Annotated in this window: 52 protein-coding genes and 2 pseudogenes (1 of these 54 running past the window's edge); 27 read left to right on the top strand and 27 right to left on the bottom strand. The window is 66.0% G+C overall.

Annotated features, from left to right (window positions below; translation table 11 throughout):
- Positions 1–533 carry the 3' portion of a dihydroxyacetone kinase subunit DhaK gene (gene dhaK / locus C7I84_RS19085; RefSeq protein ID WP_106773809.1) on the top strand. It extends 454 nt beyond the left edge of the window, so the window shows 533 of its 987 coding nt (coding positions 455–987); its start codon lies off the left edge, out of view; its stop codon occupies positions 531–533.
- A 177-nt stretch (positions 534–710) separates the two neighbouring features.
- Here dhaK and C7I84_RS19080 read toward each other — a convergent pair whose 3' ends face one another.
- The 6 genes from C7I84_RS19080 to C7I84_RS19055 form a co-directional block, all read right to left on the bottom strand.
- Complete coding sequence (locus C7I84_RS19080; RefSeq protein ID WP_106773808.1) at positions 711–1,901, bottom strand: ABC transporter permease; 1,191 nt, start codon at positions 1,899–1,901, stop codon at positions 711–713.
- Positions 1,902–1,915: 14 nt separating this feature from the next.
- On the bottom strand, positions 1,916–2,914 hold the full coding sequence (locus C7I84_RS19075) for an ABC transporter permease (RefSeq protein WP_106773807.1): 999 nt from the start codon (positions 2,912–2,914) through the stop codon (positions 1,916–1,918).
- A 2-nt stretch (positions 2,915–2,916) separates the two neighbouring features.
- The gene (locus C7I84_RS19070) at positions 2,917–4,815 is read right to left on the bottom strand and encodes an ABC transporter substrate-binding protein (RefSeq protein ID WP_106773806.1); all 1,899 of its coding nucleotides are present in this window, start codon (positions 4,813–4,815) and stop codon (positions 2,917–2,919) included.
- Positions 4,815–6,731, bottom strand: coding sequence for an ABC transporter ATP-binding protein (locus C7I84_RS19065; protein WP_106773805.1), 1,917 nt, complete (start codon positions 6,729–6,731; stop codon positions 4,815–4,817). Before C7I84_RS19065 ends, C7I84_RS19070 begins: the two co-directional genes overlap by 1 nt.
- Before the next feature lie 194 nt (positions 6,732–6,925).
- Positions 6,926–7,387: a nuclear transport factor 2 family protein gene (locus C7I84_RS19060; protein WP_106773804.1), complete on the bottom strand. Its 462-nt coding sequence runs from the start codon at positions 7,385–7,387 to the stop codon at positions 6,926–6,928.
- A gap of 451 nt (positions 7,388–7,838) precedes the next feature.
- On the bottom strand, positions 7,839–9,488 hold the full coding sequence (locus C7I84_RS19055) for an FAD-dependent oxidoreductase (RefSeq protein WP_106773803.1): 1,650 nt from the start codon (positions 9,486–9,488) through the stop codon (positions 7,839–7,841).
- Positions 9,489–9,775: 287 nt separating this feature from the next.
- Between C7I84_RS19055 and C7I84_RS19050 the strand changes: the two genes are divergently transcribed.
- A complete protein-coding gene (locus C7I84_RS19050) occupies positions 9,776–10,633 on the top strand; it encodes an AraC family transcriptional regulator (protein WP_106773802.1) in 858 nt (285 codons plus the stop codon).
- Between the two features lie 24 nt (positions 10,634–10,657).
- Here C7I84_RS19050 and C7I84_RS19045 read toward each other — a convergent pair whose 3' ends face one another.
- The 4 genes from C7I84_RS19045 to C7I84_RS19030 all read right to left on the bottom strand — a co-directional run bounded on the left by C7I84_RS19045 (position 10,658) and on the right by C7I84_RS19030 (position 14,993).
- Entirely contained in the window at positions 10,658–11,218 is a 561-nt protein-coding gene (locus C7I84_RS19045) for a GNAT family N-acetyltransferase (RefSeq protein WP_106773801.1), read from the bottom strand.
- A 148-nt stretch (positions 11,219–11,366) separates the two neighbouring features.
- Complete coding sequence (locus tag C7I84_RS19040) at positions 11,367–12,284, bottom strand: polysaccharide lyase family 20 protein (RefSeq protein WP_245428499.1); 918 nt, start codon at positions 12,282–12,284, stop codon at positions 11,367–11,369.
- A 44-nt stretch (positions 12,285–12,328) separates the two neighbouring features.
- Entirely contained in the window at positions 12,329–13,669 is a 1,341-nt protein-coding gene (locus C7I84_RS19035) for an adenylate/guanylate cyclase domain-containing protein (RefSeq protein WP_106773799.1), read from the bottom strand.
- Between the two features lie 154 nt (positions 13,670–13,823).
- Positions 13,824–14,993 carry a DUF3095 domain-containing protein gene (locus tag C7I84_RS19030; RefSeq protein ID WP_106773798.1) on the bottom strand — a complete coding sequence of 390 codons (1,170 nt, stop codon included), beginning with the start codon at positions 14,991–14,993 and terminating at the stop codon, positions 13,824–13,826.
- A 107-nt stretch (positions 14,994–15,100) separates the two neighbouring features.
- Here C7I84_RS19030 and C7I84_RS19025 point away from each other — a divergent pair, with 107 nt between their 5' ends.
- On the top strand, positions 15,101–16,180 hold the full coding sequence (locus C7I84_RS19025; RefSeq protein WP_106773797.1) for a glycosyltransferase family 4 protein: 1,080 nt from the start codon (positions 15,101–15,103) through the stop codon (positions 16,178–16,180).
- Positions 16,177–16,929 carry a polysaccharide deacetylase family protein gene (locus tag C7I84_RS19020; RefSeq protein WP_106773796.1) on the top strand — a complete coding sequence of 251 codons (753 nt, stop codon included), beginning with the start codon at positions 16,177–16,179 and terminating at the stop codon, positions 16,927–16,929. Before C7I84_RS19025 ends, C7I84_RS19020 begins: the two co-directional genes overlap by 4 nt.
- A 2-nt stretch (positions 16,930–16,931) precedes the next feature.
- Here C7I84_RS19020 and C7I84_RS19015 read toward each other — a convergent pair whose 3' ends face one another.
- From C7I84_RS19015 to C7I84_RS18990, 6 genes are all read right to left on the bottom strand, one after another.
- Positions 16,932–17,804 (bottom strand): MBL fold metallo-hydrolase, encoded by an 873-nt coding sequence (locus tag C7I84_RS19015; RefSeq protein ID WP_120785125.1) that lies wholly within the window; start codon positions 17,802–17,804, stop codon positions 16,932–16,934.
- A 175-nt stretch (positions 17,805–17,979) separates the two neighbouring features.
- Entirely contained in the window at positions 17,980–18,444 is a 465-nt protein-coding gene (locus tag C7I84_RS19010) for a cyclic nucleotide-binding domain-containing protein (protein WP_106773795.1), read from the bottom strand.
- 40 nt (positions 18,445–18,484) lie between these two features.
- On the bottom strand, positions 18,485–21,199 hold the full coding sequence (locus tag C7I84_RS19005; protein WP_106773794.1) for an ABC transporter ATP-binding protein: 2,715 nt from the start codon (positions 21,197–21,199) through the stop codon (positions 18,485–18,487).
- A 260-nt stretch (positions 21,200–21,459) separates the two neighbouring features.
- Entirely contained in the window at positions 21,460–22,584 is a 1,125-nt protein-coding gene (locus tag C7I84_RS19000) for a glycosyltransferase family protein (RefSeq protein WP_106773884.1), read from the bottom strand.
- The gene (locus C7I84_RS18995; RefSeq protein ID WP_106773793.1) at positions 22,584–23,822 is read right to left on the bottom strand and encodes a glycosyltransferase; all 1,239 of its coding nucleotides are present in this window, start codon (positions 23,820–23,822) and stop codon (positions 22,584–22,586) included. The genes C7I84_RS19000 and C7I84_RS18995 overlap by 1 nt, the downstream gene beginning before the upstream one ends.
- A gap of 10 nt (positions 23,823–23,832) precedes the next feature.
- Complete coding sequence (locus C7I84_RS18990; RefSeq protein WP_106773792.1) at positions 23,833–25,041, bottom strand: glycosyltransferase family protein; 1,209 nt, start codon at positions 25,039–25,041, stop codon at positions 23,833–23,835.
- A 238-nt stretch (positions 25,042–25,279) separates the two neighbouring features.
- On the opposite strand from C7I84_RS18990, the gene C7I84_RS18985 reads away from it, so the two are divergent.
- The 4 genes from C7I84_RS18985 (at position 25,280) to C7I84_RS18960 (ending at position 30,477) form a co-directional block, all read left to right on the top strand.
- Entirely contained in the window at positions 25,280–26,317 is a 1,038-nt protein-coding gene (locus C7I84_RS18985) for a BMP family protein (protein WP_106773791.1), read from the top strand.
- Between the two features lie 196 nt (positions 26,318–26,513).
- Entirely contained in the window at positions 26,514–28,013 is a 1,500-nt protein-coding gene (locus tag C7I84_RS18980; protein ID WP_342587168.1) for an ABC transporter ATP-binding protein, read from the top strand.
- A gap of 225 nt (positions 28,014–28,238) precedes the next feature.
- Positions 28,239–29,288, top strand: a complete 1,050-nt coding sequence (locus C7I84_RS18970) for an ABC transporter permease (RefSeq protein ID WP_106773790.1) — start codon at positions 28,239–28,241, stop codon at positions 29,286–29,288.
- Between the two features lie 247 nt (positions 29,289–29,535).
- Positions 29,536–30,477, top strand: coding sequence for an ABC transporter permease (locus tag C7I84_RS18960; RefSeq protein ID WP_106773788.1), 942 nt, complete (start codon positions 29,536–29,538; stop codon positions 30,475–30,477).
- Positions 30,478–30,505: 28 nt separating this feature from the next.
- On the opposite strand, the gene C7I84_RS18955 is transcribed toward C7I84_RS18960, so the two are convergent.
- Together C7I84_RS18955 and C7I84_RS18950 are read right to left on the bottom strand one after the other, a co-directional pair.
- A complete protein-coding gene (locus C7I84_RS18955) occupies positions 30,506–31,078 on the bottom strand; it encodes a Fic/DOC family protein (protein ID WP_106773787.1) in 573 nt (190 codons plus the stop codon).
- Between the two features lie 6 nt (positions 31,079–31,084).
- Positions 31,085–31,282: a hypothetical protein gene (locus tag C7I84_RS18950; RefSeq protein WP_106773786.1), complete on the bottom strand. Its 198-nt coding sequence runs from the start codon at positions 31,280–31,282 to the stop codon at positions 31,085–31,087.
- Positions 31,283–31,348: 66 nt separating this feature from the next.
- On the opposite strand from C7I84_RS18950, the gene C7I84_RS18945 reads away from it, so the two are divergent.
- The 4 genes from C7I84_RS18945 (at position 31,349) to C7I84_RS18930 (ending at position 33,922) form a co-directional block, all read left to right on the top strand.
- A complete protein-coding gene (locus C7I84_RS18945; protein ID WP_106773785.1) occupies positions 31,349–32,635 on the top strand; it encodes an amidohydrolase family protein in 1,287 nt (428 codons plus the stop codon).
- A 21-nt stretch (positions 32,636–32,656) separates the two neighbouring features.
- On the top strand, positions 32,657–32,863 hold the full coding sequence (locus C7I84_RS18940) for a DUF2442 domain-containing protein (RefSeq protein ID WP_106773784.1): 207 nt from the start codon (positions 32,657–32,659) through the stop codon (positions 32,861–32,863).
- Positions 32,864–33,055: 192 nt separating this feature from the next.
- On the top strand, positions 33,056–33,301 hold the full coding sequence (locus C7I84_RS18935) for a hypothetical protein (protein ID WP_106773783.1): 246 nt from the start codon (positions 33,056–33,058) through the stop codon (positions 33,299–33,301).
- A gap of 282 nt (positions 33,302–33,583) precedes the next feature.
- Positions 33,584–33,922: a hypothetical protein gene (locus tag C7I84_RS18930; protein WP_106773782.1), complete on the top strand. Its 339-nt coding sequence runs from the start codon at positions 33,584–33,586 to the stop codon at positions 33,920–33,922.
- A gap of 55 nt (positions 33,923–33,977) precedes the next feature.
- On the opposite strand, the gene C7I84_RS18925 is transcribed toward C7I84_RS18930, so the two are convergent.
- Entirely contained in the window at positions 33,978–35,153 is a 1,176-nt protein-coding gene (locus C7I84_RS18925) for an Mrp/NBP35 family ATP-binding protein (protein ID WP_106773781.1), read from the bottom strand.
- A 204-nt stretch (positions 35,154–35,357) separates the two neighbouring features.
- Between C7I84_RS18925 and C7I84_RS18920 the strand changes: the two genes are divergently transcribed.
- The 5 genes from C7I84_RS18920 (at position 35,358) to C7I84_RS18905 (ending at position 38,164) form a co-directional block, all read left to right on the top strand.
- Positions 35,358–35,774, top strand: a complete 417-nt coding sequence (locus tag C7I84_RS18920) for a VOC family protein (protein WP_106773780.1) — start codon at positions 35,358–35,360, stop codon at positions 35,772–35,774.
- 18 nt (positions 35,775–35,792) lie between these two features.
- The gene (locus C7I84_RS18915; protein ID WP_106773779.1) at positions 35,793–36,278 is read left to right on the top strand and encodes a VOC family protein; all 486 of its coding nucleotides are present in this window, start codon (positions 35,793–35,795) and stop codon (positions 36,276–36,278) included.
- Between the two features lie 94 nt (positions 36,279–36,372).
- The gene (locus C7I84_RS29745; protein WP_133170120.1) at positions 36,373–36,600 is read left to right on the top strand and encodes a hypothetical protein; all 228 of its coding nucleotides are present in this window, start codon (positions 36,373–36,375) and stop codon (positions 36,598–36,600) included.
- A gap of 119 nt (positions 36,601–36,719) precedes the next feature.
- Positions 36,720–37,028, top strand: a complete 309-nt coding sequence (locus C7I84_RS30645; RefSeq protein ID WP_245428498.1) for a nucleotide-binding protein — start codon at positions 36,720–36,722, stop codon at positions 37,026–37,028.
- A gap of 236 nt (positions 37,029–37,264) precedes the next feature.
- Positions 37,265–38,164 carry a LysR family transcriptional regulator gene (locus C7I84_RS18905; protein WP_106773778.1) on the top strand — a complete coding sequence of 300 codons (900 nt, stop codon included), beginning with the start codon at positions 37,265–37,267 and terminating at the stop codon, positions 38,162–38,164.
- Between the two features lie 23 nt (positions 38,165–38,187).
- Here C7I84_RS18905 and C7I84_RS18900 read toward each other — a convergent pair whose 3' ends face one another.
- Positions 38,188–38,481: a hypothetical protein gene (locus C7I84_RS18900; protein WP_133170119.1), complete on the bottom strand. Its 294-nt coding sequence runs from the start codon at positions 38,479–38,481 to the stop codon at positions 38,188–38,190.
- A gap of 264 nt (positions 38,482–38,745) precedes the next feature.
- Between C7I84_RS18900 and C7I84_RS18895 the strand changes: the two genes are divergently transcribed.
- The 8 genes and pseudogenes from C7I84_RS18895 (at position 38,746) to C7I84_RS18870 (ending at position 46,623) form a co-directional block, all read left to right on the top strand.
- Entirely contained in the window at positions 38,746–38,988 is a 243-nt protein-coding gene (locus C7I84_RS18895) for a hypothetical protein (protein ID WP_106773776.1), read from the top strand.
- A gap of 274 nt (positions 38,989–39,262) precedes the next feature.
- Entirely contained in the window at positions 39,263–39,748 is a 486-nt protein-coding gene (locus C7I84_RS18890) for a formate dehydrogenase subunit gamma (protein WP_207771038.1), read from the top strand.
- Positions 39,749–39,878: 130 nt separating this feature from the next.
- Positions 39,879–41,435, top strand: a complete 1,557-nt coding sequence (locus C7I84_RS18885) for a formate dehydrogenase beta subunit (RefSeq protein ID WP_106773774.1) — start codon at positions 39,879–39,881, stop codon at positions 41,433–41,435.
- Positions 41,432–41,671 carry a hypothetical protein gene (locus tag C7I84_RS29740; RefSeq protein WP_133170118.1) on the top strand — a complete coding sequence of 80 codons (240 nt, stop codon included), beginning with the start codon at positions 41,432–41,434 and terminating at the stop codon, positions 41,669–41,671. The genes C7I84_RS18885 and C7I84_RS29740 overlap by 4 nt, the downstream gene beginning before the upstream one ends.
- A gap of 281 nt (positions 41,672–41,952) precedes the next feature.
- A complete protein-coding gene (fdhF, locus tag C7I84_RS18880; protein ID WP_106773773.1) occupies positions 41,953–44,832 on the top strand; it encodes a formate dehydrogenase subunit alpha in 2,880 nt (959 codons plus the stop codon).
- Between the two features lie 134 nt (positions 44,833–44,966).
- Positions 44,967–45,263: pseudogene (locus C7I84_RS30640) on the top strand (endonuclease domain-containing protein); the annotation flags it as partial.
- A gap of 264 nt (positions 45,264–45,527) precedes the next feature.
- Positions 45,528–46,337 (top strand): formate dehydrogenase accessory sulfurtransferase FdhD, encoded by an 810-nt coding sequence (fdhD, locus tag C7I84_RS30635; protein WP_245428503.1) that lies wholly within the window; start codon positions 45,528–45,530, stop codon positions 46,335–46,337.
- A complete protein-coding gene (locus C7I84_RS18870) occupies positions 46,327–46,623 on the top strand; it encodes a formate dehydrogenase subunit delta (RefSeq protein WP_106773771.1) in 297 nt (98 codons plus the stop codon). Before fdhD ends, C7I84_RS18870 begins: the two co-directional genes overlap by 11 nt.
- A 78-nt stretch (positions 46,624–46,701) precedes the next feature.
- Here C7I84_RS18870 and C7I84_RS18865 read toward each other — a convergent pair whose 3' ends face one another.
- From C7I84_RS18865 to C7I84_RS18845, 5 genes are all read right to left on the bottom strand, one after another.
- Complete coding sequence (locus C7I84_RS18865; RefSeq protein ID WP_106773770.1) at positions 46,702–47,553, bottom strand: sugar phosphate isomerase/epimerase family protein; 852 nt, start codon at positions 47,551–47,553, stop codon at positions 46,702–46,704.
- 127 nt (positions 47,554–47,680) lie between these two features.
- On the bottom strand, positions 47,681–49,639 hold the full coding sequence (locus tag C7I84_RS18860; protein WP_106773769.1) for a calcium-binding protein: 1,959 nt from the start codon (positions 49,637–49,639) through the stop codon (positions 47,681–47,683).
- Between the two features lie 592 nt (positions 49,640–50,231).
- Positions 50,232–51,659, bottom strand: a complete 1,428-nt coding sequence (locus C7I84_RS18855) for a gamma-aminobutyraldehyde dehydrogenase (protein ID WP_106773768.1) — start codon at positions 51,657–51,659, stop codon at positions 50,232–50,234.
- A 129-nt stretch (positions 51,660–51,788) separates the two neighbouring features.
- Positions 51,789–52,604, bottom strand: coding sequence for an ABC transporter permease (locus C7I84_RS18850; protein ID WP_106773767.1), 816 nt, complete (start codon positions 52,602–52,604; stop codon positions 51,789–51,791).
- Between the two features lie 191 nt (positions 52,605–52,795).
- Positions 52,796–53,767, bottom strand: a complete 972-nt coding sequence (locus C7I84_RS18845) for an ABC transporter permease (protein ID WP_106773766.1) — start codon at positions 53,765–53,767, stop codon at positions 52,796–52,798.
- A gap of 107 nt (positions 53,768–53,874) precedes the next feature.
- Here C7I84_RS18845 and C7I84_RS18840 point away from each other — a divergent pair, with 107 nt between their 5' ends.
- Positions 53,875–54,081, top strand: coding sequence for a type II toxin-antitoxin system HicA family toxin (locus C7I84_RS18840; protein WP_106773765.1), 207 nt, complete (start codon positions 53,875–53,877; stop codon positions 54,079–54,081).
- Positions 54,082–54,102: 21 nt separating this feature from the next.
- On the top strand, positions 54,103–54,507 hold the full coding sequence (locus C7I84_RS18835) for a type II toxin-antitoxin system HicB family antitoxin (RefSeq protein ID WP_106773764.1): 405 nt from the start codon (positions 54,103–54,105) through the stop codon (positions 54,505–54,507).
- 32 nt (positions 54,508–54,539) lie between these two features.
- On the opposite strand, the gene C7I84_RS18830 is transcribed toward C7I84_RS18835, so the two are convergent.
- Entirely contained in the window at positions 54,540–55,538 is a 999-nt protein-coding gene (locus C7I84_RS18830) for an ABC transporter ATP-binding protein (RefSeq protein WP_106773763.1), read from the bottom strand.
- Between the two features lie 146 nt (positions 55,539–55,684).
- Positions 55,685–55,907: pseudogene (locus tag C7I84_RS18825) on the bottom strand (IS4 family transposase); the annotation flags it as partial.

The following is a 55,907-nucleotide window of genomic DNA, read 5'->3' as shown; positions in this document are numbered from 1 at the left end:
TCGAAAAGATCGTCGGCGCGGCAGCGGAGGAGGGCAGGGGGCTGGCCGAGCTCAAGGCGCTGGGCGACAGGGTCAACGCGGCGACGCGCTCGATGGGCGTGGCGCTGACCTCATGCACCGTGCCCGCCGCCGGCAGGCCGACCTTCGACATCGGCGACAACGAGATGGAGTTCGGCGTCGGCATCCATGGCGAGCCCGGCCGCCGTCGCGATGCGTTGAAGAGCGCGGACGAGATCGCCGACGAGATCTGCGCGGCGATCGCCGGCGATCTCGGTATGCGCGTAAACGGCAACGCCCTGCTGTTCGTCAACGGCTTTGGCGGGACGCCGTCGATGGAGCTCTACCTGATGTACAACAGCGCTCGGAAGCTGTTCGAGAAGCGCGGCGTCACCATCGTTCGCTCGCTGGTCGGCTCCTACGTCACCTCGCTCGACATGGCAGGCTGCTCGATCACGCTGTCCATCCTCGACGACGAAACTGCACGGCTCTGGAACGCGCCGGTGCATACGGCGGCGCTCAGGTGGGGGATGTAGCGCTGGCTCTCCCTCCCCCTTGAGGGTGGCCGCGAAGCGGCCGGGTGGGGTCGCTGCGGCAGTGCTCGACTCCTTGTTGGCTTTCTGCATGGCAGACCGGGCGTCGCGCTGCCTGGGCCAATTCCCTCTGGCCGCTTCGCGGCCTTCTCCCCCTCAAGGGGGGAGAAAACTCAGCCCTCACCGATACGGATCGGCAGCGTCCCTCAGCCCGTCGCCCATGAAATTGAAGGCGAGGATGACCAGGATCACCGGGATCATCGGATAGAGCAGCCAGGGATAGAAGGCGATGACGTTGACGCTGCGCGCCTCGGTGAGCAGGATGCCCCAGCTGGTGATCGGCGGCCTGAGGCCGAGGCCGAGGAAGGACAGCGCCGTCTCGCCCAAAATCATGCCGGGGATGGCGATGGTTGCCGAGGCGATCAGGTGCGACATGAAGCCTGGGACGAGGTGGCGGCCGATGATGCGGGCGGGCCTTGCGCCCATCAGCTGCGCGGCGAGCACGTAGTCCTCCTCGCGCAGCGACAGGAGCTTCGAGCGTACCGCCCGCGCCAGCCCGGTCCAGTCGAGCAGGCCGAGGATGATGGTGATGCCGAAATAGATGACGATCGGGCTCCAGGTCACCGGCATGATCGCCGCCAGCGCCATCCACAGCGGGATGCTCGGCAGCGACTGCAGCACCTCGATGACGCGCTGCACGACGAGATCGAAGACGCCGCCGTGATAGCCGGCGAGCCCGCCGATGACGACGCCGAGCACGAAGGAGAAGGCGACTCCGATCAGGCCGATGGTGAGGGAGATGCGGGCGCCGTAGATGATGCGCGACAGTACGTCGCGGCCGAGCCGGTCGGTGCCGAGCGCGAAGAACTGGCCGCCCTCGGCCGGGCAGACGAAATGGAAGCTGGCCGGCACGACGCCCCAGAACTTGTAGGGATCGCCGGAGCAGAAGAAGCGCAGCCTCTGCACCTGGGTGCGGTCGTCGGCATAGACCCGCTTCAGCGTGTCCATGTCGAGCGTCATGGTGCGGCCGTAGACGAACGGCCCGACGAAGCTGCCATTGTCGAACAGATGGACGCGCTGCGGCGGCGCGTGGATGAAGTCGACGTTGCGCGTGTGCAGATTGTAGGGCGCCACGAACTCGCAGATCACGATCATGGAGTAGAGCGCGGCGAGGAAGATCGCCGACCACAGCGCCAGCCGGTGGCGCTTGAACTTCCACCACATCAGCCTGAGCTGCGAGGCCTGGTAGACCTTGGCCTGCTCCTCCGTCATCGCCTCGACCGACAGCGGGTCGAACGGCGCGGTGGAGACGAAATGGCCGAGCGGCGCGCCCGGCGCCGGCAGCGGCGACGTCGTCGCCTCCGTCGTCATTGGCGGCGATGTCGTCATTTGGTGCTCCCGCCCTGCAGCCGGATGCGTGGATCGAGCAACGCCAGCGCCAGGTCGGAGATGAGCACGCCGATGACGGTGAGGAAGGCAAGGAACATCAGGAAGGACCCTGCGAGATACATGTCCTGGCTTTGCAGGGCCTTGATCAGCATCGGGCCGGTCGTCTCCAGCGACAGCACGATCGCCGTGATCTCGGCGCCCGAGATGATCGCCGGCAGGATCGAGCCGATGTCGGCGATGAAGAAGTTGAGCGCCATGCGCAGCGGGTATTTGACCAGCGTCCGGAACGGATGCAGCCCCTTGGCGCGCGCCGTCATGACGTACTGCTTCTGCAGCTCGTCGAGCAGGTTGGCGCGCAGCCGCCGGATCATGCCGGCGGTGCCGGCCGTGCCGATGATGATCACCGGTATCCACAGATGCTCGAGGATCGACTTCGCCTTGTCCCAGCTCATCGGCTGGCTGAGATATTTCTGGTCCATCAAATGGCCGATCGAGGTGCCGAACCAGATGTTGGCGAAATACATGAAGATCAGCGCCAGCATGAAGTTGGGGATGGCGATGCCGAGCAGGCCGAGGAAGGTCAGCCCGTAGTCGCCCCAGCTGTACTGGTGCGTCGCCGAATACATGCCGATCGGGAAGGCGATCAGCCAGGTCAGCACGATCGTGCAGAAGGAGACGAGCACGGTCAGCCACAGCCGGTCGCCGACCACGTCCGTCACCGGCAGCTCGTATTCGAACGAGTAGCCGAAATCGCCAGTCAGCATCCCGCCGACCCAGTAGAAGTAGCGGATGAGCGGCGGCTTGTCGAAATCGTACTCGGCGCGCAGCGCGTTGATCTTGTCCATGTCGACGCCTTCGCCCTGCGCCTGCAGCTCGGCGGCGTAGCTCTCGAAATAGTCGCCGGGCGGCAGCTCGATGATGGCGAACACCAGCGCCGAGATGATCAGCAGCGTCGGCACCATGACCGCGATGCGCCAGAAAATGTAGCGGATCACGGTCAGGCGTCCTCGAGCCAGAAGGTGTCGGGATTGTAGAAGCCGAGGTAGGAGGTCGGGTCGAAGCCGTAGATGCCGTCTTCCGGCAAATTGTGCAGCCGCGCCGACCGCAGGATGGGCTGCAGCGACTGGTTGACCGTGCCGATGGAGAACACCTGGTCGGTATAGATCGACAGCATCCGGTCCCACACGCGCGTTCGGTCGGCCATCGAGGCGGACCTTTGCCATTCGCCGAGCAGCCGCATCAGCTCGACGACTTCGGGCAGGTCCGGCGCCGTGCCCTGTGCCCCGTGCGAAACGTAGTGGACGCCCCACAACGGCCACTGGTACGCGTATTCGGCGGTCGGCGCGAGTTGGGCGGGGCTCATGTCGGCCGTCGGCACACCGTTGTCCAGGCCTTGCCACAGCGACAGCATGACCTTGCCGGCGAGCGCGCGGCTGCGGAAGATGTCGCGCTGCGAGGTCCGGATGAACATCGCCAGGCCGACCTGCATCCAGTGGTCGGAGACGAGTTCCAGCACGTCGGTCTCAAGCGTGCTTTCGCCGGCCGTCTCGACGATGAGCTGGGCCGGGCGTCCGTCCGGCAGGACGCGGATGCCGTCGTCGTCGCGCTGCGCCAGGCCGGCTTCGTCGAGCAGCCTGTTGGCGAGATCGGGATTGTAGTCGATCCAGGCGTTTGCGAATTCCGGCCGGAACAGCGGGCTTTGCGGCAGCACCGTATCGGCGCTGGGCGTCGCCAGGCCGAAGAAGGACGCCATGTTTATCTCGTGGCGGTTGATCGCCACCGACAAGGCGCGGCGGAAGCGTACGTCACGCAGGATATTGGACCAGACCTGGTCGTCGTAGTTGAGATTGGGCAGGATCGAGAAACGCGAGCCTTGCGTCTTCTTCCACAGCGTGACCTTGACCGGGTAGCGCTTCTCGGAATCCTTGAGGAAGGTGTAGTCGTTGAAGTCGATGCCGTGCGCCTGCAGATCGCTCTCGCCGGCGCCGGTCTTGGCCGGCACGATCGACGAGGAGCTGACGCTGAGCACGACCTTGTCGATATAGGGAAGCTGCAGCCCGTTCTGGTCGGTGCGGTGGAAGAAGGGGTTGCGCTCGAACACGAACTGCTCGGCCGGCAGCGGGGTCCGGTTGCACCACGGATCGAGCATCGGCAGCTCCGGATTCTCCGGCCGGTAGGTGCGTGACATCTTGATGTGCAGGCCGGTCCACTTCTTGGCCTTGTTCTTCTTCATCAGCTTGGCGAGCTTGTCCTCGTCCTGGTATTTCTTGTGGAACTGCTTGAGATAATGGGCGGGCAGCGCCAGGGTCAGCGGCTGCGGCGCCGCCAGGTTCGGCAGGAAGTCGGGATTGGGCGCCTTCCAGGTGTAGCGGACGGTCAGCGGATCGACGATCTCGAACAGCGGCTTTTCGCCGCCGACCAGCAGGCTGACCGACAGGCCGCCCGAGCTCAGGTCCTCGTTGTTGAGCACGTCCTCCCAGCAGTAGCGGAAGTCCTCGGCCGTCAGCGGCGCTCCGTCGGACCATCTGTGGCCGTCGCGCAGCTTGAAGGTGAAGATGCGTCCCTCGACGACGTCGAAGCTCTCGAGGACGTCCGCGACGAACGCCAGATTGCGGTCGTAGCCGACCAGCCGGGTGTTGCCGTAGAGCGTCATCAGCCGGATGTCCTTCTGGCTGCTGACGATGGTGCGGATGGTTCCGCCGTGCCGTCCCGGCAGGCCGCCGAACTCCGTGACGTCCATGACGCGCGGCACCTTCGGCAACCGTTCGGCGGCGGGCGGCAGCTCGCCGGCGTCGATCCGCTTTCGCAGATAGTCGGGCTCCCGGTCGGCCGCTTTCAGTCTGGCCGGCAGGAGGGCCGTGGCGAAAAGCCCGAGGGCGGTGCGGCGCGTCAGCATCAGACCAGCTCCCTTTTATCGACGGAGCGTCGCGCCAGCACCAGATGGCCGCCGCCGAGATCGGTCGGCGTCAGCGCGTCCCCGTCACCGTCATTGCGGAATTGCGGCGCCCAGGCGTTCTGGTCGGAGGCGCCGGCGGCATGCAGCGTATCGAAGTCGAGCGGACGGTCGAGATCCGGAAACGGCACGGCCGCCAGCAGCGACCGCGTGTAGGGGTGGACCGGGCGCTCCATCAGCGTCTCGCACGGCGCGAGTTCGACGATGCGGCCGGCGCACATCACCGCGATGCGGTCGGCCATGTAGTCGACGACAGCCAGATTGTGCGAGATGAACAGGTAGGTGAGGCCGAGCTCTGACTGCAGGTCCTTGAGCAGATTGAGGATCTGCGCCTGCACCGACACGTCGAGCGCCGACACCGGCTCGTCGCAGATCAGCAGTTCCGGCCCGAGCGCCAGCGCCCGCGCGATGCCGATGCGCTGCCGCTGCCCGCCGGAGAAGGAATGCGGGTAGCGGTTCAGCGCCCGCTCGTCGAGGCCGATCGCCTTGAGCAGCGCGGTGACCTTCTGCAGCCGCGACTGGGCGTCGCCGCGATCGTGAATCTCCAGCGGCTCGCTGATGATGTTCTGCACCGTCATGCGCGGCGACAGCGACGAGACCGGATCCTGGAACACCATCTGGATCTTGGTGCGGACGGCCCGCAGCGCCTCGCCTTCCGCTGCCAGCAGGTCGATCGGCCCGTCGGCGCCGTTGAAGACGACGCTGCCGCTGTCCGGCCTGACCGCCCGCATCAGGATCTTGCTGATCGTGGTCTTGCCGCATCCGCTCTCGCCGACCAGCCCGAGGCATTCGCCGCGCCTGATGTCGAAGCCGACATCGTCCACCGCCTTCACCGGCCTGTCCCGGCCCTTGCCGAACCAGCCGGAGCCGCGGGTCGTGTAGGACTTGACCAGGTCGCGTGCCGACAGCAGCACGTCGGAGCGCGGTTGCGCGACGGCGGCGGTCGCCTTCGCCTTCGGACTGTCGAGCAGGGTGCCGACCTTGACCGGAACGTCGCGCAGCGCCTTCAGCCGCTCGCCCGGCTTCATGTCGAAATGCGGCACCGCCGCCATGAGGCCCTTGAGGTACGGATGCTGCGGCCTGCGGAAGATGTCCTCCACCGTGCCCGCCTCCATGATCTCGCCGTGGTAGATCACCACCACCTCGTCGGCGACGTTGGCGACCACGCCGAGGTCGTGGGTGATCAGGAGCATGGCCATGTTCAGCCGCGACTGCAGGTCGCGCAGCAGGTGCAGGATCTGCGCCTGGATAGTCACGTCGAGCGCCGTCGTCGGCTCGTCGGCGATCAGCAGGGCCGGCCGGCAGAGCAGCGCCATGGCGATCATCGCGCGCTGCCTGAGGCCGCCGGACAGCTCGAACGAATACATGCCGTAGGCCCGCGCCGGATTGGGGAAGCCGACCAGCCCGAGCATCTCCAGCGTGCGCGCCTTTACCTCGGCGGCATCGAGGTCGGAATGGATTTTGAGCGCTTCGTCGATCTGGTTGCCGATGGTGTGCAGCGGCGACAGCGACGTCATCGGCTCCTGGAATATCTTGCCGATCCGGCTGCCGCGCAGCGCCCGGATGTCCTCGCCGTCGCGCGGCAATTGCAGGATGTCGGTGGATTTTCCGGTCAGCGGATCGTCGAAGAGGATCGACCCGCGCACCCGCGCGGTATTGGGCAGGATGCCCATCACGGCCTGGCTGATCACCGACTTGCCGGACCCGGATTCGCCCACCAGCGCCGTCACCTTGCCGGGCAGGACGCGGAAGCTGGCGTTGCGCACGGCATGCACGGGCCCGCCGACGATCGCGAACGAGATACCCAGGTTCTCGATCCGGAGAAGATCGCCACTTGAACTCTTAGCCGCCGCGTTCATGTCTTGCGACTGCCCCCACCCACGTCACAAATGCCCCAACAACGCGACACTAGCCGACAGTAGATCGCCTGCAAAGGCCGTGCGGATGGATTGGTGAAACTGCTATGCGGCCCGGCCGAAGACTTGGCTTCGACCGGGCCGTTTGAAGGCGCTGTTCTATGCGCGATACATGACGGAATCTTGAAGATTCCGTGTCAGGATGCAAGCCACGGGTAGCGTGCCGTATCCTTCCCGGCATAGTCCGGGTCGAGATAGATGAAGCAGCGCTGGATCTTCCAGTCGCGGATCTCGAAGACGTCGCACCAGCGTCCGGCCTGCCATTCCGGCAGTCCGGCGCGCCACGGGCCGTCCTGGTGCTCGCCGTGGCTGGTTCCCTCGCAGACCACGAGGTCCGAGCCCGAGAAGATCCAGTTGAAGTGCGAGTAGTGGTGGACGATCGACTTCAGAGTGCCGCCGACGTCGCCGAACATCTTTCCGATCTGCTCCTTGCCGGTGGCCAGTCCCCATTTCGGGAAATAGACCTGCGCGTCCTCGGCGAAGAGGTCGAGGATCGACCCGCCGGACGAGGTCACGCCGCCATTGTCGAAGGCCTTCAGATATTCGGTCGCCACCGATTTCCTCTGCTCGTCGGTCATCGTCTGGGTGGTCAATGCCATGGTTTTCTCCTCTTTTGGTTATGATCGTTGTGGCAGGCTGTCGCGTGTGAGTTCACCCCTACGCCTCCCTTGGGAGGAGGGGAACCGGCTTGCGTCTCCACCAGGCGCCAATCGTCGATGATTTCACTCGGCATGGCGGCCACAATGTCGCCCTCCTCCTCGAGGCAGGGCTATCGCATATGAGTTGTATCGGAGCGGCAGACAGCTCTGCGTCGTCATTCCGGGGCCGCGCAGCGGAACCCGGAATCCAGAGTGCCGACGCTGCTCGAAATGGCTGGATATTTGCGAGGTTTCGCTTTTCCTTCGACACCAACGCTCTGGATTCCGGGTTCCGCTGCGCGGCCCCGGAATGACGATCATCATCGGCATATGCGATTGCCCTGCCCTTGAGGGGAGGGGTAGGGGTGGGGGTGCAAGGGCCGCCGAATTCATTTTGCGTTTGCCGCCTCTGTCAGCGCCGCGGCTCCGCGTCGGCGGCGTTGGCGGCCAGATAGGCGAAGGCGAGGATCGGACCGAGCGTCGCGCCGCCGGCCCAGTAGGCGCGCGCCGAGGCCGACGCCACGCAATTGCCGACGCCGTAGAGCCCGGCGATCGGCGTGCCGGTGTGGTCGAGCACCTGCCCGTCCGTATTGGTGACCGGACCTCCTTTGGTGTCGAGATTGCCGCCGGAAAGCAGCGCCGCATAATACGGCCCCTTGCCGCTGATCGGATACATGGTCGGGTTGGGGGCGGCCGGGCTTTCCGCGGCCGGACCGTTGAACAGCAGCTCCACCTGCCGCTCGCCGCGGCGGAAGTCGAGGTCCCGGCCCGCTTCGGCGAAGCCGTTGAAGCGCTCGACGGTGGCGCGCAGCGTCGCCTCGAAACTCTCCGCCAGCGCCAGGTTGCCGGTGCGGGCGGCATATTTGTTCAGCCGCTCGCGGATGTTGGCGGTCAGTTCGGCAAGCGTGCCGCCCCGGATCACATGCGCGTCGTCGCTGCCTTCCGGCACGATGAAGCGACCGTATTCGTCGCTCGCCGAATGTTTTTGGCTGCGTTCGTCCCAGATGGCGATGAGCACCAAATTGGGGTAGGCGGAGGCGGCCGGATCCCAGGTGAAGAAGGCCTGCGCGGATTCGTTGTAGGCGAGTTTTTCGTTGGTGACGCGCCGGCCGTTGCGATCGACATAAATCATCGAGTCGCCCGATGGCGAGAACGTGCCGATCAGCCCCGGATCGCCGTTCAGCGCCTTTTCCAGCACGATCGGGCACATCCAGGCATAGTTCATGTTGCGCAGCTCGGCGCCGACCGCCGCGCCGATGTTGACGAAATCGCCCTCGTTGCTCTTCGCCGCGCAGCCGCCGAACACCGGCACGCTCTGAAAATTCCTGCGCATCGTCTCGTCATGGGTGAAGCCGCCGGAGGCGAAGATGACCGCCTTGCGCGCCCCGAAACGAAGGGTCCGCCTGTCGGCGACGTCGGCCTCCACGCCGACCACGGCGCGGTTGTCGTCGACGATGACGCGCTGCACGCGGTGGCCGGCGCGGATGTCGACGCCGTCGGCCAGCGCCTTGGCGCTCATGGCGCGGATCGCCACCTCGCCGCCGTCCGACATCGACTCGCGCGCCCCCTTGGGCAGCAGCACGCGGCCCTTCGGTGCCTTGTCCTCGGGAAGTTCCGCCCAGTAGTCCGGCACGAAGTCGCAATGCCGGTATTCCAGCGCGCCTTTCTCGGCCAATAGTTCGGTCGCCGGCGAGGCGTTGTCGTAGATGGCCGCATAGGCGTCGTATTCCCATTGCGACAGGCCGAGCGTCGGATGGTCGGGATTGTAGGCCTCTGGCCGCGACAGCCGGGCCATGTAGCGGATGCAGTCCTCCTTGCGGTCCTCGATGCCGACTTCCCGCATGTGCCGGTTGTTCGGCACCCAGTACCAGAACGCGGCTTTCTTGGTGGTCCCGCCGAGCTCGTCGGCCTTTTCCAGCAGCACGACGCTGTTTCCGCGCCAGCGGCTGAACAGCGCCGAGGCGAGCCCGCCGGCGCCGCTGCCGACCACGATCACGTCGGCTTGCGCGTCGAAGCCGCCGGCCCTGGCCGGCAAGGCCGACCTCCTGGCGATCGAAGACATGGTTTCCTCCCTGCTTTTGCGCGGGCAAAAAGCCGCTCGAAGCCGGAGATTCTTCCCTGCTTTCCACCGATTTTCTTCCAGAATGCTGCCGGTCTTTCCACGTTTCCGCAGAAAATGCCGGCATTTTGGACGGCCTGGCGTCCTCGCGGCGATTGAACCGGCTCCCGGATGGTGTAGATTTTGCCCGTCCGGGGAGGAGACCGGGGCCGAGGCCATCAAAACCTCGTACGAGCGAAAATTCACGGAACGCAGCGGTGGTCTGACCTGCCGCTGCTGGAGGAGCGTGAATGGCAGCAGCGACCATCGGGCGCGCCATGCCTGTCCGCTATGGCGGTCTGGAGCAGTTTCCCGAGCGTGCCAGCCATGGCGGCGTCGACTACTGCGTGGCCGGTTCGCGGCCCTATGCGCTGGAGTTCGCCAACGGCTCCGACGTGGTGTGCCTGCTGCTCGGCGACATCGACTCGACCAGCCGCTTCGACGACGGCCGCGAAGGCCCGCTGGTGTTCCGCGGCGAAACATCCGCCTTCCATCCGGGACGCGGCAATGTGCGGGTGCTGGCGCGCTCGGTGCGCCACGGCTTCGTCGCCTTCGCCTATTCGGATGTGTTCCAGGAGGCGATATCGGAGCGGGGACTGCGGCAGTGCGGCATCTCCGGCAGCACCAACAACATCGGCACCGGCCCCATCCGGCATCTGGCGCGCTATGCTCGCGACAGGATCGCCGCCGGCGCCATGCTCGACCCGCTGGAGATCCAGTATCTGGGCGGCATGGTCTATGTCGAGACCATGCGCGGCCTGCGAGCCGGCCGGCTTGCCGACGCTTCAGGGCTGTCGGACGCCGCCTTCCGGCGAATCGTCGACTTCATCGAGGCCGGGCTGGAGGGCGCCATCAATTGCGAAAGCCTGGCCGGTGTTGCCGGCCTGCCGCTGCGCTGCGTCTTCGACGGCATCAAGGCCCGCACCGGCCTGTCGCCCTACCAGTTCGTGATCAGCCGCCGGGTCGAGCGCGCCCGTGTCCTGCTCGAACAGTCCAACCTGCCGATCGCCGACGTCGCGCTGGCCTGCGGCTTCGCCTCGCAGCAGCATCTGACCACGACGCTGACGCGCAAGCTCGGCAGGACGCCGAGCCGGATCCGGAAGAACTGAGGTCTGGGTATTCAGACCCAGCCCCTAGTTCCCTATCCAATCCTCCCTGTGCAAGCTGGTCAGGATCTCGTCTTTCCACGACCCGTCGGCAAGGCACTGGCGCCGACGCGGCTGCGCGGGAATGCGCTTGTAACCAAAGCGCTTCTGCAGAACCCACGACGGTTCGTTGCCGGCAAAGTAGCCGTTGTGAAGTTCGAGCAGATGCAACGTGTCGAAAGCGAAGCGGATGCGCTCGCCGAATGCTTCGCGTCCATGGCCCAGACGCTGGTACGGCGCGCCGATCCAGATTCCGCCGCCTGCGCGGCCGCGCCCTGTGTCGATGTTGTTCAAGCTGACGCCGCCGACCACCGCGTGATCGACTTTCCGCTCGATCGCAAATTCGTAATCACGCTGCGCGCCTTCACCAGGCGAAAGCCGCTTGCAATGTTCAATCCATTTCAGGCCGTCCGATCGCAGATACGGGTGCGGAACGAATGCCAGCCACTGCGAGACCTTGATGTCGTTCAGGCCCACGACGAGCTGGTCGATGTCTGCGAGCCGCCAGGGGCGAAGGATCAGCGCCTCGGTTTCCAGTGCGGTTTCCATGGTCACCTGCGACTTGGAACTATCACGATAGCCGGTGGCTGCCGGGACCCGGCTTCTTTGCAGCGGTTGTCTTCCGTAGCCTTTTCATTCCCAGGATTGTCTGCCGATCAGGTTTGGCAGGGAGAAGCCAGGGCAGATCGCCCGCCGGCTATTCAGGTGCCGGGCAGTCGCCGCCGGCGAGCACGTCGGCGCAGTTGGGCGAGCGCCGGAAATCATCGTAGTAGAGCGTCCACTCGGTCGTGTGCGCGGCGCGGTACGGGCCGAACTTGAAATACTGGTTCTTGCCCAGACCCTTGTCGGCATGGCCGATATGGCCCTTGACGGTGACGATCGGCTTGCCGTTGGCGAAGATCTCGACATGCCCGGTGCCGTCCGGTCCGGGCTTGGTGTAGATGGCGAAGTCGATCCAGCCGGAATCGGCGGCCGGCAGCTTGTTGCCGTGGTCGACGATTTGCAGCGCCGGCGTGCAGGCGCTGAACATGCGCCCGTCCTCCGGCGTCCAGTCCGCCTCCGTCGCGATCAGCGCGCGCATCTGATTGGTCTCCGGCCGGAACCAGACCGGGACCGTACCGTCGCCACAGCTTGCGGCCGTGCCGTTCGCCGCATCGCCGCCCGGCGCGAGATAGTTGGTCTCGATCGTGGCGAACAGCTTGCCGTTGCGCAGGCGCAGCGCCAGGAACGGGCTGAAATCGCCCTCCGCGCCGGGATCGATCTCGCGCTTCCATTGCGCGATCAAATAGCGGTGGTCGTCCTGCGGGATCGGCTCGCCGAACCGGACGGCGAAGCCGTACCAGACGCCCTGGTCGTAGGGCACGCGCAGCTCGGTCTTCTCCCAGACCTCGGCGCGTTCGCTGCAGCCGTCGTTGGTGGCGCCGCACAGCGGCTTGATGCTGAGCTTGAGCGCGCCGTTGCCGGTGCGCTTGACTTCCTTCTGGAACTCGGCGGTGCCGGCGGTCTGCTCATAGTTCTCGCGATAGTAGAGGCCGCCGCTGTCGGCGAAGTCGGTGCCCTCGAAGCCGTCGGAAAGCACGATCGATCCGGGATCGGCGACGGCCGGAGCGGACATCCAACAGAGAGCCGCGACCGTCGCCATCCGGATCAATCCCGTTTTCACTGCACAGCCTTTCCATTGCCGGTGGAGCCGGCTCCCGCACTGTCGCGATAGAGCAGCATGAGCTGCTCGGCATCCGAGACGCCGTCATAGCTGATCTCGAAGGCATCGTCCTCCGAATCGACGATGTCGGTCATGTCGGGGTGGAGGATGGTGAGTCTTTCCTTGACGCCGCGCAACTTCTCCTTGCCGATGTTGATCCAGCCGCCGCCGCTGTAGCCGGCGAACTCCTCGCTGGCGATCAGGCTGTGCGGATATTTCTTGGTCAGCGCCTGCAGTCGCTGCACCTCGTTGACCGCCGAGCCGAAGGCCGAGAAGGTGAGCCGGTCGTTCAGCCCGACATTGCCGAACATGACGTTGCCGACATGCAGGCCGATGCCGTAGCCGATCTCGGCGAGGCCCCGGCGGCGCCGATCCTCGTTGAGGGCCGCCATCCTGGCGGTGGCCTTGTGGGCGGCCGAGAGCGCGGCCTTGCAGGCGATCTCCGAAGGCTCGTGGTGGCGGTCGCAGGGATAGACGGCGATGAAGCCGTCGCCAAGGAAGCTGAGGATCTGGCCGCCGCGCCGGTTGAAGGGAGCGGCGATGGCGTCGAAGAACTGGTTCAGCGTGTCGATATAGGCCTCGCGGCCCTCCTGCTCGGCCATCATGGTCGAGCCGCGCATGTCGGCCATCACCAGGGCGGCGCGGATGGTGTCGCCCTGGCCCCGGCGGATGTTGCCGTTGAGCACCCGCTTGCCGGCGTCGTTGCCGAGATAGGTGGTCAGCATGTTGTCGGCCAGCCGGTTGAGAACCGCCATCTTGGCGGCCACGGCCAGATGGTTCTGGATGCGCAGCAGCGCCGCGATCATGCCTTCGGTGAAGCCCGACGGCGCGTCGGTCGACCAGGAGCCCAGCATGCCCTGCTCCCTGCCGGCGGTGAACATATGCCGGAAGGCAAGATAGTCGGTGACCCCGAGCGTCTTGAGGTCGTCGAAGATCGGGAACTCCGAAGGCCCCGAATAATCGATGCGGCGGCGCAGATGGTCGAGCTTGTTGTTGAGCAGGTAGTAGTAGGGGCTGCGCAGGAACTGTTCCGATTTCTGCCCGGGCTTCTGGCGGAAGCCTTCCACCCGCATGCCCGAGCCGCGCTCCCAGGTGAAGCCGAGCGCGTCGTAGAGCGGATGCAGCATGGAAAAGGAAAGATGCACGCGGGCGATCGGCATTCCCGCCGCCGCCAGGCGTTCGCAAAAGCCGCGCACCATCGTCTCGAGATCGTCGCCCGCCAGTGACGAGGCCGTCAGCCAGTCGGCGACCTTGTCCATGAGAATTGTGGAAACGTCGGCTTGAGCACCGTTTGTCATCCGGGATCCTCCGGTCGTGGAAGTCATTGTCGGAAAAGCAAAACCGCGCCGGGGAGGATGGCGCGGAGGCTGGTCCGAAAGGGTATATAGGTGTGGGCCAGGCGTTGTTGAACAAGCCAGCTGACAGAAACCCAAGATTGCGTGTCGATGATGATCAGGCAGCCGCCGCCATCTGCTTGGACTTGAGGTTGGCGGCCGCCAGGGCGTAGCCGCCGGCGGCGCCGTCGATGAAATGGATGTGATCGGACTGGAGCGGCGTGGCGACGATGCAGGTCATCAGCGCCGAATCCTGGCGGTGCAGGCCGAACCGGCACACGCCCTCCGCCTCGGCCTGACGCAGGCGCGCCTCGATCCTGGCCAGGCCGGCCTGGTCGAGGTCGAGGGTCATCTTCAGCCCGTCGTCGAACTTGCGGAAGTCCGAGTTGTCGGCGACCTCGCGCGTGTAGCGGCGGGCGTCGAAGCGGCCGATGCTGAGGTTGGCCTTGTGCAGCGCCATGACGAGCAGCATCTGCGCAAGCACCGAAAGCTTGGTCAGGAAGCGCCGTCCCTTCGGGGTGGCCGCCCGTGCCTCTGCTTCGAGGCCGGCCGGCGAGATGCCGAATTCGGGACCTTCCGACGGCACGGGGTGGCCGCCGCGGTCCTGCTCGGCGGCGATCGCCAGCACGTCGGCGACCAGCTTCTGGAAGGCCTGCATGTCGGCGCCCGAAGCCGGCACGGCGATGATCGAGACGATCTCGCCGTGGCGGGCATGGATCGGGTTCCAGCGGCAGGACAAGCCGCTGAGGTCCGGCCGCGTGCCGCTCGGCGCCGCCGCGACGGCATAGCGCCCGGCCTTCATCTCCGCCTCGGCCCAGCTGGCGCCGCCGCCGATGAACATGGCGTAGGAGACGTCCGGGCTGGCGCGGAACAGCGCGACGCGCACGTCCAGCCCGCGCGCCCGCACCTCGCGCATCGGCACCAGCGCGGCGCGCAGCGTCAGCTCCAGCTCGTCGGCGGCCCAGGCCTGCGTCGCCGCCAGCGTGGCCTCGGCGATCGCCGCGCCCTGTTCGGGGAAGGCGACCAGCGCTCCGTCGCCGCCGAACACGAAAGGCAGGTCGCGGCGCCCGAGCGCGTTGAGCAGCGCCGAGATCATGCTGGCGCCCGCCATGTTCACGGCCTTGTAGCGCCCGCCGGCGATCGCTCGGGTGGAGCCTACGATGTCGGTGGTGGCCAGCACCCAATGGTCGGGCAGCGGCCGGTAGTTGGCGGGATCCACGACGCCCTCGAAGCGCGCGAAGGTCGGGATCGCGGCGAAGAAGGGATCATCCAGCGTGACAGCACCCATGTCTGCTTCCTAGCATATTTTCGCGGTCCTGTTTTGGTCCAGTGCGCGGTTGCCGGCCTGCCGCCGCAAATTGACTTGGGGCGGTCGCGTCGGCATAGGCTCGCGCCATGCGCATCGCCTTCTATGCTCCGATGAAAGCGCCCGATCATCCGGTCCCTTCCGGAGACCGGCTGATGGCGCGGCTGCTGATCGAGGCGATGCGTCTTGCAGGACATACGGTTTTCGTCGCCTCGCAGTTTCGCAGCTACGCGCCCACACCCGACGGCTTCGCCCAGCGGCGGGCGGCGGGCGAGGCCGCCGCGGCGGAGCTTGCCGCCGGCTGGCGCGCCGGCGGCAGGCCGGACCTCTTCTTCTGCTACCACCCCTACTACAAGGCCCCGGACTTCCTCGGACCGCCGCTGACGGCCGAGTTCGGCATCCCCTATGTCACGGCCGAGGCTTCGCTTTCCCGACGCCGGCGCGAGGGGCCGTGGGCCGAGGCGCAGGCCGTGGTCGAGCGCGGCCTGGTGCATGCGGCGCTCAACCTGTGCTTCACCCGCCGCGATTTCGACGGTCTCGCCGCGGCCCTCGGGCAGGACAGGCTGGCCATGCTGCCGCCTTTCATCGACACGGCCGCCTACCCGGCGCCGGCGAAGGGCTCGGCGCCGCCGCGGCTGGTGACGGTGGCGATGATGCGACCGGGCGACAAGCTGGACAGCTACCGGATGCTTGCCGCGGCGCTCGGAACCTGCCTGGATCTGCCCTGGACCCTCGCCGTCGTCGGTGACGGGCCTTCGCGCGACGAGGTTCGCGGCTTCTTCGCAAACCTGCCTCCGGAACGGGTCGAATGGCTGGGCGAACGGCGACCGGAAGAGGTGCCGGGCATTCTGGCCGGGGGCGACATCTATGTCTGGCCGGGCTCCGGCGAGGCCTATGGCCTCGCCTATCTGGAGGCGCAGGCGGCGGGCCTGCCGGTCGTCGCCCAGGCCGCAGCCGGCGTGCCGGAGGTGGTGCGCGACGGCGAGACCGGCCTGCTGACCCCGGAGGGCGACGTCGAGGCCTATGCGACGGCTGTCCGAAAGCTGCTGTCCGGTGTAGATGTCAGGCGGGACATGGGGGAGCGGGCTCGCCGTTTCGTGCTCGCGGAGCGGTCGCTGACGACGGCCTCCGCCACGCTGGCCGCCTGTCTGCGGAGACTCGGAGCATGACTCCTGCCGTCAGCAGCTGGCAGAACCTTGCCGCCGCGCTCGAGCGCTGGCGCGACGCCGGAAGGCAGCCGGTGTTCTGGCTGCGCGACGACGATGCCGTGGCGCCGACCGCGCCGCTCGACCGCCTTGTCGGCCTCACCGCCCGCCGCGGCGTCCCCGTGGCGCTGGCCGTCATACCGGCGCATGCCGAGCGCGACCTTGCCCGGCGCCTCGCCATGCAGCCGCATGTGACCGCCGTCGTCCACGGCTGGTCGCACCAGAACCATGCACCGGCGGGCGAGAAGAAGCAGGAGCTCGGCCCGCACCGGCCGGCCGCGACCGTTCTCGGCGAGCTGGCGCAGGGCCTGAAGCGCATCAGGGTGATGTTCGCCCGCTCGGCGCCGCTGCTGGTGCCGCCGTGGAACCGCATCGACGCGGCGCTCATTCCCGCGCTTGCCGGCCTCGGCTATCGCGGCCTTTCCACCTTCGGGCCGCCGAAGCCGGCGCCGCTGCGGCTCGTCAACACGACCGTCGACATCATGGACTGGCACGGCACGCGCGGCTGCCGTGATCACGCGGCCATCGTGGCCGAGATCGTCGCCGGGCTCGACGCGGGTTTCGCCGATCCGTCGCGCCCGCCCGTCGGCGTGCTGACGCACCACCTCGTCCACGACGAGTCCGCCTGGGATTTTCTGGAACGGCTGTTCGAGATCACCACGCCGGATGGCGCCGGGCGATGGGTAGGTGTCGACGCCCTGCTGGGCGATTGAGCTCAGACCTGCTTCTTCGCCGCCTGCCTTGCCTGAAAGGTCAGCGACTGGCCGTCGCGGGCGGCGAAGGCGCCGGGAAAGGCCTCCTTGGCGCGAGCCTCGATGCGGGCGAGCTCGATGTCGGTGCGGAACGGATCGTGGTGGAACAGCGCCAGCTTTTTCGCGCCGGCCGCCCGGCACAGCCGCACGCCTTCCTGCCAGGAGGAATGACCGAAGCCGCGGCGGCTCTTCATCTCCTCGTCCGTATAGGCCGCATCGTAGATGACCAGGTCTGCGTTCTCGATCAGCGCCAGCACATTGGCGTCCGGCGCCCCCTCGACATGCTCGGTATCGCAGATGAAGGCGACGGCGCGGCCGCCATATTCGACCCGGTAGCCGATGCAGCCGCCCGGATGGTTGAGGCTGCCGGTGCGCACGGTGACCTCGGGCCACGGATTGATCACGTCGCCGGAGCGGAAGTCGCGCGACACCACGGCGGCCCGGCAGATGCTGATCTCGACCGGGAACCATGGCGCCCGCATCAGCCCGCGCAGCATCTCGCGCGTCGACATGATGCCGGCGAGATGGCCGGACCAGATCTCGAGTCGGATCGACGGATCGTAGAGCGGCGCGAAGAAGGGCAGGCCGAGGACGTGGTCGTAGTGGAAATGCGAGAAGAACAGGTGCACGTCGCGGACGCCGGAGCGCAGCATCGACACGCCGGCCGGGCGGATGCCGGTGCCGGCGTCGAAGAGCAGGGTGCGGCCGCCGCAGCGCATCTCCACGCAGGGGGTGTTGCCGCCGTAGCGGCGGAACTCGCTGCCGGAGACCGGCACGCTGCCGCGCGCGCCCCAGATGCGGACCTTGAAGGATGTGTCGCCGCCTCCGGCGAGCAGCGGCGTCGGCTCGGCGGCTCGGCGCTCGGCGAGCACGCGGGCCGGGTCGGGCGGCGGATCGCAGTTCTCGAGGGCGCGAAGCCCGTGGGCGTCGAGCGGATTGCCCTTCACACCGTAGCCGATACGGCGTTCGGCGGGTCTCACGTCCAGATCCGGACGTTGCTTTGCGCGCGCGCTACGAATTGGCTTGCCTCGCTCTGCTGCGGGCGGCCGTCAGCTCTGCCGTGGTATGGCTGAGCCGGTCCGCCAGAACCTTGACGATCTCGACAGTCATTTCGGGGAATTCGGTCAGAAGCCGCAGGAAATGGTCCTTGCGGATACGCAGTGCTTCGAGGGGCGCGCTGGCCCGCACGGTGGCGGTGCGCGAGACGTCGCACAGGATGGCGATCTCGCCGACGATCTCGTTGGGCTCGACCTCGGCCACCTTGATCTGGCCGGCCGCCGAATCCACGAGGATGTCGGCCGTGCCCGACAGCACGACATAGGCGGCGTCCCCCTCGTCGCCCTGATGAAACAGCGTCTGCCCCTCCTTGTAGGACACGCGGTCCGACGTGAAGGCGAGCAGTTTCAGCTTGGCCGGCGCCACACGGGAAAACAGCGGAACCTTCCGCAGCATCCCGACTTCGTCGTTAAGCAGCATGATCGTTCAACCCCGAATGATCATCGCACAGCCTGGCTCCCTATGCCAACATCCGTGTGAAAATACCGTTTTCCTTCTTCAGAGTCTCGTGCGTTCCATCCTCTACGAGTTCGCCGCTATGGAAAACGATTATCCGCTCGAAAAGGTCCGCAAGATGTGGATTCGGCAGAACCCAAAGGATTGCCGGATTGCGTCCGCTTCGGTTTGCCTCCTCGAGCACGTTCCTGGTGACCACATCCTGCGCGCGCTGGTCGAGCGCCGCAAGGGGGCGATTGAAGATGATGAAATCGGCGCGTTTGAGTAGCGCGCGCGCCACATCGAGCTTCTGCCGCTGGGCGCTGGTCAGGCGGCGGCCGCCGACGCCGACATTGTAGTCGAGCCCGATGTCCAGCACCTCGTCGTGCAGGCCGAGCGTGTCGAGCAGCTCGCGCACCAGCGAGCGGATGCGCTCGGGCCCGTCCGGCTGGTTGTGGGCGATGCGGCCGAACAGCATGTTGTCGCTGAGCGTGGCGGCGGTGTTGTATTTCTGCGGATCGTAGCGCTCGATGGCGCCCTGCAGCTCGGCGGGCAGGCCGTCGTAGAAGCGGTGGCGCGCCGCCACGATCTTGTCCATCAATTCCGGCGTGAGCAGGCCGAAACGATGCCTGGGCTCGATATAGGCGAAGGACAGCTTGATGATCCTGGCGCGGTCCTCGTCCGAGGCGGCGTCGATCGGCTTGCCGCGCAGGCGCTGCAGCAGCTGCTGGTACTCGGGAATGTCTTCCGCCGTCATGAAGGCGAGCTGCTGGAAGAAGGGATGGTCGGGCGGCAGGTCGGCGAACAGCTCGATGGCCTGCTCGGCGATCTCCAGGCCCATGCGATAGAGCGTCTCGCCGAGTCCGTCCTGCCTGAGCACGGCACGGAAATAGGCGTTGCCGGCCAGTTCCTTGCCGGTGAGCTCCGGCCCAGTCGCGGCGCCGAACAGCAGGTTCTCGCCGATCGTCGCCTGGGTGTTGTAGGCGCCGGGCTCGAAGAACTCGACGAGGCTGCTGAGGCCTTCGGTGTCGAGCCGCTCGCGCAGCGCTCCGCGCACCTCGACGATACGGCCGCTGATCTCCGGATGCAGGCCGGGGTCGACGCGCGAGCGCAGGCCGAGGTCGAGGATGTCCTGCGACAGCACGACCGCGTCGAGCACCGGGCGGATGGAGTGGTAGAGATCGCGCGGACCGCTGGCGCCGGCCGAGGCGTAATCGACCCAGTCGCTGCCGACGTCGAAGTCCGGATTGCCGGCCTTGCGCGCCTCGTCGACGTTCCAGCGCCGCCGCGTAGCGCTCGTCCCGTCATACTGGACCTCCGTCAGCGGCGCGTGCTTCAGCCCGTAGAGAAGATTGTCGCGCAGCGAGCCCTGGAACAGATAGGCATCCGAGGACGCATAGGCCATCCGTCGTCCGGTGACCGATTCGGAAAGGTCGAGGAGATCGCGGTTGCCGACGGCGATGCGCCCCGATTCCGGCCAGATTAGGCCTGCGAAGGCCTCCGCAAGCGCTTCGGCGCCGCTGCCGGCCGTTCCGACGATGGCCACCTTCTCGCCCGGATGGACCTGCAGGCTGACCCGATCGAGCAGCTTGGCGCCGCTGTCGTCGACGAGCGTCAGGCTGCTCGTGGTCAGCGCATCCTCCAGCGGCGTCACCTTGTCCACGGTCAGGGTCTGCCGCTTCTGGTCGATAATCGTCTCGACCGTGAACTGCTCGACCACCTGCTGGTACTTGACCTGCACGTCCTGGCGGTTCTGATCCCAGTCGATCAGCTCCTTCAGCGGCCCGGGCAGGTCCTTGTAGGCGTTGATGACGGCGACCAACTGGCCGATGTCGAGGCGGCCCTGCAGCGCGAACCAGCCGCCGACGAGGTAGAACAGAAACGGCGTCACCTGGGCCAGGAAGTTGTTGATGAACTTGACCAGGAATTTCCACTGGTAGAGATCGTAGCGGATCTTGAAGATCGTACCGAGCCGGTCGGCGATGTCGGCGCGCTCGAAGTTCGACGTGTCGTTGATGTGGATGGCGCCGATGCCGTCGACGATCTCGCCGACGCGGCCGGACAGCGCGCGCGCCGTCAGCTGCCGCTCGCGGCCGAGCCGGATCAGCCGCTTGCGCATCTGCGGGATGATCACGAGCTGGATGCCGACGATCACCGCGGCGATCATGCCCAGCCAGAAGCTTTGCAGGACGATGAAGATCAGCGCCGTGAGCGCCTGACCGCCGAGCTGCGCCGGCGTGACGAAGGCGTCGCCGATGAAGCCGCCGAGCGGCTCCACCTCGTCCTTCACCATCGTGGCGACCTCGGCCGACTTGACCCGCTTGAAGTGTCCGGGCGGGAAGCGCAGCACCCGGTCGACCAGCTCGAAGCGGATGCGCCGCAGCATGCGCTCGCCGAGCCGCCCCTTGTAGGTGTTGATGTAGAGCTTGAAGATGCCGTTGATGATGACCAGCGCCAGGAAGACCAGGCTCAGCCCGACCAGGGTCTGCGTGCGGTTGAGCTGAAAGCCGTCGAAGAGATGGACCGTTCCGAGCAGGGGCAGGTCGAAGTCGATGGCCAGAAACGGCTGGGTGGCGCCCGGCGTCTCGAAACCCTGTCCCTGGATCGGGCCGTTGACGATCTGCTTGGGCAGGTCGAACGACATGAAATAAGGGATCATCGACAGCGCGACGACGAACAGGATCCAGAGCTGCTGACGCCAGGTGTGAATCCAGATGTAGCGGGCGAGGCTGCGTTCCATGAGAAATCAGTCCGCCGCCAGCCCGCGCGCCCGCCAATGCCGGCGGTCCGCATCCACAGTGCCGCCCAGGGTCAGCGTCTTCGCGAAATGCATGAGAATCCGTCTGAAATGCGTGGATGCCGTCCTCTGCCGGCAGCCTACAACAGCCGTTTCGCGGACGCCACCCGGGTGTGCTGCGGGGCCGTGGACAGCTTCGAGATGTAGCTGGCCGTTCGCAGCGCCATTGTCCGGGCAAGGCGGCACGATGTGTCCGCCTGTGCTCACAGCAGCGCCCGCAGCAGCCGCGCCGAGCCCATGGCGCCGTCGAGGTCGAGTGTCGCGCGCGGCGGCTTCGGCCGCGCCAGCGCCGCGCGGATCGCCTCGGCCAGAACCGGCCCGGTCAGGCCGGTTTCCGGGAGCGCTTCGGCCAGTCCGAGCCGCGAAAGCCGCGCCGCCCGCGCCGGCTGCTCGGTCTCGCCGCCGGCGGCGAACGGCACCAGGAGCGAACGGCAGCCCGCCCGCAGCACGTCGCAGACGGTGTTGTAGCCTGCCTGCGACACCGACAGCTCGGCGCCGCCGAGCAGGACGGGAAAATCCTCGCGGAACCGGAACAGTTGCAGACCGGACGGCGCTGCGGCCGCCGCCGCGTCGAACTCGGCCTGCGGCAGGTTCGGCCCGGTGATCAGCGCCCAGCCGGAGGCATCGGGCAGCAACCGCGCCGCCTCGACGGTCGCCCGCACCAGCTCGGCGCCGGCGGCGCCACCACCGGCCGACACAAGTACGTTGAAAACCTCGCGCGGCGGCTGCGGCGGCGGCGCGGCGACCAGGCCGGAATAGCCGACCGGCGGCCTGATCTCGGCGGCCAGCGGAAAAGTCTCCTCCAGCCGCGCGAAGGCCGGGTCGCCATGCACCATCACCAGATCGAAATGCCGGTTGAGCAGCTCGACCGTCTCCTCGTTGCGGCCCGGCTTGACCCGCTCCTGCAGGAGGTCGCGCACGGAGGTGACGAGGCGTGGCCGCGGCGCCATGGCGGCGACCGCGTCAAGCAGGGGCAACAGCTCGAAGCGCATCTGCCGGCGGCCGAACGGAAACGCCTCGATCACCACGATGTCGGGACGGCGCTCGTGCAGGGCGGCGAGCAGCAGGTCGCGCCGCCGCGCCAGGAAAGCCTCGTCGACCGGTTTGCCGTCGGCCTCGACCAAGCCGGAGAACGCCTCCGACGCCGAGCCGACCGCCGGCAGCGCCACATGGTCGAGCCCGGGGCCGGGAAAGCCCTTCACCGGGAGGCCACCGGTCACCATCGTCACCCGAAACCCGTCCTCGACCAGTGCAGCCGCCACCCTGCTGGCGCGGGCGAGATGGCCGATGCCGAGCAGGTGCTGGACGTAGAAGAAGACGCTCGCCATCAGGCCTTCCGCCATTCCTGCTCGAACAGGCCGACGAGCTGGCCGATGCTGGAGTGGTGGTCGAAATGGCGGCGCACGCGGTGCTCCGCCGCCTCGCCGAGCTTTTTGCGCAGGGCCGGGTCGCCGATCGCCCTTGCCAGCGCGGCGGCGAGCGCCTGGGGATCCTCGGGCGGAACCAGCAGGCCGTCCTCGCCGTCGGTGATCAGCTCGGGAATGCCCGAGACCGTCGTCGACACGCAGGGCAGGCGCTGGCTCGACGCCTCGACCAGCACGTTGGGCAGGCCGTCGCGGTCGCCGTCGCCGGCGATGCGGCAGGCCAGCGCGAATAGGTCGGCGCGCCGATAGAGGGCAAGCACCTCCTCCTGCGCCAGCGCGCCTTTCCAGGCGATGCGGTCGGCGATGCCGAGCCGCTCCGCCAGGGCCTTGAGTTGCGGCAGCCGATCGCCGCCGCCGACCTGCTCCAGTCGCCAGGCGAGGCCGGCCGGCAGCAGGGCGAGCGCCTCCAGCAGCGTCTCGAATCCCTTCTTCTCGACGGCGCGGCCGACGCTGGCGATGAGCACCGGCTGTTGCGGGTCCGAGCCGTCGGCGTCCGATCGCGTCCCGTGGAAGGGGGCGAAGCGGTCGAGGTCGAGCCCGTGATAGCTGAGATGCACCTGCTCAGGCGCCGTCGCCAGGCCGCGCAGATGCTCGAAGCCCGACTGCGTGCAGGTCACCGCCCAGCGCGCGTGTTTCAGCTTGTCCGCCAGGTCCCAGCCCGCCGAGGTCCAGATGTCCTTGGCATGCGCCGAGCAGGTCCAGTCGATGCCGGTGATGCGGCTGGCATAGCTGGCGACGGAGGCCGGGGTGTGGATGAAATGCGCATGCAGCCAGCCGGCGCCCTTCGGCCATTCGGCGGCGAGCACCAGCGCCTGGCCGAAGCGCCGGAACCGGTTGCGGCTGAAGTCGCGCGACAGGTCCGGCAGGAACCGGGCGAAGGCACGCCAGAACCCCGGCCTGAACAGACCGGTCAGCGCCGCGCGAGCCACCCGCAGCGGCTCCTCGTGCAGATATTCCGGCAGGTAGACGACCGGCGCCCTGATCTCGTCATGGATCGGATGCCGCTTCTTGTCGGTCGGCCGGCGCATCGAGACCAGCACCAGGTCGAGCCCGGCGCGCTCCAGTCCCAGCAGTTCCTGGGCGATGAAGGTCTCGGACAGGCGGGGATAGCCCTTGAGCAGGACGGCGACCTTGCGATGCATGCTTTGGGGATCAGCGTTCGACGACGGAGAGCTGCGGTGCCGGCCGCTTGTCCAGCCAGTCGCCGACGATCTCGGAGATATGCACGAGGCCCTCCAGCCGCAAGTCCGGCCGCGATTTCGATGGCGGCGCCCGGTTCGGCAGCGCCTTGAGCGCGGCGGCGAAGCGCTGCGCGTCCTCTGCCTCCTCGGGCAGTAGCATGTCGATCAGCCCGAGCTCGGCGGCGCGCCGGGCCCGGATGAGCTGCTCCTCGCGCGGCGCGACCCTGGGCACGATCAGCGCCGGCTTGTCGAAGGAGAGGATCTCGCAATAGGTGTTGTAGCCGCCCATCGCCACCACGCCCTTCGAGCCGGCGATCAATTCTTCCATGCGGTTGTCGAACTCGCGGATCTCGATGAACGGGATCTTCGCGCCCTTGGCGATCAGCCTCTGCCGCTTCTTCGACGGCATGTAGGGGCCGAGCATGATCAGCGCCTTGTGGGTCAGGCCGGGATCCTGCTGGTAGGCATGGATGACGTCGTGGATCAAGTCGGCGCCGTCGCCGCCGCCGCCGGTGGTCACCAGGATGTAGTCGCCCTCGGGGCGATGATCCGGCACCTCGTCGTTGGACAGGCTGCGCTGCAGGAAGCCGACGAAATTCATCTTGGCCCGCACGGAGGGCGGCACGTCGAGGCCGGTGAGCGGATCGTAGAAGTCCGGCGGCCCGTAGGCCCAGATCATGTCGTAGAACAGGCCGATCTTGCGCATGACGTCGCGGCGCGTCCATTCGGCGTCGAGCAGATGCGGCGCGTCGAGCACTTCGCGCAGCCCCAGCACCAGCGTTGTGCCGCGCGTCTTCAGATAGGCCAGCGTTTCCTCGACCTCGCCGCGCAGGCCGAGCGGCTCCTTGTCAACGATGAAGATGTCGGGCTGGAAGGTCTCGGCCGTGTGGCGGATGATCGACTGGCGCATCTTCAGCGTCTCGTGCAGGTCGATATGCCGCTCCAGCGAGGTGTATTCGCCGTTCCTGAGCTTGATGACGCTGGGGATCTTCACGAAGTCGACGCGGGCGCGGTAGTCGAAGGCGCCGGCGATCTGGGCGCCGGAGATGATCAGCACCTGCAGGCCGCGGAAATCCTCGACCAGAGAGTGCGCGATCGCCCGGCATCTCCTGAGATGACCGAGGCCGAAAGTATCGTGGCTGTACATGAGGATACGAGCATGTTCGAAGCGCCGCATCATGCCGGTGTCACCTTGGTCCTTGCCCTTGCGGCGTCCCGCTCCAACGCGCGCTACCCTATACGGGCAGAGCCGATCGGTCTACGCCCTGAGCGGCCTCAGATAGGGGCGGATGGCGCGTTCGAACAGGGCCGTGGACAGCACGAACGCGTTGATTGCCGGGGTGTGGAAATTCGCATAACCTTGACCAAACGATAAAAAACGGGGCGAACCCGAAGCCTGCCAACCAGAGGTGGTCCAAATGCCTATCCGTCACTCTTCCCGGAGCGTCTCCGGGTTCTCCCGCCGTACCGTCCTGAAGGCCGCGGGCGCCGGCTCGGCGCTCTCCGCGGTTGCCGGCCTGCCGACACGGCTGTTCGCGCAGGAACCTGTAAAAGTCGCGGCGATCTATACGGTTCCCGTCGAGCAGCAATGGGTGAGCCGCATCCACAAGGCCGCCAATGCGGCAAAGGAGCGCGGCGACATCGAATATGTGTTTTCCGAGAACACGTCCAACAACGATTACGAGCGCGTCATGCGCGAATATGCCGAGGCCGGCAACAAGCTGATCATCGGCGAGGTGTTCGGCGTGGAGGACGCCGCCCGCGGAGTGGCCAAGGACTATCCCGACGTCGCCTTCCTGATGGGCTCCAGCTTCAAGCCGGACGATGCCGTGCCGAACTTCGCAGTGTTCGACAACTACATCCAGGACGCCTCCTATCTCAGCGGCATCGTCGCCGGCGCCATGACCAGGTCGAAGTCGATCGGCATGGTCGGCGGCTATCCGATCCCCGAGGTCAACCGGCTGATGCACGCCTTCATGGCCGGCGTGAAGGAGGTGGCGCCCGACACGAAGTTCCAGGTGGCCTTCATCGGCTCGTGGTTCGACCCGCCCAAGGCCAAGGAGACGGCTTTCGCGCAGATCGATGCCGGCGCCGACGTCATGTATGCCGAGCGCTTCGGCGTGTCCGACGCGGCCAAGGAGAAGGGCGTGCTGGCGATCGGCAACGTCATCGACACGCAGGCGGACTATCCCGAGACCGTCGTCGCCTCGGCGCTCTGGCATTTCGAGCCGACGCTCGACAAGGCGATCGCCGAGGTCAAGGCCGGCAGCTTCAAGGCGGCCGATTATGGAGTCTATTCGTTCATGAAGGAGGGCGGCTGCTCGCTGGCGCCGCTCGGCAGCTTCGAGGCCAAGGTGCCGGAGGAGGCGAAGAAGCTGGTCGCCGAGAAGGAGAAGGCGATCAAGGACGGCTCGTTCACCGTGGAGATCAACGACGCGGAGCCGAAGTCGAGCTGACGCCGATTCCCTCCCCCTTGAGGGGAGGGTGGCGGCGAAGCCGCCGGGTGGGGTCCGTGCGGCCGCGCTCGGCGTCTCTTCTGGCGCGGATATTTCAGGAAAAGGACGTCGAGCCCTGCCGCAAGAACCCCACCCGGCGGCTTCGCTGCCACCCTCCCCGCAAGGGGGAGGGGAGCACCGCGAAACCGTCCTTCGCTTGCAAGGCATCACCAAACGCTTCGGCGCGCTGGTGGCGAACGATTCCATCTCGCTCGACCTCGCCAGGGGCGAGATCGTGGCGCTGCTCGGCGAGAACGGCGCCGGCAAGACGACGCTGATGAACATCCTGTTCGGCCATTATGTCGCCGACGAGGGCGGCGTCGAGGCGTTCGGCCGGCCGCTGCCGCCCGGCGACCCGCGTGCCGCGCTGGATGCCGGCATCGGCATGGTCCACCAGCATTTCACGCTGGCCGAGAACATGACGGTGCTGGAGAACATCGCGCTCGGCACCCAGGCGCTGTGGCGGCCGCGCCTCGACCGCGCTGCCGCGCGGGCGCGCATCGCAAAATTGTCCGCCGATTTCGGCCTCGCCGCCGAGCCGGACGCACCGGTCGCGTCGCTCAGCGTCGGCGAGCGTCAGCGTGTCGAGATACTCAAGGCGCTCTACCGCGACGCCAAGATCCTGATCCTCGACGAGCCGACGGCGGTGCTGACGCCGTCCGAGAGCGAAGCGCTGTTCAGGACGCTCAAGCTGCTGGTCGGGCAGGGACTGTCGATCATCTTCATCTCGCACAAGCTCAACGAGGTGACCGCCGTCAGCGACCGCGTGCTGGTGCTGCGCGGCGGAAAGCTTGCCGGCGAGCGGCCGACGGCCGCGACCAGCCGCGCCGAGCTCGCGGCGCTGATGGTCGGCCAGGACGTGGCACTGCCGCCGATCGTCGACGTGCCTTATGGGGGACGCATCCTCGTCCTGGACGAGGTCTCGACAGGCGGAAAAAGCTCCGGCGCGCCGCTCGACCGCGCCGCGCTGACGCTGCGCGGCGGCGAGATCTTCGGGCTCGCCGGCGTTTCCGGCAACGGTCAGGCGGCGCTGGCGGCCCTGTTGTCGGGCAGCGAGCCGTCGACAGCCGGCGACATCCTGCTCGACGGCGAGAAGCACCGGCCGTGGTCGACGCGCGAGGCGCTCGACCTCGGCATCGGCCGCATCCCGGAGGACCGGCATGCCGTCGGCACGATCGGCGACATGACGGTGGCCGAGAACCTGATCGCGGAGAGCTACCGCTCGGAGCGCTTCAGCCGCCGCGGCTTCCTCGACTGGGGCGCGGCCCGGACCTTCGCCAGGGAGATCATCGCCGACTACGACGTGAAATGTCCGTCGCCGGACACGCGCATCCGCCTGCTGTCGGGCGGCAACATGCAGAAGCTGATCCTCGGCCGGGCGCTCGACCCCGAGCCGCGCATCGTTGTCGCCAACCAGCCGACGCGCGGCCTCGACGTCGGAGCCGTCGCCTATGTGCATGCAAAGCTCATCGAGGCGCGCGGCCGCGGCGCGGCGGTGCTGCTGATCTCCGAGGATCTGGAGGAGATCGTGGCGCTGTCCGACCGTGTGGCGGTGATCTTCAAGGGCCGCATCTCGGCGCCGTCGAAGCGCGGCGAGCGCTCGGTCCGCGAACTGGGCGAGTTGATGGCGGGACATGGGCTGGAGGCGGCTGCATGAGGGTGGCGCTCCTTCGCACCCCCCTCTGTCCTGCCGGACATCTCCCCCGCAAGGGGGGAGATCGGCTTGCCGGTCGGGTTTCGCCAAACGCCGACGTTGACGATCGCGCGGCAGCCGTGACGCTGCCAATCTCCCCCCTTGCGGGGGAGATGTCCGGCAGGACAGAGGGGGGTGCGAAGGAGCGCAGGCATCCGTCCAACAGCCGCTCCGGCCGCGGAGCACTTCATGCGCCTTGAGCCCAAACCCGCCCCGTCGCTTGCCGCGACGCTGCTCTATCCCGTCGGCGCGGTCGTCGCCACGCTCGGCTTCGCCGCGCTGCTGGTACTGGCGGCCGGCGCCTCGCCGCTGTCGGTGTTCACCCTGGTGGCGCGCGGTGCCGCCGGCTCGCAGTTCGCGCTGGTCGAGACGCTGACGCGCGCCACGCCGCTGATCTTCACCGGCCTCGCCATCGCCGTCGCCTTCCGCGCGAAGCTCTGGAACATCGGCGCCGAGGCGCAGCTCTATGCCGGCGCGGTCGTCACCGTGGTACTCGGCACCGGGCTGCTGCCGTGGCCGTCCCTCCTGCTGATCCCTGTAATCATGATCGCCGCTATGCTGGCCGGCGCGCTGCTGCTGCTCGGGCCGGCGCTGCTGAAGACGCGCTTCGGCGTGGACGAGGTGGTCACCACGCTGCTGCTCAACTTCATCATGCTCCTGTTCGTGTCCATGCTGCTCGAAGGCGTGCTGAAGGACCCGACCGGGCTCGGCTGGCCGCAGTCGCAGAAGGTGATCGCCGAGGCGCAACTGCCGCGCATCATCCAGGGCAAGCGCCTGCATTACGGCTTCGTCATCGCCCTGGCCGCGGCGGTCGCGGTCTGGGTGGTGATGAAGAAGACGGCGCTCGGCTACGAGATGCGCGCCGTCGGCCACAATCCGGAGGCGGCGCGCTTCGCCGGCATCCCGGTCAACCGCGTGCTGATGAAGACGGCGCTGCTGTCGGGCGGGCTGGCCGCGCTCGCCGGCTTCTCGGAGGTCGCCGGGCTGAAGGGCAACCTGACACTCGACCTGTCGCCGGGCTACGGCTATTCCGGCATCGTGGTGGCCATGCTCGCCATGCTCAACCCGCTCGGCGTCATCGCCTCGGCGATCTTCGTCGCCGGCATCTTCGTCGGCGCCGACGCGATGAGCCGCTCCGCCGGCGTGCCGAGCTACATCGCCGACGTGATGGTGGCGACCGCCCTGCTGACGATGGTGGTGGCGATCCTGCTGACGCGGTTCAGGGTGCGGTGGAGGTGAGGATGAAGGCGCTCTTTCGCACCCCCCTCTGTCCTGCCGGACATCTCCCCCGCAAGGGGGGAGATTGGCCGGCCGTTTCGGTTTCGCCAATCGCCAAGGTCGCAGAAGAGGCGGTGTCGACGAAGCTGCCAATCCCCCCCCTTGCGGGGGAGATGTCCGGCCCATTCGACAAGCTCAGGACAGAGGGGGGTGCGAAGGAACACCGGCGCCACCATCAGGCCTCCCCGTCGACATCGCGAGGCATGTGATGGAAGCCCTCGACATCCTCCTCACAGCCTCCTTCTGGGTCGCTGCCATCCGCATCGCCTCGCCGCTGATCTTCGCCACCATGGGCGAGCTGATCTGCGAGCGCGCCGGCGTGCTCAACCTCGGCATCGAGGGCATCATGACGGTCGGCGCCTTCGCCGGCTGGTTCACCGTCTATTCAAGCGGCGATTTGTGGACCGGCGTCGCCGTCGCAGCGCTTGCGGGGGCGGCCTTCGGCCTGCTGCATGCGACGCTGACCGTGCCGCTCGGCCTGTCGCAGCATGTGGTCGGCATCGGCATCACGCTGCTCGCCACCAGCCTGACCTACTTCACCTACCGCCTCGCCCTGCCGGAGGTCACCTCGCCGCCGAAGATCGAGCCGTTCCAGCCGCTGCCGATCCCCGGCCTGTCTGAGATACCGATCCTTGGCCAGGCGCTGTTCTCGCAGACGCCGCTGACCTATCTCGCCTTCCTCACCGTCGCGGTCGTCGCCTGGGTGCTCTACCGCACGCCGCTCGGCCTGGCCCTGCGCGCCGCCGGCGAGAACCCGTCGGCCGTCGAGGCGCAGGGCATTTCCGTCAGCGGCATGCGCATCGGCGCCGTCATGGTGGGCAGCGCGCTGATGGCGGTGGGCGGCGCCTTCCTGACCATGTCGGCCTTCAACTCCTTCTTCTTCGAGATGATCAACGGCCGCGGCTGGATCTGCATCGCGCTGGTGGTGTTCGGCTCGTGGCGGCCGGGCAAGGCGCTGATTGGCGCCATCCTGTTCGCCGCCTTCGACGCCTACCAGGTGCGGCTGCAGCAGATTACCAGCGGGGTGGTCCCCTACCAGATCTTCCTGATGATGCCCTACGTCCTGTCGATCCTGGCGCTGGTGCTGGTCGCCCGCCGCGCGACCTATCCGAAGGCGCTGATGATCCCGTACCAGAAGGGGGAGAGGTGAGAGGACTAGGAGATGACCGGAGTCCCACCTACGCGATGATATCCTGAATGACCGAGACCAGGAGAGCTTCGTTTCCAGAAAAGCTTTCGATCATTGCATGCATGACCCTGTCTCGGTCGAGTATCTTTTCATTGAAGCCGAAGCCTGCATGCTCGCTGAGGATGGCAAGAAACGCCAATTGAGTGCGGCCATTTCCCTCTCGAAACGGATGTATCGCGTTCACTTCCGCCAGAAAGTGACCGACATGCGCGGCGAAGGCCGTGTCCGTCATGCGCGCCAGCGTCTCAGGGGTACCGAGTTCAACGAAGATGCGGTTCAGCTCCGCTGCGATGTATTCGGGATAACAGAACCAGTTGCCGGCTTTCCCGATCCGGATCGTCCGGATGTCTCCGGCCCAGGGATAGACGTCCTGGAAGAGGTGCCTGTGCAGGCTGAGATAGTGCTGAACATCGAATTCGCCGGCAGGAAACGGCTCCTCGGCGCGCGTAAGGAAAAGCGCGAGTTCGGCCTCTTCGAGAAGTTCCGGATCCTGGATGTCGAGCAGGTTTCGGAGAACCGTCGTGCCCGGATAGCAATGCGGGTCGGCTTCGGCGGTGTACACCAGCCGCTACTTCCTTCGGACCTGTTCCTTAATGAGCGCACGACGCTCGTCGCCGCTCAGGCCGGCGCTCCGGTCGAGCAGGCGCGCCATGCGTTCACTCAACGTCATCCCTTCGACGGCGCTGATCTTTTCGCCGCGGCCGCGGCCGAGTACGAAGCGGCTGCTCTCTGCGGGGCGCGGCTTGCGAGGCGTGGAGCTTTTCATGCTTTCACGCTAACACATTCAAGGGCCGGGCAAAATCGTTGATTGGCAAGCCACGAAAGGCGAAAGATGAGTTTTGACCTGATCGTCAAGGGCGGCACGCTTCCCGATGGCCGCGTCGCCGACATCGGCATTTCCGGCGAAACCATTCGCGCGATCGAGCCGAAGCTGGATGTCGCTGCCGGCCGCCTCGTCGACGCGACTGGAAACCTCGTCTCGCCGCCCTTCGTCGATCCGCATTTCCACATGGACGCCACGCTCTCCTACGGCATTCCGCGCATCAACGCCTCGGGCACGCTGCTGGAAGGCATTTCGCTGTGGGGCGAGCTGAAGCCGTTGCTCACCCACGAGGCGGTGAAGGAGCGGGCGCTGCGCTATTGCGACTGGGCGGTGTCGATGGGCCTGCTTGCCATCCGCACCCATGTCGACACCTGCGACGACCGGCTGCTGGCGGTCGAGGCGCTGCTGGAGGTCAGGAAGGAGGTTTCGCCCTATATCGACCTGCAGCTCGTCGCCTTTCCGCAGGACGGTTTTTATCGCGACCCGAAGGCACGGGAAAATACCGTCCGCGCGCTCGACATGGGTGTCGACGTGGTCGGCGGCATACCGCATTTCGAGCGCACCATGGACGACGGCCGGCGTTCCGTCACCGAGCTCTGCGAGATCGCGGCGGAGCGGGGCCTGCCGGTCGACATGCATTGCGACGAGACCGACGACCCGCTGTCGCGCCATATCGAGCAGCTCGCCTACGAGACGCAGCGCCTCGGCCTGCAGGGCAGGGTGACCGGCTCGCACCTCTCCTCGATGCACTCCATGGACAATTATTACGTCTCAAAACTGCTGCCGCTGATCGCCGAGGCGGGCGTCTCGGCCATCCCCAACCCGCTGATCAACATCATGCTGCAGGGCCGGCACGACACCTATCCGAAGCGCCGCGGCCTGACCCGCGTGCCGGAGATGTTGAAGCATGGCATCCGCGTCGGCTGGGGCCAGGACTGCGTGCTCGACCCCTGGTATTCGCTCGGCACCGCCGACATGCTCGACGTCGCCTTCATGGGGCTGCATGTGGCGCAGATGTCGAGTCCCGCCGACATGATCCGCTGCTTCGACATGGTGACCAATGTCAACGCCGCGATTCTTGGCCTCGATCATCTCGGCCTGGAAGTGGGCAAGCGCGCCAGCCTGGTGGTGCTCGACGCCGGAAGCCCGGTCGAGGCGCTGCGCCTGCGCGCCGAGCGGCTCTGTGTGATCGCCCGCGGCAAGGTGGTCGCCGAGCGGGAGAAGCGGGCGACGAGACTGTCGATCGCCGGGCGGCCGGCGGCGGTGGAGCGGCGACACGATCCTGCCGGTCATTGAATAACCCATCGCGATCGGAAAATGCTGGTTGAGCTCAGGAGCGGCGCCTCGGTTTCGTTCCCTGTCGACAAGGTGCAGGATCTGGCGAATGCCCGGGACGAGGATTTGGCAGAGGTGGAGATCGTCGGCGACGGCATCGGCCTGCATTGGGAGAGGCTCGACGTTGACTTTGCCGTAGCGGGCCTCGCCGCCGGTATTTTCGGCACGGCCAAATACATGGCAGCCTAGGCCGGGCGGGCCAAGTCGCAGGCAAAGGCCGTCGCCGCGCGTCTCAACGGAGCCAGCGGCGGACGTCCGCGCAGGAGCGCGGGTTGAGCCTTGGGCCTGTTCGCACCAAGCGCTGGCCATGCCGCGCTGCCATATTGGAGATCGCTGCGAACTGCGATAAGTAGAGAAAAAGTTTCAACTTAGGAGCGGACCATGCGCTGGGCAGGCATTGTGGCGGTGGCCGGTCTCGCTTTTCTGATTTCGGGATGCATGACGGCGGAGGAACGCCGCGCCGCCGACGAGGCACAATGCCGGTCCTACGGGTTCCGGGGACGCACCGACGCGTTCGCCGAGTGCCTGCAGCGGCTCGACCTGTTCCGCCGTGCCGAGAACCGGCGCGACCTCGATACCTGGGACCGCCCGGTCGTCGTTTACCGGCCGATCCTGGCCACGCCGTGATCGACTGCGCCGACGAGCACCGTGCGTCGAGGCTTGCCGCCGACGATTTTTCGTTCACGTCACCGATGCTCCGAGATGCGAGTCCGCAAAGATGATCATGCGAAATCATCGGCGGCGAGCCTCGACGCGCTTTCCAGTCGCCGAGCGTCTGACGGCGTGATCCGACAACCGCTGGCCAACGGCCGAGCCGTCCCGACTCGCTCAGCCGGATTGCCGGGGCGATCTTGACAGCGAAACGCCGATGCGGCTGTTGATGTCATTCGCTTTTTCAGGAGACCACAGGTGCGGAAGCTTGTCTCGTATGCGTTCGGGCTTGTCTTGCTGGCAGCGAGCGGCTGCGTCAGCGCGGAGGATCAGCAAACCGCCGATCGCGACAAATGCAGCGGCTTCGGCTTCGAGCAGGGCACGGACGCGTTCGCGAGCTGCATGATGAACCTGTCCGAGCAGCGGGACCAGAAAGCGGACGACGACCAGTACGAACGGGAGCGCAACAAGGCGCTCAGCATTCAGCGCCGGGGAGACGACCGCTATCCCGTCTGCGGCGCCGCGGATATGGACAACGATCTCGACACCACGACGGGAAACTGGTTCGGTCCGAACTGCCAGATGAAATCAGACTGACGGCTTGAACTGCTGGCATGTCATCGGGCTGAAGCCCCGGCTTCGCAACCCTCTGTCACTCGAACACGATCGCCGGCGTCGCGGCGGCCGAGCTGCCCTGCTCCTCCCTCAGACGCTCCAGAACTTTTGCGGCGATGTCGCGATAGATCTTCGCCTGCGGGCCGTCGGGATCGGAGGCGACGACCGGCGCGCCGGCGTCGGAGGTCTCGCGGATGACCATCTCCAGCGGCACCTCGCCGAGGAAGGCCACGCCCAGGCGCTCCGCCTCCTTCCTGGCGCCGCCATGGCCGAAGATGTCGTAGCGCTTGCCGGTGTCGGGGGCGAGGAAATAGCTCATGTTCTCGACGATGCCGAGCAGCGGCACGTCGACCTTCTTGAACATGTTCAAACCCTTGCGCGCGTCGATCAGGGCAAGATCCTGCGGCGTCGAGACGATGACGGCGCCGGCCAGCGGCACCTGCTGCGCCATGGTGAGCTGCGCGTCGCCGGTGCCGGGCGGCATGTCGACCACCAGCACGTCGAGCTTGCCCCATTCGACCTCGCGCAGCATCTGCGTCAGCGCCGACATCACCATCGGGCCGCGCCAGATCATCGGCGTCTCCTCGTCGACGAGGAAGCCCATCGACATCAGCTTCAGGCCAAAGTTCTCCATCGGCTTCAGTACCTTGCCGTCGACCGTCTGCGGCCGGCCATGGACGTTCATGAGGCGCGGGATCGACGGGCCGTAGATGTCGGCGTCGAGCAGTCCGACCTTCAGGCCGTTGGCCGCCAGCCCGAGCGCCAGGTTGACGGCAGTGGTCGACTTGCCGACGCCGCCCTTGCCCGAGGCGACGGCGATGATCGCCTCGATGCCCGGCACACCGCGCTTTCCCGAAGCGTGCGAGGCCGGCGCCTGCGGCGGCGCCGGTCTGGCTGGCGAGGCGGGGCGCTGCATGGGGGCGGGAGGCGGCGGACGCCTGGCCGGCTGCTCCATGCCGCCGCCCTTCTTCTCCGCGGTCAGCGCCACCACGGCGCCGGCGACGCCCGGGATCGACTTCACCGCGCGCTCCGCGGCGGCGCGCAGCGGCTCCAGTTCCTGGGCGCGGGCGGCCGGCACGGTGATCGAGAAGAACACTTTTGCGTCGGCGATGAAAATCTCCGAGACCAGGCCGAGCGAGACGATATCACTCTCGAAATCCGGACCCTTGATGGTCTTAAGCTTGTCGATGACGGCTTCGCGGGTGACGGACATGGCTCGTTCTTCTGCTTGTTCTGGCTGCTTGTTGGGCACCAGATAATGCAGTTTCGCCCGAACACCAAGCCGGAGGCCTGTTTCGCGTGGCAGCGGAAATAATTGTCCCGTCCCTGTCGGAACGGCCGCCGTCCATCCGTCTTCATTGCAAGTGCAAGCTGCCCGCCCGGCAGGATGCGCCCGAAACCTGTATGGAGGACCGCAATGCGTTTCATAGCCTATCTCTCGTTCGACGGCCGCTGCCGCGAGGCGTTCGAGTTCTATGCAAAAGTTCTCGACGGTACGATCGTCGACATGATCGCCCATGGCGACACGCCGGCCGGCGAGCATGTGTCGAAGGACTGGCAGGACAAGATCATCAACGCCTACCTCAAGGTCGGCGAGGCCGAGCTGATGGGCGCCGACTCGCCGCCGGAGTTCGGCGACGCCACGATGCAGGGCGTGTCGATCTCCATCCAGATCGGCGACGAGGCACGCGCCGAGCGCATCTTCAACGCCTTCGCCGACGGCGGCACCGTGACCATGCCGCTGGAGCAGACCTTCTGGGCCAAGAAATTCGGCATGGTGAAGGACCGCTACGGCACGTCCTGGATGATCAACTGCGCCGACGGGCAGAAATAGCGAGGCGAAGGCAGGACGATGAACAAGATCACGACATGGCTGTGGTTCGAGACCCAGGCCGAGGAAGCCGCCAGATATTACGCGTCGGTGTTCCGCAATACCCAGCTCGGCAAGGTCGTCAAGGCGCCCGGCGGCGGCGAGCCCTACACCACAGAGGGGCAGGTGCTGACCGCGGAGGTCACCATCGAGGGCCAGACCTTCGTCTGCCTCAACGGCGGGGTGCATCCGGAAGGCAAGCCGAACGACGCTGTCTCTTTCCAGATTCTCTGCAAGGACCAGGCGGAGGTCGACGAATATTGGGATAAGCTCGCCGCCGATGGCGGCAAGGAAGTCCAGTGCGGCTGGGTGAAGGACAGATATGGCTTCGCCTGGCAGATCGTGCCCGAGGTGCTGCCGCGCCTGACGTTCGGTCCGGACCGTGAGGCAGCGAAGCGCGTCACCGCGGCGATGATGCAGATGGTCAAGCTCGACGTGGCGGTGCTGGAGGCGGCGGCGAGGGGGTGAGGAGTCTCATTTCGTCCTGTGACCGGGGGTCCGGCGCAGGACGAATATCCCCGCACTGCTTGCGCTCGAAGGCGCATTCATCCATATTTTGTACATGGCGAAGGCCGCAGCACCAAAGACAACAAAGCGGGTCAGGAACGCGGCCGCAGGCAAGACGTCGGACGGCGTCGTCATTTTGATGCCGGCGGTTCCTCCCCGCAGCTTCACCTATCGAGAAATCAAGAAGACGATCGATTTCGTGAAGGACAGAGCACGCCTTGCGGAGCAAGAGCCCGCTCAACAGGATGGCGGCGTCCGCCCGAAGCGTAGCGCACAACAATAGTGCCGCGATCGTTCGCGCGAAACGTGTTTATAAACTGTGCCTTCGACGCGCAGTTCCGACCAGTTTTCCAGGCGATGGTCTTTGCGATCATCCGATCAGGCTTCCGGGCCAGATGCGCAATGGAGACCGACGACGGCGCGGAGAATCGCTTCGCGAAAATTCAGGCCATAGTCGAGCAGTGCCGCTACGGAATACACGATCTTTCGCGGACTGAGTCGGACGGCAATCCTCCCTTGCCGCGCTTCAACATGCCGCTGAAACTTGGTCTCTTCATCGGCGCGCGGCGCTATGGGAACGAGGAGCAAAAGCGAAAAAGCGTCCTGATTCTCGATGTCGAACAGTATCGATATCAGCGTTTCATCTCAGACATCGCGGGCAGGACATCAGGGCGCATGGCGGCGAACCCGCGCGTGCGATCGAGGCCGTAGCGACGTGGCTGAGAATTCAGTCCCGCTCCACCACTGTTCCGGGAGGACGGCGGATCGCCGGAGAGTTCGAGCAATTCCGCGAGAAACTACCCGAAATCCTGGCTGCGCGACATCTGCATGTTGACGAGATGAGCTTTGGAGACTTTGTGGCGATTGTTACGGCCTGGACCGTCGAGCTATAGGCCCGCTGTCGCCACAAGCAAGCGGGTATGGCTCAATGTTGAAATGATGTCATCATGATCGACAAGCTCGAATTCTTCATCGCGCTCGCCAAGGCGCAGCATTTCGGCAGGGCTGCCGAGGATCTCGGCATCACCCAGCCGACGCTTTCGGCTGCGATCAAGCAGCTGGAGGACCAGCTCGGCGTCATGCTGGTCAAGCGCGGCTCGCGCTTCCAGGGGCTGACGCCGGAGGGCGAGCAGGTGCTGGTGTGGGCACGCCGCATCGCCGGCGACGCCCGCGCCATGCGCGAGGAGATGCGCGCCGCCCGCCACGGCCTGTCGGGCCGCATCCGCATCGCCGCAATCCCGACCGCGCTCGCCATGGTGCCGCGGCTGACCACGCCGTTCCGGGAAAAGCATCCGGGCGTCAGCTTCTCGGTGCTGTCGCGCACCTCGATCGAGGTGCTGTCGCTGCTCGGCAATTTCGACATCGACGCCGGCATCACCTATCTTGACAACGAGCCGCTCGGAAACGTCGTCAGCGTGCCGCTCTATTCCGAGCGCTACCATCTGATCACCGCCGCCGGAAACCCTTATTCGGACCGGCAGAAGGTGACGTGGGCGGAGGTCGCTAACCTGCCGCTTTGCCTGCTCACGCCCGACATGCAGAACCGCCGCATCATCGACCACCATGTCGGCGAGGCCGGCGGCGTGGCGCGGCCGACGCTCGAATCCAATTCGATGATCGTGCTGTTCTCCCACATCCGCACCGGAAAGTGGTCGTCGATCATGCCGCTCAACCTCGCCGAGACCTTCGGTTTTTCCGAGCCGATCCGGGCGATCCCGATCGTCGAGCCCGACGCCAGCCATCTGGTCGGCCTGGTGGCGACCAGGCGTGAGCCGCACACGCCGCTGGTGGCGGCGCTGCTAAGCGAGGTGATGACGCTGGCGGGCGATTTCGCCGCCGCGCGCTGACAACGGCCTGGATCCGGTCGTGCTCAGTCCCGCGCCGGCGCGGCAGGAACCATCGGCAAGGTCGACATGCCGTCGCCGATCCCGGTGGGCATCACGACGCCCGCTGCCCGGCGGTCGAACTCGATCGCCGCATTGAGCCGCTGCGCCAGCCGCAGCAACTCATATTCGATGTCCTCGAGCGCGGCGTTTTCCCGCGTATTGCGGCGCCTGATCTCTTCGGCAAGAACCGGGATGTTGATGATGCCGGACCTTGTGATGGCCGAATGCGCCGCGTGGCGGACGATCGATCTCAATTCTGCGGATAGAACGGGTTTCATAGCGCCACATGTCCAGTGTCGGCCACCCAGTTCGGAAATCCTATAGCCTGCAGTCATCGCGCGCAAGAGAAAAGTCGAAATTCACTCTTTAAATCAATGTGTTAGTCAAATAGTACAAGGCCCCAAAGACATCCGCTGGGCATTTCTCCCTCATCGGCCCATTTGCCGCCACTGCCGCATTTCAGGCGCCTGCTGCATATGCAACCAAACAGCCGGTTACTCATTATAGGCACTTACTCATTCTGCATGTCCGGAGGTGCGACGGTGAACGATCTTGAGCGGGGCGAACGGCTGCAAATCATGCTGAGCGCGGAAGAGCTCGAGGCTGTCGAAAACTGGCGCTTCGAAAAGCGTATGCCCAGCCGCGCCGCGGCGGTCCGTGAACTGCTGCGGCGGGGGCTCGCCGCCGAGGGCTTCGTCACGGCGCAACCCCGGACAAAGTCCCGGGATTTCGGTGTGGTCGCGCGCAAGGGGAACGGCGACGGCAAGGCCGACGAGACCGGCTGAGTTGAACAGCCCCGCGGGCCGGCCTGGACCGCGACACTCCCCCTTCACTCCGAACCGCAAGCCGGCGGCTTCCATTCGCGGATGAACAAGGCAATGACGCTTGCAGGCACCCTTGCCGCGGTGTTCCGGCGTAGAGACGTTCAAGACGGCGTTGATAGAAAATCCCTATCGTACAACGAGACCGCTTTATTGATTCCGCGTGTTTCGTCTGATTTCTTAAGGGCTTAACGTCGTCTTGACGTGAAATGCCGATCAGGGAGGGCGCTGCATCATGATGCAGCCAGCAAGTACCCAGGCTCCGGAGGACGTCGTCGCCAGGACGGCGGCGGTCATTGCGGACTTAAGCGGGCTGGAGGGTCCGCTGCTGCCGATCCTGCACGGCATCCAGGAAGAATTCGGTTTTGTGCCCAACGAATCCCTGCCGGTGATCGCCGAGGCGCTCAACATCTCCAAGGCGGAGGCGCACGGCGTCGTCACCTTCTATCACGACTACCGGCGCGCGCCGGCCGGCCGGCATGTGCTGAAGATCTGCCGCGCCGAGGCATGCCAGTCGATGGGCTCGGACGCGATCGCGGCGCGCATTCAGCAGCTTCTCGGCATCGGCTTTCATGAGACGGCCGCCGACGGCTCGGTGACGCTGGACCCGGTCTACTGCCTCGGGCTCTGCGCCTGCGCCCCGTCGGCCATGCTCGACGGCGAGGTGATCGGCCGGCTCGACGCCGACAAGCTGGACGAGATCGTCGCGGAGGTGCGGTCGTGAGGTTTTTGATCGTACCCCCACCCCTTACCCCTCCCCTCAAGGGGGAGGGGGACGTAAGCGCTGCAGAATACCCCTCCCCCTTGAGGGGAGGGGTAAGGGGTGGGGGTGCCCAAGCATTGGACCTCCGCCCATGACCCCCGTCATCTACATCCCCGACGATTCCGGCGCGCTGGCGCTTGGCGCCGAGAAGGTCGCGAAAGCGGTTCAAGCCGAACTTGCCGCGCGCGGCGTCGAGGCGAAGATCGTGCGCAACGGCTCGCGGGGCGCCTATTTCCTTGAGCCCATGGTCGAGGTTGAGACGGCGGAGAGCCGCGTCGCCTACGGTCCGGTGTCGCCGAAGGACGTGCCGGCTCTGTTCGACGCAAATTTCCTCGCCGGTGGCGAACACAAGCTGGCGCTGGGGCCGACCCACAAGATCCCGTTCCTCGCCAAACAGACTCGCCTCACCTTCGCGCGCTGCGGCATCATCGACCCGCTGTCGCTCGACGACTACCGCAAGCATGGCGGCCTTGCCGGCTTGGAGAAGGCGGTGGCGATGGCGCCGACCGACATCGTCAAGACCGTCACCGACTCCGGCCTGCGCGGGCGCGGCGGCGCCGGGTTTCCGACCGGCATCAAGTGGAACACGGTGCTGAACGCGGTCGCCGAGCGCAAATACATCGTCTGCAATGCCGACGAGGGCGACAGCGCCACCTTCGCCGACCGCATGATCATGGAGGGCGACCCCTTCGTGCTCATCGAAGGCATGGCGATCGCCGGCATCGCCACCGGCGCCACGAAAGGCTTCGTCTATATCCGCTCCGAATATCCGCATGCCGTGGACAAGATGCGGCGCGCCGTCGACATCGCCCGGCAGGGCGGCGTGCTCGGCGCCACCGTGCTGGGCTCGCCCAATGCTTTCGACATCGAAATCCGCGTCGGCGCCGGCGCCTATGTCTGCGGCGAGGAGACCTCGCTACTCAACAGCCTCGAAGGCAAGCGCGGCGTGGTGCGGGCAAAGCCGCCGCTGCCGGCCATCCAGGGCCTGTTCGGCAAGCCGACGGTCATCAACAACGTCATCTCGCTGGCGTCCGTGCCGGTCATCCTCGACAAGGGGGCAGAGCACTACAAGAACTTCGGCATGGGCCGCTCGCGCGGCACGATCCCGATCCAGATCGCCGGCAACGTCAAGCATGGCGGGCTGTTCGAGGCGGCGTTCGGCATGACGCTCGGTGAGATCGTCGACGACGTCGGCGGCGGGACGGCCACCGGCCGGCCGGTCAAGGCGGTGCAGGTGGGCGGCCCGCTCGGCGCCTATTTTCCGCGCACGCTGTTCGACACGCCGTTCGACTACGAGGCTTTTGCCGCCAAGGACGGGCTGATCGGCCATGCCGGCATCACGGTGTTCGACGACAGCGCCGACATGTTGAAGATGGCGCGCTTCGCCATGGAATTCTGCGCCATCGAGTCTTGCGGAAAATGCACGCCCTGCCGCATCGGCTCGACGCGCGGGGTGGAGACCATCGACAAGATCGCTTCCGGCGTGCAGCCGAAGAAGAACCTCGAGCTGGTCACCGACCTCTGCAACACGATGAAGTTCGGATCGCTCTGCGCGCTCGGCGGCTTCACGCCCTATCCGGTGATGAGCGCGATCACGCATTTTCCGGAGGATTTCAAGCCGCATCCGGTAAGGGAGGCAGCGGAGTGACCAAGGAACTGTCGCGGGAAGAGGCTTACGCAGCAATGTTCGCGTTTATTCAACAACGTTGGATGCGGATGCCCGCCGTTGATGAGTACGCAATCATGTTGGGTGAGTTGTCTGTTGTACCAGATGGATCGACGGCTGATCCTGCCTCGTGGTCCGATTGGAATGCAGCCGTAGATTTGGCACTGGCCGGAGATGTGGACATCAGGCGCAAAGACGCCGACGGTCGTCATTTGTAGGAAGAATCGCCATGGGTTTCAGTCAGAAATCGACTCCCGTCGATCGTCAGACAGAGGCGGCGGAATGACGACGCGCGCCGACATCCTCTCCCCCTTCGCGGGGGAGATGTCGCCAAAGGCGACAGAGGGGGTAACCTCAGAAGGCACCGCCGGAACGTCGAGCACTGCCGCACGTACCCCACCCGGCCGCTTCGCGGCCACCCTCCCCTCGAGGGGGAGGGGGACGCAGCGCTTGGCCGCACCGCCTTCGCGCCCTATGTTTTCGCATTAGGAGCCTCACCATGGGTCTCATCCAGGAAATCGACTACGGCACGCCCGCCTCGAAGGCGGAGAAGCAGATCACGCTCACCGTCGACGGCTTCACCGTCACGGTTCCCGAGGGCACCTCGATCATGCGCGCCTCGATGGAGGCGGGCATCGCCATTCCGAAGCTGTGCGCCACCGACATGGTCGACGCCTTCGGCTCCTGCCGGCTCTGCCTTGTGGAGATCGAGGGCCGCGCCGGCACGCCGTCCTCCTGCACCACGCCGGTCATGCCCGGCATGGTGGTGAAGACGCAGACCGAGCGGCTCAAGACCATCCGTAAGGGCGTGATGGAGCTCTACATCTCCGACCATCCGCTCGACTGCCTGACCTGCGCGGCCAATGGCGATTGCGAATTGCAGACCCAGGCCGGCGTCGTCGGCCTGCGCGACGTGCGCTACGGCTATGAGGGCGACAACCACGTCTTCAAGAGACAAGACGGCGCTGAAAACTTCCGCTGGATGCCGCAGGACGAGTCGAACCCGTATTTCACCTACGACCCGTCCAAATGCATCGTCTGCTCGCGCTGCGTGCGCGCCTGCGAGGAGGTGCAGGGCACTTTCGCGCTGACCATCGAGGGCCGTGGCTTCGAAAGCCGCGTCTCGCCGGGCATGCACCAGCCCTTCCTGGAGTCGGAATGTGTGTCCTGCGGCGCCTGCGTGCAGGCCTGCCCGACTGCCACGCTGACGGAGAAGTCCGTCATCAAGATCGGCCAGCCGGAGCATTCGGTGGTCACCACCTGCGCCTATTGCGGCGTCGGCTGCTCGTTCAAGGCGGAAATGCGCGGCGACGAGCTGGTGCGCATGGTGCCGTGGAAGGACGGCAAGGCCAATCGCGGCCATAGCTGCGTCAAGGGCCGCTTCGCCTATGGTTACGCCACACACAAGGAGCGCATCCTCAACCCGATGATCCGCGAAAAAATCTCGGATCCGTGGCGCGAGGTGAGCTGGGAAGAGGCGCTGGCCCATACGGCGAAGGAGTTCCGGCGCATCCAGTACCAGTACGGGCGCGGCGCCATCGGCGGCATCACCTCGTCGCGCTGCACCAACGAGGAGACCTATCTCGTCCAGAAGCTGATCCGCCAGGGTTTCGGCAACAACAATGTCGACACCTGCGCCCGGGTCTGCCATTCGCCGACCGGCTATGGGCTGGGCCAGACCTACGGCACCTCTGCCGGCACCCAGGACTTCGACTCCGTCGAGGAGTCGGACGTGATCGTGGTGATCGGCGCCAATCCGTCGGCCGCGCACCCCGTCTTCGCTTCGCGCATGAAGAAGCGCATCCGCCAGGGCGCGAAGCTGATCGTGCTCGATCCGCGCATCACCGAGACCGTGGATTCGGTGCATGCCAAGGCCGACTACCACCTGCCGCTGAAGCCCGGCACCAATGTCGCCGTGGTCACGTCGCTGGCGCATGTCATCGTGACGGAAGGCCTGTTCGACGAAAAATTCATCCGCGAGCGCTGCGACTGGTCGGAGTTCGAGGACTGGGCCGCCTTCGTCGCGGAAGAGCGCAACAGCCCGGAAGAGGTCGAAAAGCTCTCCGGCGTGCCGGCCGAGCTCATCCGGGGTGCGGCGCGCCTCTACGCCACCGGCGGCAACGGTGCGATCTATTACGGCCTCGGCGTCACCGAGCACAGCCAGGGCTCGACGACCGTCATCGCCATCGCCAACCTCGCCATGGCCACCGGCAATATCGGCCGGCGCGGCGTCGGCGTGAACCCGCTGCGCGGCCAGAACAACGTGCAGGGTTCCTGCGACATGGGCTCGTTCCCGCACGAGCTGCCGGGCTACCGGCACGTGTCGGGCGACGCTGTCCGCGACATCTACGAGAGCCTGTGGGGCGTAAAGATCGACAACGAGCCGGGCCTGCGCATCCCCAACATGCTCGACGCCGCCGTCGAGGGCACGTTTAAGGGCATCTACATCCAGGGCGAGGATATTCTGCAGTCCGACCCCGACACAAAACATGTGTCGGCTGGCCTGGCCGCCATGGAATGCGTCGTCGTGCAGGACCTGTTCCTCAACGAGACGGCCAACTACGCCCACGTCTTCCTGCCCGGCTCCACCTTCCTGGAGAAGGACGGCACCTTCACCAACGCCGAGCGCCGGATCAACCGCGTGCGCAAGGTGATGGCGCCGAAGAACGGCTATGCCGACTGGGAGGTCACGCAGATCCTCGCCCAGGCGATGGGCCTGAGCTGGAACTATACGCATCCGTCGGAGATCATGGACGAGATCGCCCGGACGACGCCGTCCTTCGCCTATGTCTCCTACGGCCTGCTCGACGAAAAGGGCTCGGTGCAGTGGCCCTGCAACGAGAAGGCGCCGGACGGCACGCCGATCATGCATATCGGCGGCTTCGTGCGCGGCAAGGGAAAATTCATCCGCACCGAATATGTGGCGACCGACGAGAAGACCGGGCCACGTTTCCCGCTGCTGCTGACGACCGGCCGCATCCTGTCGCAGTACAATGTGGGCGCGCAGACGCGGCGCACCGACAATGTCCTGTGGCATTCGGAGGACCGGCTGGAGATCCACCCGCACGACGCCGAGCAGCGCGGCATCCGCGACGGCGACTGGGTGCGGCTGGCAAGTCGCGCCGGCGAGACGACGCTGCGGGCGCTCATCACCGAGCGCGTCGCGCCGGGCGTGGTCTACACGACGTTCCATCACCCGGACACGCAGGCCAACGTCATCACCACCGACTTCTCCGACTGGGCCACCAACTGCCCGGAATACAAGGTGACGGCGGTGCAGGTGTCGCCCTCCAACGGCCCCAGCACCTGGCAGCAGGACTATGACGAGCTTTCCCGCCGCTCGCGCCGGATCGAGGGAAGGCTCGAGGCGGCGGAGTAGGGGACGCCGGCTTTTCCCTCCCCCTTGCGGGGAGGGTGGCTCGCGAAGCGAGCCGGGTGGGGTAGCCTCGGCAGTGCGCCGACTTCACCTTTGCGAGGAGTTTGATCGTGCCCCGTACACTTGTGACCCCGGAAATGCGCACGACGGCGACGACGCAGCGCAGGTTCGCGACCAAGGGGGAGACTTTGCTCTGGTACGAACTGCGCGATCTCAGGCCCGAAGGCCTCAAGTTCCGTCGGCAAGCGCCAATCGGGTCCTATGTCGCCGACTTTGTCTGCTTCGACCCGAAAGTCGTCGTGGAGGTTGACGGCGACCATCATGAAACCGGCAAGGGCAAGCGTCACGATGCCAATCGCGACGCGTATTTGAAAGAATCAGGGTTTCTCGTGCTGCGCTACGACGCCTCCGATGCGCTCGACCGGGCGTGGCATGTCGCACAGGACGTGAAGAGCAAGGCCGGCGCACTGCCGGGACTACCCCACCCCCGGCCTTTGGCCGGCCCCTCCCCGCAAGGGGGAGGGGGAAGTTCGCGCAAGCTCCTCTCCCCCCTTGCGGGGGAGATGTCGGCGAAGCCGACAGAGGGGGTAATCTCAGAAGGCACCGCCGACAGGCCGAGCACTGCCGCAACTACCCCACCCGGCTCGCTTCGCGAGCCACCCTCCCCGCAAGGGGGAGGGGAAGGTCGGCGCCCTCCCATCACCTCCACAACCCGCATCGCCCGCCGTGCCGCCGGCACATCGGCGGCTGCGCGCATGGTGCCCGAGGAAACGCCGATCGCGCTGAGTTACGCCGGCACCACGCACGCCGTGATGATGGGCTCGCCCGCGGATTTCGAGGATTTCGCGCTGGGCTTCTCGCTGACGGAAGGCATCATATCCTCGCCGGAGGAGATCGAATCCATCGAGGTGGAAGACCTCGGCGCCGGTATCGACATCCAGATCAAGCTGAAGGACACCGCCAACACCCGCTTCCAGGCGCGCCGACGTCGGCTTGCCGGGCCGGTCGGCTGCGGGCTGTGCGGCATCGAATCGATCGAGGAGGCGATGCGCTTGGTCGATGACGTCGGTCAGTCGACGCTTACGCTCTCACCTTCCGACATCGTCCGCTCGGTAAAACTGCTGTCAAAGCACCAGCCGCTGCATGCCGAAACCGGAGCGGTGCACGCCGCCGGCTTCTATGTGCCGGGAAAAGGCGTCGTCGCCGCGCGCGAGGACGTCGGCCGCCACAATGCGCTGGACAAGCTGGCCGGGGCGCTCGCCAGGGCGGGCGTCGACGGCGCGTCCGGCGCGGTGGTCGTCACCTCGCGCGTCTCGGTCGAGATGGTGCAGAAGACGGCCGCCGTCGGCGCCTCATTCATCATCGCCGTTTCCGCGCCCACCGCGCTCGCCATCCGCACGGCGGAAGGGGCCGGGATGACGCTGGTCGCGCTGGTGCGCGGCGACGAGTTCGACATCTTCACCCATCCAGACCGCGTGACCGACGGAGCCGCCAAGAATGTCGCATGACGAAGAAAACCCGGCCGCCTCCGGCATCGCCAAGATCGTGCGCATGGCCAACCAGATAGGCACCTTCTTCGAATCGAAGAAGCACGACGAGGGCGTGCATGGCGTCGCCGAGCACATCAACAAATTCTGGGAGCCGCGCATGCGGCGGCATTTCTTCGAGGTGGTCGACGCCGGCGGCGAAGGTCTGAAGCCGATCGTGCTGGAGGCCGCTCAGCAAATCCGCCGGCCCAGCGCGCCGCTGACGGCGGAGCACGAGGCCGAGGCCAATGCCGACGTGAGCGGTTGAGCCGCCTTCACACCGTTGCAGGCGCAGGGCAATCGCAAAAAACGTCTACAGTTCCGATTTGGAACCGTCCGGTAGGTGCTACCGCCCCGCCCTCTTCCAATGATCCTTGATGTGCTTGAAACCCTCCCGGTAGACGGCTTCCGGGCTCTCGGCGAAGTCGCGCCAGACTTTTGTCGCGGCGGCCAGATCCTTCAGGCCGCGACCGAAGGATTCGATGGTGAGCCAGTCGTCGTAGCCGCTCTCCCGGATCGCCGAAAAGGTCTTCTTCCAGGGGATGTTGCCGCGCCCCGGCACGCCGCGGTCGTTCTCGGAGATGTGGACGTGGACGATGTGGCGAAAACTTCTGGTGAAGGCGCCGATCGGGTCCTGCTCCTCGATGTTGCAGTGGAACGTGTCGTACATCGCCTTGACGTTGGGATGATCGATCTCGTCGAGATGGGCGCAAAGATCGTCCATCGTGTTCACCAGATAGCACTCGAAGCGGTTGAGCGCCTCCAGCCCGATGATGACGCCTTTCCCGGCGGCATGGTCGCCGATGGCGCGCTGCGAGGAGACGGAGCGCTTCTTTTCGGTCGCGGTCGGGCCGGTGCCGGAAAAGCGGCCGAGGGTGGAATGCAGCGGCCCGGAAAGCCTGTCGACGCCGAGGGCGGCGGCGCAATCGATCGCCCATTTCATGTAGGCGACGCCGGCCTTGCGCTCGCCGGCGTTGCCGATCAGGTTCATCGCCGGGTCGCCCATGGCCGAGACGGCGGTGCGCTCCAGCCCGATGCGGTCGAGCAGATCGCCCAACCGTCTGTAGTCGTCCGGCGTCCCCTCGAAGATCGGGATCTCCACCCCGTCATAGCCGGTCGCCTTGATGTCCCTCAGCAATTTCTCGTGCTTTCCCGTGACGTTGGTCGTCCACAGGAACATGCAGAACCCGATCTTCATGCGCTCCCCCCTCCGGTCTCGGTGGGACCCTAGCGCGAAAAATCTGGTAGGACCAGATGGAGTTGCCAAGCCGAGGGGGCGAGTGCCGGCAAGGCGCGGCCGGCGCGATGCGCCGGCCGCGTCCGGTCTAGTAGACCAGGAAGTCGTTGTTGGTCAGAGCCAGCCCGGTTGCCAGCGTCGCGAACTGGATGGCTGCCGTTCCGCCGGTTCCGTCGGCGTCGTAGAGCAGCCTGCCGGTGTCCGTCTCGTAAATGATGCGGTCGCTGGCATCTTCGGCCGCGCCGGTAGTGTTGGCGCGGAATGCCGCCGCCGACAGGGCGCCGGGCGCCAGCGCCGTGAAGATGGCGTCGCTGAGGCGTATCTCGTCCTCGTTCACTACGAAGCCGTTGACGGTGTCGACATTGGCTTCATTGTGCAGAACCGAGTTGAAGTAATACCGGTCGGCGCCGCTCCCGCCGGTCAGCGCGTCGTTGCCAGCGCCGCCGCTCAGGATATCGTCGCCATCCCCTCCCAGCAGCGTGTCGTTGCCGGCGTTGCCGGCCAAATTGTCGTTCTCCGTGCCGCCGTCGAGATAATCGCTGCCGCCGCCGCCGGTCATCAGGTCCTTGCCGGATTCGCCGTAGACGACGTCATTGCCGCTGTCGCCATTGAGGGTGTCGTCACCTTCCTCGCCATAGAGATAATCGTTGCCGGCACCGCCGTGAAGCGTGTCGTTGCTGAACTCGACGGTCGAATTGCCGAGGCCGCCGTGGAGCGAGTCGTGGCCTTCGCCGCCATAGATCGTGTCGGCTTCGACGCCGCCATAGAGATAGTCGTTGCCTTCGCCGCCGTTCAGCTTGTCGACACCAACCTCACCATAGAGAGAGTCGCTCCCTTCATAGCCCAGGAGATAGTCGTTGCCGGCATTGCCGTAGATGGTGTCCTGGCCATCGCTGCCAGCGATCGTGTCGGCGCCAGCGCCGGCACGATAAATCATCTGCTCGATACCGGTCGACGTCGAGCCGTCACTTCCGGCCGCACCGTTCAGATAGAACTTCTGGGCCGTCGAGGTGCCACTGCGATCGAGGTCGAGATAATCGTACCCATCGCCACCGATGATGGTCTTCTTGCCAAGAGTCCCATAGATGCGGTCGTCGCCGACGCCGCCGTCGAGTATGTCGGTCCCGATGTCGCCGTAGACGTAGTCATTGCCGGTGCCGCCGGTCATGTTGTCGTTGCCGGATTCGCCATAAAGCACGTCGTCGCCGCCTCCGCCGTCGACCCGGTCGTTGCCCTCCTCGCCATAGACATAGTCGTTGCCTTCGCCGCCGTAGAGGCTGTCGTTGCTGGTCTCGACGGTCGAGTTGCCGAACCCGCCGTGGATCGAATCGTTTCCATCGCCGCCGAGCGCCGTGTCGGCACCCGCTCCGCCGTAGAGATAATCGTTGCTCCCCCCGCCGTAGAGCTTGTCGTCGCCGAGGTGACCCTGAAGGTTGTCGTTGCCGTCATTGCCCTTGAGGAAGTCGTTGCCTTCGTTTCCGAGCAAGGTGTCGTCTCCGGAGCCGGCCGTGACATCGTCATCGCCGCTGCCGCCCCGGTAGTAGAGCTGCTCGATGCTGCTCGTCTTGGTGCCGTCGCTGCTGGTGCCGTTCAGCACGAAGACCCGATCGGTAATGTTCGTCGTCAGATCGACATCGAGATAGTCGAAGCCGGTGCCGCCGTTGATGGTCTTCTTGCCGACAAGAGCATAGATGCGGTCATCGCCGCTGCCGCCTACAACACTGTCCGTTCCTATGCCGGTGTAGATGTAGTCCGCCCCGACACCGCCGTTCAGCGTATCGTTTCCGTCCCCGCCCTGCAGATTGTCATCGCCGTCGCCCCCGGCGATGGTATCGTTTCCCGCCTCGCCATAGAGATAGTCGTTGCCGTCGCCGCCGCTCAGCGTGTCGTCGCTGTTCTCGGTGGTGCTGTTTCCATAGCCGCCATAGATGACGTCGTCGCCGTCGCCGCCGCTCAGATTGTCCGCGGCGCCATGACCATAGATGTAGTCGCCGATACCTGAACCGGTGATCGTGTTGGCACTTTCATTTCCAGTATAAACGGGCATCTCTCAGTCCTCACCTTTTGCGCGCTGCATTCCCCCCGACGCGAAGCAATCGTGCTCCGCCCAATGACAGCCGCGGGAGGGCGGCCGCCGCCAAGATCAGTGCAGGAACCCCTCACGGATCCGCGATATGCAGAAAGAAGAATACAGCCAATGATATTTTGCGATCATGGTCGTCATCCAGAAAATAGCAAAGCTCTCTTCCGCAGACCACGGTCGCGGCGTTGGAGCTTAGGCCGGATGAACTGCCTCAATGAGGCCCACGTACTTCTAAGCGATCTACTTATTGCTTAAAAACCTACAACGAGCAAGTCACCTGAACTTCACCGCAAAGATGTCAGCCCGTTGCACCGCCATACATCCTCACCTCCTTGGCGTCATCAAGGCACCGGAAAGGGCCGCTTCGACGCAGCAGGGCGGCATCCTCGCGCGGCGTTGCGACGGCACGATGTCGGCAGGCAGGACGGACGGCAACAAGGGAGGATACAAAGGGGCGGCCGCAGGGGCGCCGGCAACGTGGTGGACTGCACCGGAAATCCGGCGGGCAGCCGCCGCGCGAGCGCGGATGCGGGCGGCTGCCTTGCCGTTCAGGTTCTCATCCGTGCGCGACCATGACGTGGCGCACGGCGGTGTAGTCCTCGAGCGCGTAGAGCGACATGTCCTTGCCGTAGCCGGACTGCTTCACGCCGCCATGCGGCATCTCGTTGGTCAGCATGAAGTGGGTGTTGATCCAGGTGCAGCCATATTGCAGCCTGGCCGCCGTCGCCATGGCGCGCGACACGTCCTTCGTCCACACCGAGGAGGCGAGGCCGTAGTCGCTGTCGTTGGCCCAGGCGACCGCCTCGTCGACATCCGAGAAACGGGTGACCGAGACGACAGGGCCGAACACCTCGCGGCGCACGATCTCGTCCTCCTGCAGCGCGCCGGCGACCACGGTCGGCTGATAGTAGAAGCCGCCGCCCTCGCCCGGCTTGCCGCCGGTGGTGATGTCGATGTGCTTGAGTTCGGAGGCGCGTTCGACGAAGGAGGCGACGCGGTCGCGCTGGCGCCTGGAGATCAGCGGGCCGATCTCGTTCTCGGTATCGTCGGACTGGTTGTAGCGGATCGTCGAAACGGCGGAGGAAAGGTCGGCGACCAGTTTTTCGTAGATTTTTCCGCCGGCATAGATGCGGCAGGCGGCGGTGCAGTCCTGCCCGGCATTGTAGTAGCCGAAGGCGCGCAGGCCACCCACGACCGCGTCGAGGTCGGCGTCGTCGAAGACGATGACCGGGGCCTTGCCGCCGAGCTCCAGATGCGTGCGCTTGACCGACTTGGCGGCGGCCTGCAGCACCTTCTTGCCGGTGGCGACGTCGCCGGTGATCGAGATCATGTTGATTTTCGGATGGTTGATCAGTGCGTTGCCGACGCTCTCGCCGCGGCCGAGCACGACGTTGACAACGCCTTCCGGCAGCACGTCGGCAAGGATTGTCGCCAGCTTCAGCGCCGTCAGCGGCGTCTGCTCGGAGGGTTTGAACACCACCGTGTTGCCGCCGCCGATAGCCGGCGCCAGCTTCCAGGCCATCATCATCAGCGGGTAGTTCCAGGGCGCGATCGAGGCGACGATGCCGATCGGGTCGCGCCGCACCATCGAGGTGAAGCCCGGCAGATATTCGCCGGCCACAACGCCCGGCATGGTGCGCACCGCGCCGGCGAAGAAGCGGTAGCAGTCGACGATCGCCGGGATCTCGTCGTTGAGTACCGCATTGATCGGCTTGCCGCAGTTCAGCGCCTCGAGTTTTGCGAATTCTTCCGCCTCGGCCTCGATGCGTTCCGCGATCTTCAGGAGGTAACCAGAACGCTGCCCGGGCGTGGTCCGCGACCAGGTCGCAAAGGCTTTCTCCGCGGCGGCCACCGCCGCGTCGATCTGCGCCTGGCTGGCTTCCGGCAGGTTGAGCACCGTCTCGCCGGTGCGCGGGTTGAGGATGGCTTCCTCGGTCTCGGTGCCCTTTTCGAAGCGTGCTCCGATCAGCATGTCGGTCAGCATGGTTTTTTCTCCCTTTTGCTGAGCGAATAGCGAATAGGGAATAGCGAATAGCGGTCTCTCCAGCTAAGGCGCCCGCTGCCGACCCGCGATCTTCCTATTCGCTACTCCCTATTCGCTATTCGCTCTCTTTCATTTCCCCGCCCCCGCGACCTGATCGCCGTCACGGGTGAGGTAGTAGGCAAGCAGGATGGGCAGCGCCGTCACCAGCACCACGACCATGGCCACCACATTGGTGACCGGCCGCTGGCGCGGACGCACCAGTTCCTCCAGCATCCAGATCGGCAGCGTCTGCTGCTGGCCGGCGGTGAAGGTCGTCACGATCACCTCGTCGAAGCTGAGCGCGAAGGCGAGCATGCCGCCGGCGAGCAGCGCCGTCCCTATGTTGGGCAGGACTACGTACCGAAAAGTCTGGAAGCCGTCGGCGCCGAGATCCATCGACGCCTCGATCATCGATCCGGAGGTGCGGCGGAAGCGGGCCACGGCGTTGTTGTAGACCACCACCACGCAGAAGGTGGCGTGGCCGAGCACGATGGTCCAGGTGGAGAAGGGTATCTCCATCAGGCTGAAGGCCGAGCGCAGCGAGATACCGGTGATGATGCCGGGCAGCGCGATCGGCAGGATGACCAGCAGCGAGATCGCCTCGCGGCCGAAGAATTTGGTGCGGCTGACGGCGGCGGCGCAGAGCGTGCCGAGGATGATGGCGATGGCCGTGGAGATGGCGGCGACCTTCACCGACAGCCACAGCGCCTGCCAGACGTCCGGCCGGCTCCAGGTGACGGCGAACCACTGCGTTGTGAAGCCCGGCGGCGGCCACTGGTAGCTTTTCTCCTCGGTGGTGAAGGCATAGACGAAGATCAGCAGGATCGGCAGGTGCAGGAACAAGAGCCCCGCCGCCGCGGCGATCTTCAGGGCAAGAGGGGCGGGGGACGAGCGGTCAGAGCGCATGGGGATTTCCTTGCGCTATTCGACCAAGATTGCCCCCACCCCTAACCCCTCCCCTCAAGGGGGAGGGGGACTTTGCGGCCGCTATGCAATGCAAAACCGTCGAAGAGCGGCGTCTGGCGGAAATGCAATCTTGTCCCCCTCCCCCTTGAGGGGAGGGGTTAGGGGTGGGGGTTGGCAGCGCGCAAAGCGTCTCACAGCGCATCGAAGGCCCCCAAACGCTTGGCGCCCCAGAGATAGAACCCCATGATGACCACGGGCACCACGGTGAAGGCGGCGGCGAGCGGGATGTTGCCGGCGGTGCCTTGGTGCGCGTAGACGGCCTGGCCGATGAACAGCCGCGACGTGCCGATGATCTGTGGGATGATGTAGTCGCCCAGCGTGAGCGAGAAGGTGAAGATCGAGCCGGCGACGATGCCCGGCAGCGCCAGCGGGAAGATGACGTTGCGGAAGGTCTGGCCCGGCGATGCGCCGAGGTCGGAGGACGCCTCGGTGAGGCTGACGGGCACCCGCTCCAGCGCCGCCTGCACCGGCAGGATCATGAAGGGCAGCCAGACATAGACGAAGACGATGAAGGTGCCGGTGGCGCTGACCGACAGCGAGTTGCCGCCGACGGTCGGCAGCGCCAGCCAGGCGTCGAGCAGCCAGGTCAGATGCAGCTTGGTGAACAGCCAGTTGAGGATACCCTCTTTGGCCAGGATCAGCTTCCAGGCGTAGACCTTGACCAGATAGCTCGACCACAGCGGCAGCATGATGCCCAGATAGAACAGCGCCTTCCATGTGCCGCGGGCGTAGCGGGCCGCATAATAGGCGATCGGGAAGGCGATGACGGCCGAAGCCAGCGTCACCAGCGCCGCCATGGTGACGGTGCGCAGGATGATGTCGAGATTGGACGGCAGCAGCAGCTCGCCATAGGTCTTCAGCGTGAACTGCCGGTCGATCATCCCGGAGAACTCGTCGATCGAAAAGAAGCTCTGCAGGAGCAACGCGAACAGCGAGCCGAGATAGACGATGCCGAGCCACAGCAGCGGCGGGGCGAGCATCAGCATGAGCAGGGAGCGCGGATTGCGCCACAGCACGTCCGACAGCGCGCCAGCCGTGCCGCCGCGGCGCGGCAGGATTGCGGAGGCGGGCTGGGCGGCGGGAAGCGCGGCGTCCAGGCTCATCTGACTGCCTCGCCACAAGAAGCGGCAGAATTGCAAGCAACTGCCCCCGCCCTTGAACCGATATCCGCACTTGTGTATCTTTGTGTATAGAAAAATGGCGGATTCCCATGGCGGGCAGGCGCAATCGGACCCCGCGAGAAATCGCAGCGCGGCTCCGCAAGGAGGGATGGACGATCAAGCGGCACGGCCCGGGCGCCCACGTCCAGTACGTTCATCCAGCGAGACCCGGCAAAGTCACGCTCGACATGGGGGCCGATCCGATTCCGACGGGCACGCTGCGCTCGATCTACAGGCAGGCCGGCTGGCAATGGTGAGAACGAAGAGGAGATTTGGCGATGCCTCTCGCCTATGCGCTGATCCATGAGGAAGATGGAGTGTTCGGTATCTCCTTCCCCGATTTCCCCGGCTGCGTCTCTACCGGCAGGACGGAAGAAGAGGTACTTCGCAAGGGTGCGGAAGCACTCGCCTTCCATGTCGCGGGAATGATCGAAGACGGCGATCCGCTCCCGATCGCAAGAAATCTGTCCGAACTGCGCGCCGATAACAGTTTCAGCGATGATTCTGCCGGAGCGATCCTGGCGCTTGTGCCGTTCGATCCGCCCGGACGCGCGGTCCGGCTCAACATTTCGATGGACGAGACCCTGCTTGAGGCGGTCGATCGCGCAGCCTCCGCGGCCGGACAATCGCGCTCGGCTTTTCTCGCCGAGGCGGTACGGAGGCGTTTGAAGGACGCCGCCTGAGTGAGCCGGCGCGCCGGGCAGGAGCCGGTCCATCACGCGCCCTCCTCCATCAGATGCAGCTGCTCGCGGTTGAAGGTGAGCATCACCGCGTCACCGGCCTCCGGCAGCGCCGTGCCGGCCGGAACCGTCGCGTGCAGGCGCAGCCCGTCCGCATCCAGCGCCAGCCGTGTTGCCGAGCCCAGATAGTTCATCGCCGTGACTCGCGCCGGCACGCCGTCGCCATTATTGCCGCGCAGGACGCGGATCGCCTCCGGCCGCAGGCTGCCCCAGCGATGCTGGCCCGACCAGCGCTGGACGAAATCCGGCGGCAGCACGTTGGAGGAGCCGACGAAATCGGCGACGAAACGCGAGCGGGGCTTTTGGTAGATATCCTGCGGCGTGCCGATCTGCATGATCCTGCCGTCGTTGAAGACGGCGACCCGGTCGGCCATCGACAGCGCCTCGCCCTGGTCATGGGTGACGAACACGAAGGTGATGCCGAGCGCCTGCTGCAGCGTCTTCAGTTCCTCCTGCATGTTCTCGCGCAGCTTCAGGTCGAGCGCGCCGAGCGGCTCGTCGAGCAGCAGCACCTTCGGGCGGTTGACCAAAGCGCGGGCCAGCGCCACGCGCTGGCGCTGGCCGCCGGAGAGCTGGCTGGGTTTTCGTGCGCCGTAGCCGGGCAGGCGCACCAGCGACAGCGCTTCCTCCGCCGCCTTGTGGCGCTCCGCCTTGCCGATGCCTTTCACCATCAGCCCGTAGGCGACGTTGTCGATCACGTTGAGGTGCGGGAACAGCGCATAATCCTGGAAGACGGTATTGACGTTGCGCCGGTAGGGCGGCACGCCGTCCGCGCGCTCGCCGAAGATCTTTATCGCCCCGCTCGTCGGCTGCTCGAAGCCGGCGATCAGCCGGAGGCAGGTGGTCTTGCCCGAGCCGGAGGGGCCGAGCATGGCGAAAAATTCGCCCGGCGCGATGTCGAGGTCGACCGCGTCGACGGCGCGCACGCTGCCGAAATGGCGGGAGACTTTTTCAAGGGAAACGGCTGGGGTCATGGGACCGCTATGGGCTCGATCAGATAAAAAGCACCCCTTCACCGGCCCTTCGGGCCACTTCTCCCTCCCCGGGGGAGAGGAACCCAAGCTGGAGAAGCGCCGGCATGGCGGCTGCAGCTCCTCTCCCCCGGGCTGTCCGGGGAAAGTCATGCATAGTGGAAAGCCATCTGGTTTGGCGAGCATCGGGGTCTTCTATGGCTCGGATTGACGGGCGGCGGGCGTTCGATGGCGGCGATGTGGCTGCGCTCGAACAGGCATTGTGCGACGAGATCGGTGAAGCGCAGGATCGGCATGGCGATGCGGTTGGCGTTGGCGGCAATGCGCAGCAGCGCATAGGCGATCATGGCGGCGAAGAGCTGCAGGCGGATG

The organism is Kumtagia ephedrae (genome assembly GCF_003012745.1).
Classification (GTDB): Bacteria; Pseudomonadota; Alphaproteobacteria; order Rhizobiales; family Rhizobiaceae; genus Kumtagia; species Kumtagia ephedrae.
Note: the sequence above shows the minus strand (reverse complement) of the source record. Positions and strands in the feature narration are given on the sequence as shown.

Coding starts and splice junctions, on each gene's coding strand:
- C7I84_RS18865 (WP_106773770.1), bottom strand. CDS start 47,553: ATGAAGATCGGGTTCTGCATGTTCCTGTGGACGACCAACGTCACGGGA.
- C7I84_RS19055 (WP_106773803.1), bottom strand. CDS start 9,488: ATGTCTTCGATCGCCAGGAGGTCGGCCTTGCCGGCCAGGGCCGGCGGC.
- C7I84_RS18845 (WP_106773766.1), bottom strand. CDS start 53,767: ATGAGCCTGGACGCCGCGCTTCCCGCCGCCCAGCCCGCCTCCGCAATC.
- C7I84_RS29745 (WP_133170120.1), top strand. CDS start 36,373: ATGGCGAAGGCCGCAGCACCAAAGACAACAAAGCGGGTCAGGAACGCG.
- C7I84_RS19010 (WP_106773795.1), bottom strand. CDS start 18,444: ATGCTGCTTAACGACGAAGTCGGGATGCTGCGGAAGGTTCCGCTGTTT.
- C7I84_RS19065 (WP_106773805.1), bottom strand. CDS start 6,731: ATGAACGCGGCGGCTAAGAGTTCAAGTGGCGATCTTCTCCGGATCGAG.
- C7I84_RS19080 (WP_106773808.1), bottom strand. CDS start 1,901: ATGACGACGGAGGCGACGACGTCGCCGCTGCCGGCGCCGGGCGCGCCG.
- C7I84_RS19020 (WP_106773796.1), top strand. CDS start 16,177: ATGACTCCTGCCGTCAGCAGCTGGCAGAACCTTGCCGCCGCGCTCGAG.
- C7I84_RS19050 (WP_106773802.1), top strand. CDS start 9,776: ATGGCAGCAGCGACCATCGGGCGCGCCATGCCTGTCCGCTATGGCGGT.
- C7I84_RS18935 (WP_106773783.1), top strand. CDS start 33,056: ATGCGCTGGGCAGGCATTGTGGCGGTGGCCGGTCTCGCTTTTCTGATT.
- C7I84_RS18945 (WP_106773785.1), top strand. CDS start 31,349: ATGAGTTTTGACCTGATCGTCAAGGGCGGCACGCTTCCCGATGGCCGC.
- C7I84_RS18915 (WP_106773779.1), top strand. CDS start 35,793: ATGAACAAGATCACGACATGGCTGTGGTTCGAGACCCAGGCCGAGGAA.
- C7I84_RS18940 (WP_106773784.1), top strand. CDS start 32,657: ATGCTGGTTGAGCTCAGGAGCGGCGCCTCGGTTTCGTTCCCTGTCGAC.
- C7I84_RS18960 (WP_106773788.1), top strand. CDS start 29,536: ATGGAAGCCCTCGACATCCTCCTCACAGCCTCCTTCTGGGTCGCTGCC.
- C7I84_RS18920 (WP_106773780.1), top strand. CDS start 35,358: ATGCGTTTCATAGCCTATCTCTCGTTCGACGGCCGCTGCCGCGAGGCG.
- C7I84_RS18990 (WP_106773792.1), bottom strand. CDS start 25,041: ATGATGCGGCGCTTCGAACATGCTCGTATCCTCATGTACAGCCACGAT.
- C7I84_RS18860 (WP_106773769.1), bottom strand. CDS start 49,639: ATGCCCGTTTATACTGGAAATGAAAGTGCCAACACGATCACCGGTTCA.
- C7I84_RS18840 (WP_106773765.1), top strand. CDS start 53,875: ATGGCGGGCAGGCGCAATCGGACCCCGCGAGAAATCGCAGCGCGGCTC.
- C7I84_RS19005 (WP_106773794.1), bottom strand. CDS start 21,199: ATGGAACGCAGCCTCGCCCGCTACATCTGGATTCACACCTGGCGTCAG.
- C7I84_RS18925 (WP_106773781.1), bottom strand. CDS start 35,153: ATGTCCGTCACCCGCGAAGCCGTCATCGACAAGCTTAAGACCATCAAG.
- fdhF (WP_106773773.1), top strand. CDS start 41,953: ATGGGTCTCATCCAGGAAATCGACTACGGCACGCCCGCCTCGAAGGCG.
- C7I84_RS30645 (WP_245428498.1), top strand. CDS start 36,720: ATGGAGACCGACGACGGCGCGGAGAATCGCTTCGCGAAAATTCAGGCC.
- C7I84_RS18985 (WP_106773791.1), top strand. CDS start 25,280: ATGCCTATCCGTCACTCTTCCCGGAGCGTCTCCGGGTTCTCCCGCCGT.
- C7I84_RS19045 (WP_106773801.1), bottom strand. CDS start 11,218: ATGGAAACCGCACTGGAAACCGAGGCGCTGATCCTTCGCCCCTGGCGG.
- C7I84_RS18835 (WP_106773764.1), top strand. CDS start 54,103: ATGCCTCTCGCCTATGCGCTGATCCATGAGGAAGATGGAGTGTTCGGT.
- C7I84_RS18885 (WP_106773774.1), top strand. CDS start 39,879: ATGACCCCCGTCATCTACATCCCCGACGATTCCGGCGCGCTGGCGCTT.
- C7I84_RS18950 (WP_106773786.1), bottom strand. CDS start 31,282: ATGAAAAGCTCCACGCCTCGCAAGCCGCGCCCCGCAGAGAGCAGCCGC.
- C7I84_RS19060 (WP_106773804.1), bottom strand. CDS start 7,387: ATGGCATTGACCACCCAGACGATGACCGACGAGCAGAGGAAATCGGTG.
- C7I84_RS19035 (WP_106773799.1), bottom strand. CDS start 13,669: ATGACAAACGGTGCTCAAGCCGACGTTTCCACAATTCTCATGGACAAG.
- C7I84_RS19025 (WP_106773797.1), top strand. CDS start 15,101: ATGCGCATCGCCTTCTATGCTCCGATGAAAGCGCCCGATCATCCGGTC.
- C7I84_RS19040 (WP_245428499.1), bottom strand. CDS start 12,284: ATGTCCGCTCCGGCCGTCGCCGATCCCGGATCGATCGTGCTTTCCGAC.
- C7I84_RS18830 (WP_106773763.1), bottom strand. CDS start 55,538: ATGACCCCAGCCGTTTCCCTTGAAAAAGTCTCCCGCCATTTCGGCAGC.
- C7I84_RS18970 (WP_106773790.1), top strand. CDS start 28,239: ATGCGCCTTGAGCCCAAACCCGCCCCGTCGCTTGCCGCGACGCTGCTC.
- C7I84_RS18995 (WP_106773793.1), bottom strand. CDS start 23,822: ATGCATCGCAAGGTCGCCGTCCTGCTCAAGGGCTATCCCCGCCTGTCC.
- C7I84_RS19030 (WP_106773798.1), bottom strand. CDS start 14,993: ATGGGTGCTGTCACGCTGGATGATCCCTTCTTCGCCGCGATCCCGACC.
- C7I84_RS19000 (WP_106773884.1), bottom strand. CDS start 22,584: ATGGCGAGCGTCTTCTTCTACGTCCAGCACCTGCTCGGCATCGGCCAT.
- C7I84_RS18890 (WP_207771038.1), top strand. CDS start 39,263: ATGCAGCCAGCAAGTACCCAGGCTCCGGAGGACGTCGTCGCCAGGACG.
- C7I84_RS18900 (WP_133170119.1), bottom strand. CDS start 38,481: ATGAAACCCGTTCTATCCGCAGAATTGAGATCGATCGTCCGCCACGCG.
- C7I84_RS19070 (WP_106773806.1), bottom strand. CDS start 4,815: ATGCTGACGCGCCGCACCGCCCTCGGGCTTTTCGCCACGGCCCTCCTG.
- C7I84_RS18855 (WP_106773768.1), bottom strand. CDS start 51,659: ATGCTGACCGACATGCTGATCGGAGCACGCTTCGAAAAGGGCACCGAG.
- C7I84_RS18870 (WP_106773771.1), top strand. CDS start 46,327: ATGTCGCATGACGAAGAAAACCCGGCCGCCTCCGGCATCGCCAAGATC.
- C7I84_RS18850 (WP_106773767.1), bottom strand. CDS start 52,604: ATGCGCTCTGACCGCTCGTCCCCCGCCCCTCTTGCCCTGAAGATCGCC.
- C7I84_RS18905 (WP_106773778.1), top strand. CDS start 37,265: ATGATCGACAAGCTCGAATTCTTCATCGCGCTCGCCAAGGCGCAGCAT.